At 65.8% G+C, this 54,531-nt stretch carries 58 protein-coding genes, 1 tRNA gene and 3 pseudogenes (2 of these 62 only partly in view); 47 read left to right on the top strand and 15 right to left on the bottom strand.

Going from position 1 to position 54,531, the window contains the following annotated elements:
* The 12 genes from fliI to flhB form a co-directional block, all read left to right on the top strand.
* Positions 1-1,258: the 3' portion of a flagellar protein export ATPase FliI gene (gene fliI / locus QE393_RS12170; protein WP_310043722.1), read on the top strand. The gene continues 89 nt to the left of window position 1, outside the view; 1,258 of the gene's 1,347 nt are visible here — the last part of the coding sequence; its start codon lies beyond the left edge, outside the window; its stop codon occupies positions 1,256-1,258.
* Positions 1,259-1,264: 6 nt separating this feature from the next.
* Positions 1,265-1,708 (top strand): flagellar export protein FliJ, encoded by a 444-nt coding sequence (gene fliJ, locus QE393_RS12165; RefSeq protein WP_133862397.1) that lies wholly within the window; start codon positions 1,265-1,267, stop codon positions 1,706-1,708.
* Positions 1,709-1,753: 45 nt separating this feature from the next.
* Complete coding sequence (locus QE393_RS12160) at positions 1,754-2,110, top strand: Hpt domain-containing protein (protein ID WP_158889348.1); 357 nt, start codon at positions 1,754-1,756, stop codon at positions 2,108-2,110.
* A gap of 76 nt (positions 2,111-2,186) precedes the next feature.
* Positions 2,187-3,587: a flagellar hook-length control protein FliK gene (locus QE393_RS12155; RefSeq protein WP_310043721.1), complete on the top strand. Its 1,401-nt coding sequence runs from the start codon at positions 2,187-2,189 to the stop codon at positions 3,585-3,587.
* Between the two features lie 119 nt (positions 3,588-3,706).
* The gene (gene fliL, locus QE393_RS12150; RefSeq protein ID WP_027597975.1) at positions 3,707-4,228 is read left to right on the top strand and encodes a flagellar basal body-associated protein FliL; all 522 of its coding nucleotides are present in this window, start codon (positions 3,707-3,709) and stop codon (positions 4,226-4,228) included.
* 8 nt (positions 4,229-4,236) lie between these two features.
* Positions 4,237-5,208 carry a flagellar motor switch protein FliM gene (gene fliM / locus QE393_RS12145; RefSeq protein WP_017642077.1) on the top strand — a complete coding sequence of 324 codons (972 nt, stop codon included), beginning with the start codon at positions 4,237-4,239 and terminating at the stop codon, positions 5,206-5,208.
* A gap of 56 nt (positions 5,209-5,264) precedes the next feature.
* Positions 5,265-5,720: a flagellar motor switch protein FliN gene (gene fliN / locus QE393_RS12140; RefSeq protein WP_133862393.1), complete on the top strand. Its 456-nt coding sequence runs from the start codon at positions 5,265-5,267 to the stop codon at positions 5,718-5,720.
* A 3-nt stretch (positions 5,721-5,723) separates the two neighbouring features.
* Complete coding sequence (fliO, locus tag QE393_RS12135) at positions 5,724-6,137, top strand: flagellar biosynthetic protein FliO (protein WP_133862392.1); 414 nt, start codon at positions 5,724-5,726, stop codon at positions 6,135-6,137.
* Positions 6,134-6,931 carry a flagellar type III secretion system pore protein FliP gene (fliP, locus tag QE393_RS12130; protein ID WP_310043717.1) on the top strand — a complete coding sequence of 266 codons (798 nt, stop codon included), beginning with the start codon at positions 6,134-6,136 and terminating at the stop codon, positions 6,929-6,931. The genes fliO and fliP overlap by 4 nt, the downstream gene beginning before the upstream one ends.
* 28 nt (positions 6,932-6,959) lie before the next feature.
* A complete protein-coding gene (gene fliQ, locus QE393_RS12125) occupies positions 6,960-7,229 on the top strand; it encodes a flagellar biosynthesis protein FliQ (protein WP_093254840.1) in 270 nt (89 codons plus the stop codon).
* Between the two features lie 3 nt (positions 7,230-7,232).
* Positions 7,233-8,009, top strand: coding sequence for a flagellar biosynthetic protein FliR (gene fliR / locus QE393_RS12120; protein WP_273807624.1), 777 nt, complete (start codon positions 7,233-7,235; stop codon positions 8,007-8,009).
* Positions 8,010-8,021: 12 nt separating this feature from the next.
* The gene (gene flhB, locus QE393_RS12115; RefSeq protein WP_273807623.1) at positions 8,022-9,170 is read left to right on the top strand and encodes a flagellar biosynthesis protein FlhB; all 1,149 of its coding nucleotides are present in this window, start codon (positions 8,022-8,024) and stop codon (positions 9,168-9,170) included.
* Here the strand turns inward: flhB and sodC are convergent.
* A complete protein-coding gene (gene sodC, locus QE393_RS12110) occupies positions 9,163-9,690 on the bottom strand; it encodes a superoxide dismutase family protein (protein ID WP_007160370.1) in 528 nt (175 codons plus the stop codon). The two genes, flhB and sodC, sit on opposite strands and share 8 nt — an antisense overlap.
* Positions 9,691-9,939: 249 nt before the next feature.
* Between sodC and flhA the strand changes: the two genes are divergently transcribed.
* From flhA to QE393_RS12040, 14 genes are all read left to right on the top strand, one after another.
* A complete protein-coding gene (gene flhA / locus QE393_RS12105) occupies positions 9,940-12,042 on the top strand; it encodes a flagellar biosynthesis protein FlhA (RefSeq protein ID WP_252977320.1) in 2,103 nt (700 codons plus the stop codon).
* Between the two features lie 10 nt (positions 12,043-12,052).
* Positions 12,053-13,381, top strand: a complete 1,329-nt coding sequence (gene flhF, locus QE393_RS12100) for a flagellar biosynthesis protein FlhF (protein WP_310043715.1) — start codon at positions 12,053-12,055, stop codon at positions 13,379-13,381.
* Positions 13,382-13,473: 92 nt separating this feature from the next.
* Complete coding sequence (gene fleN, locus QE393_RS12095; protein WP_017642087.1) at positions 13,474-14,304, top strand: flagellar synthesis regulator FleN; 831 nt, start codon at positions 13,474-13,476, stop codon at positions 14,302-14,304.
* The gene (fliA, locus tag QE393_RS12090) at positions 14,301-15,041 is read left to right on the top strand and encodes an RNA polymerase sigma factor FliA (RefSeq protein ID WP_027597968.1); all 741 of its coding nucleotides are present in this window, start codon (positions 14,301-14,303) and stop codon (positions 15,039-15,041) included. The genes fleN and fliA overlap by 4 nt, the downstream gene beginning before the upstream one ends.
* An 87-nt stretch (positions 15,042-15,128) precedes the next feature.
* Positions 15,129-15,503 carry a chemotaxis response regulator CheY gene (locus QE393_RS12085; RefSeq protein ID WP_169853335.1) on the top strand — a complete coding sequence of 125 codons (375 nt, stop codon included), beginning with the start codon at positions 15,129-15,131 and terminating at the stop codon, positions 15,501-15,503.
* 19 nt (positions 15,504-15,522) lie between these two features.
* Positions 15,523-16,311: a protein phosphatase CheZ gene (locus QE393_RS12080; RefSeq protein WP_133862384.1), complete on the top strand. Its 789-nt coding sequence runs from the start codon at positions 15,523-15,525 to the stop codon at positions 16,309-16,311.
* A 26-nt stretch (positions 16,312-16,337) separates the two neighbouring features.
* The gene (locus QE393_RS12075; protein ID WP_273807620.1) at positions 16,338-18,572 is read left to right on the top strand and encodes a chemotaxis protein CheA; all 2,235 of its coding nucleotides are present in this window, start codon (positions 16,338-16,340) and stop codon (positions 18,570-18,572) included.
* 82 nt (positions 18,573-18,654) lie between these two features.
* Positions 18,655-19,773, top strand: coding sequence for a chemotaxis response regulator protein-glutamate methylesterase (locus QE393_RS12070; RefSeq protein ID WP_273807618.1), 1,119 nt, complete (start codon positions 18,655-18,657; stop codon positions 19,771-19,773).
* A 34-nt stretch (positions 19,774-19,807) separates the two neighbouring features.
* Complete coding sequence (locus tag QE393_RS12065) at positions 19,808-20,548, top strand: flagellar motor protein (protein ID WP_133862381.1); 741 nt, start codon at positions 19,808-19,810, stop codon at positions 20,546-20,548.
* A gap of 11 nt (positions 20,549-20,559) precedes the next feature.
* Positions 20,560-21,423: a flagellar motor protein MotD gene (gene motD / locus QE393_RS12060; protein ID WP_310043712.1), complete on the top strand. Its 864-nt coding sequence runs from the start codon at positions 20,560-20,562 to the stop codon at positions 21,421-21,423.
* Between the two features lie 35 nt (positions 21,424-21,458).
* Positions 21,459-22,247: a ParA family protein gene (locus QE393_RS12055; protein WP_133862379.1), complete on the top strand. Its 789-nt coding sequence runs from the start codon at positions 21,459-21,461 to the stop codon at positions 22,245-22,247.
* A 57-nt stretch (positions 22,248-22,304) separates the two neighbouring features.
* A complete protein-coding gene (locus QE393_RS12050) occupies positions 22,305-23,210 on the top strand; it encodes a chemotaxis protein CheW (protein ID WP_310043710.1) in 906 nt (301 codons plus the stop codon).
* A 73-nt stretch (positions 23,211-23,283) separates the two neighbouring features.
* Positions 23,284-23,763, top strand: a complete 480-nt coding sequence (locus QE393_RS12045; RefSeq protein ID WP_007160357.1) for a chemotaxis protein CheW — start codon at positions 23,284-23,286, stop codon at positions 23,761-23,763.
* Positions 23,763-24,179 carry a DUF2802 domain-containing protein gene (locus QE393_RS12040; protein WP_133862377.1) on the top strand — a complete coding sequence of 139 codons (417 nt, stop codon included), beginning with the start codon at positions 23,763-23,765 and terminating at the stop codon, positions 24,177-24,179. The genes QE393_RS12045 and QE393_RS12040 overlap by 1 nt, the downstream gene beginning before the upstream one ends.
* 27 nt (positions 24,180-24,206) lie before the next feature.
* Here the strand turns inward: QE393_RS12040 and QE393_RS12035 are convergent, their stop codons facing one another.
* On the bottom strand, positions 24,207-25,130 hold the full coding sequence (locus QE393_RS12035; RefSeq protein ID WP_310043706.1) for an aspartyl/asparaginyl beta-hydroxylase domain-containing protein: 924 nt from the start codon (positions 25,128-25,130) through the stop codon (positions 24,207-24,209).
* A 170-nt stretch (positions 25,131-25,300) separates the two neighbouring features.
* Between QE393_RS12035 and QE393_RS12030 the strand changes: the two genes are divergently transcribed.
* Positions 25,301-25,840 carry a DUF2058 domain-containing protein gene (locus tag QE393_RS12030; protein ID WP_310043704.1) on the top strand — a complete coding sequence of 180 codons (540 nt, stop codon included), beginning with the start codon at positions 25,301-25,303 and terminating at the stop codon, positions 25,838-25,840.
* A gap of 9 nt (positions 25,841-25,849) precedes the next feature.
* Here the strand turns inward: QE393_RS12030 and QE393_RS12025 are convergent, their stop codons facing one another.
* Together QE393_RS12025 and QE393_RS12020 are read right to left on the bottom strand one after the other, a co-directional pair.
* Positions 25,850-26,494: a YciC family protein gene (locus tag QE393_RS12025; RefSeq protein ID WP_310043701.1), complete on the bottom strand. Its 645-nt coding sequence runs from the start codon at positions 26,492-26,494 to the stop codon at positions 25,850-25,852.
* Between the two features lie 30 nt (positions 26,495-26,524).
* Complete coding sequence (locus tag QE393_RS12020; protein WP_310043699.1) at positions 26,525-27,091, bottom strand: cysteine hydrolase family protein; 567 nt, start codon at positions 27,089-27,091, stop codon at positions 26,525-26,527.
* Positions 27,092-27,368: 277 nt separating this feature from the next.
* On the opposite strand from QE393_RS12020, the gene QE393_RS12015 reads away from it, so the two are divergent.
* Complete coding sequence (locus QE393_RS12015) at positions 27,369-28,154, top strand: DUF2076 domain-containing protein (protein WP_310043697.1); 786 nt, start codon at positions 27,369-27,371, stop codon at positions 28,152-28,154.
* Positions 28,155-28,213: 59 nt separating this feature from the next.
* On the opposite strand, the gene QE393_RS12010 is transcribed toward QE393_RS12015, so the two are convergent.
* Complete coding sequence (locus tag QE393_RS12010) at positions 28,214-28,651, bottom strand: Lrp/AsnC family transcriptional regulator (protein ID WP_310043695.1); 438 nt, start codon at positions 28,649-28,651, stop codon at positions 28,214-28,216.
* Positions 28,652-28,799: 148 nt separating this feature from the next.
* Here QE393_RS12010 and yedA point away from each other — a divergent pair, with 148 nt between their 5' ends.
* Positions 28,800-29,708: a drug/metabolite exporter YedA gene (yedA, locus tag QE393_RS12005; RefSeq protein WP_310043693.1), complete on the top strand. Its 909-nt coding sequence runs from the start codon at positions 28,800-28,802 to the stop codon at positions 29,706-29,708.
* A 40-nt stretch (positions 29,709-29,748) separates the two neighbouring features.
* Positions 29,749-30,414, top strand: coding sequence for a DUF480 domain-containing protein (locus tag QE393_RS12000; RefSeq protein ID WP_310043692.1), 666 nt, complete (start codon positions 29,749-29,751; stop codon positions 30,412-30,414).
* Here QE393_RS12000 and QE393_RS11995 read toward each other — a convergent pair.
* From QE393_RS11995 to QE393_RS11970, 6 genes are read right to left on the bottom strand one after another with little or no spacing between them, the layout of a single operon-like run.
* Positions 30,402-31,982 (bottom strand): BatD family protein, encoded by a 1,581-nt coding sequence (locus QE393_RS11995; protein WP_310043690.1) that lies wholly within the window; start codon positions 31,980-31,982, stop codon positions 30,402-30,404. The genes QE393_RS12000 and QE393_RS11995 overlap by 13 nt on opposite strands.
* Positions 31,979-33,652: a tetratricopeptide repeat protein gene (locus tag QE393_RS11990; protein ID WP_310043688.1), complete on the bottom strand. Its 1,674-nt coding sequence runs from the start codon at positions 33,650-33,652 to the stop codon at positions 31,979-31,981. Before QE393_RS11990 ends, QE393_RS11995 begins: the two co-directional genes overlap by 4 nt.
* The gene (locus QE393_RS11985) at positions 33,649-34,647 is read right to left on the bottom strand and encodes a VWA domain-containing protein (protein WP_310043686.1); all 999 of its coding nucleotides are present in this window, start codon (positions 34,645-34,647) and stop codon (positions 33,649-33,651) included. Before QE393_RS11985 ends, QE393_RS11990 begins: the two co-directional genes overlap by 4 nt.
* On the bottom strand, positions 34,640-35,134 hold the full coding sequence (locus tag QE393_RS11980; protein ID WP_310043685.1) for a DUF4381 domain-containing protein: 495 nt from the start codon (positions 35,132-35,134) through the stop codon (positions 34,640-34,642). The genes QE393_RS11985 and QE393_RS11980 overlap by 8 nt, the downstream gene beginning before the upstream one ends.
* Complete coding sequence (locus QE393_RS11975) at positions 35,131-36,069, bottom strand: DUF58 domain-containing protein (RefSeq protein WP_310043683.1); 939 nt, start codon at positions 36,067-36,069, stop codon at positions 35,131-35,133. Before QE393_RS11975 ends, QE393_RS11980 begins: the two co-directional genes overlap by 4 nt.
* Before the next feature lies 1 nt (position 36,070).
* Entirely contained in the window at positions 36,071-37,030 is a 960-nt protein-coding gene (locus QE393_RS11970; protein WP_133862363.1) for a MoxR family ATPase, read from the bottom strand.
* Between the two features lie 317 nt (positions 37,031-37,347).
* Between QE393_RS11970 and QE393_RS11965 the strand changes: the two genes are divergently transcribed.
* Positions 37,348-39,438: an LTA synthase family protein gene (locus tag QE393_RS11965; protein WP_310043680.1), complete on the top strand. Its 2,091-nt coding sequence runs from the start codon at positions 37,348-37,350 to the stop codon at positions 39,436-39,438.
* Positions 39,439-39,507: 69 nt separating this feature from the next.
* Here the strand turns inward: QE393_RS11965 and QE393_RS11960 are convergent, their stop codons facing one another.
* From QE393_RS11960 to QE393_RS11950, 3 genes and pseudogenes are all read right to left on the bottom strand, one after another.
* Positions 39,508-39,723 carry a cold shock domain-containing protein gene (locus QE393_RS11960; protein ID WP_166655908.1) on the bottom strand — a complete coding sequence of 72 codons (216 nt, stop codon included), beginning with the start codon at positions 39,721-39,723 and terminating at the stop codon, positions 39,508-39,510.
* Between the two features lie 120 nt (positions 39,724-39,843).
* Positions 39,844-40,284: pseudogene (locus QE393_RS11955) on the bottom strand (cold shock domain-containing protein membrane protein); the annotation flags it as partial.
* 34 nt (positions 40,285-40,318) lie between these two features.
* Positions 40,319-40,789 carry a Dps family protein gene (locus QE393_RS11950; protein ID WP_132832088.1) on the bottom strand — a complete coding sequence of 157 codons (471 nt, stop codon included), beginning with the start codon at positions 40,787-40,789 and terminating at the stop codon, positions 40,319-40,321.
* Positions 40,790-41,000: 211 nt separating this feature from the next.
* On the opposite strand from QE393_RS11950, the gene aspS reads away from it, so the two are divergent.
* The 15 genes from aspS to QE393_RS11875 all read left to right on the top strand — a co-directional run bounded on the left by aspS (position 41,001) and on the right by QE393_RS11875 (position 52,896).
* Positions 41,001-42,776 carry an aspartate--tRNA ligase gene (gene aspS, locus QE393_RS11945; RefSeq protein WP_310043677.1) on the top strand — a complete coding sequence of 592 codons (1,776 nt, stop codon included), beginning with the start codon at positions 41,001-41,003 and terminating at the stop codon, positions 42,774-42,776.
* A 105-nt stretch (positions 42,777-42,881) separates the two neighbouring features.
* Complete coding sequence (locus QE393_RS11940) at positions 42,882-43,628, top strand: YebC/PmpR family DNA-binding transcriptional regulator (protein WP_273807596.1); 747 nt, start codon at positions 42,882-42,884, stop codon at positions 43,626-43,628.
* On the top strand, positions 43,628-44,188 hold the full coding sequence (ruvC, locus tag QE393_RS11935) for a crossover junction endodeoxyribonuclease RuvC (RefSeq protein ID WP_007160336.1): 561 nt from the start codon (positions 43,628-43,630) through the stop codon (positions 44,186-44,188). The genes QE393_RS11940 and ruvC overlap by 1 nt, the downstream gene beginning before the upstream one ends.
* Before the next feature lie 46 nt (positions 44,189-44,234).
* Positions 44,235-44,837 carry a Holliday junction branch migration protein RuvA gene (gene ruvA / locus QE393_RS11930; RefSeq protein ID WP_310043673.1) on the top strand — a complete coding sequence of 201 codons (603 nt, stop codon included), beginning with the start codon at positions 44,235-44,237 and terminating at the stop codon, positions 44,835-44,837.
* A gap of 4 nt (positions 44,838-44,841) precedes the next feature.
* On the top strand, positions 44,842-45,894 hold the full coding sequence (gene ruvB / locus QE393_RS11925; protein WP_133861228.1) for a Holliday junction branch migration DNA helicase RuvB: 1,053 nt from the start codon (positions 44,842-44,844) through the stop codon (positions 45,892-45,894).
* A gap of 51 nt (positions 45,895-45,945) precedes the next feature.
* The gene (gene ybgC / locus QE393_RS11920; RefSeq protein ID WP_310043672.1) at positions 45,946-46,395 is read left to right on the top strand and encodes a tol-pal system-associated acyl-CoA thioesterase; all 450 of its coding nucleotides are present in this window, start codon (positions 45,946-45,948) and stop codon (positions 46,393-46,395) included.
* 2 nt (positions 46,396-46,397) lie between these two features.
* Positions 46,398-47,090: a protein TolQ gene (gene tolQ / locus QE393_RS11915; protein ID WP_133861226.1), complete on the top strand. Its 693-nt coding sequence runs from the start codon at positions 46,398-46,400 to the stop codon at positions 47,088-47,090.
* 11 nt (positions 47,091-47,101) lie between these two features.
* A complete protein-coding gene (gene tolR, locus QE393_RS11910) occupies positions 47,102-47,548 on the top strand; it encodes a protein TolR (protein WP_133861225.1) in 447 nt (148 codons plus the stop codon).
* Positions 47,545-48,651 carry a cell envelope integrity protein TolA gene (gene tolA, locus QE393_RS11905; protein ID WP_252977172.1) on the top strand — a complete coding sequence of 369 codons (1,107 nt, stop codon included), beginning with the start codon at positions 47,545-47,547 and terminating at the stop codon, positions 48,649-48,651. Before tolR ends, tolA begins: the two co-directional genes overlap by 4 nt.
* A complete protein-coding gene (gene tolB / locus QE393_RS11900) occupies positions 48,648-49,946 on the top strand; it encodes a Tol-Pal system beta propeller repeat protein TolB (RefSeq protein ID WP_133861224.1) in 1,299 nt (432 codons plus the stop codon). Before tolA ends, tolB begins: the two co-directional genes overlap by 4 nt.
* A gap of 59 nt (positions 49,947-50,005) precedes the next feature.
* On the top strand, positions 50,006-50,527 hold the full coding sequence (gene pal / locus QE393_RS11895; RefSeq protein WP_007160328.1) for a peptidoglycan-associated lipoprotein Pal: 522 nt from the start codon (positions 50,006-50,008) through the stop codon (positions 50,525-50,527).
* Positions 50,528-50,533: 6 nt separating this feature from the next.
* Positions 50,534-51,361, top strand: coding sequence for a tol-pal system protein YbgF (gene ybgF / locus QE393_RS11890; protein WP_310043669.1), 828 nt, complete (start codon positions 50,534-50,536; stop codon positions 51,359-51,361).
* 71 nt (positions 51,362-51,432) lie between these two features.
* Complete coding sequence (gene queE, locus QE393_RS11885; protein ID WP_310043667.1) at positions 51,433-52,083, top strand: 7-carboxy-7-deazaguanine synthase QueE; 651 nt, start codon at positions 51,433-51,435, stop codon at positions 52,081-52,083.
* A 2-nt stretch (positions 52,084-52,085) separates the two neighbouring features.
* On the top strand, positions 52,086-52,760 hold the full coding sequence (gene queC / locus QE393_RS11880) for a 7-cyano-7-deazaguanine synthase QueC (RefSeq protein ID WP_310043665.1): 675 nt from the start codon (positions 52,086-52,088) through the stop codon (positions 52,758-52,760).
* Between the two features lie 60 nt (positions 52,761-52,820).
* Positions 52,821-52,896 (top strand) — tRNA-Lys (locus QE393_RS11875).
* A gap of 585 nt (positions 52,897-53,481) precedes the next feature.
* Here the strand turns inward: QE393_RS11875 and QE393_RS11870 are convergent.
* Positions 53,482-54,357 (bottom strand): annotated as a pseudogene (locus tag QE393_RS11870) (PAS domain-containing protein); the annotation flags it as partial.
* Between QE393_RS11870 and QE393_RS11865 the strand changes: the two are divergent.
* Positions 54,358-54,531: pseudogene (locus QE393_RS11865) on the top strand (CusA/CzcA family heavy metal efflux RND transporter) (its annotated part continues 1,680 nt past the right edge of the window); the annotation flags it as partial. It abuts the pseudogene before it with no gap.

The raw sequence follows: 54,531 nt of genomic DNA, 5'->3' as shown, positions 1-54,531 counted from the left end.
CCTGCTGCGCATGGTCGGTCTGACCCTGGAGGCCGAAGGCCTGCGCGCCGCCGTCGGCAGTCGCTGTCGGCTGATCAATGGCGGTGGCTATCAGCCGGTGGAAGTCGAGGCCGAGGTGATGGGCTTCAACGGCGACAAGACCTTTCTCATGCCGGTGGGCAGCCTGGCCGGCATCGCGCCCGGCGCCCGGGTGGTGCCGGTGCCGGACACCGGTCGCCTGCCGATGGGCATGTCGATGCTGGGGCGCGTACTGGATGGCCTGGGCAACGCCCTGGACGGCAAGGGTCGCATGCGCGCCGAAGACTGGGTGCCGATGGACGGCCCCACCATCAACCCGCTCAAGCGCGAGCCCATCAGCGAGCCCCTGGACGTCGGCATCCGCAGCATCAACGGTTTGTTGACGGTAGGTCGCGGCCAGCGTCTTGGCCTGTTCGCCGGTACCGGCGTGGGCAAGAGCGTGCTGCTCGGCATGATGACCCGGCTGACCAAGGCCGAGATCATCGTGGTCGGGCTGATCGGCGAGCGGGGTCGCGAGGTGAAGGAATTCATCGAGCACATTCTCGGTGAAGAGGGCATCAAGCGGGCGGTGGTCGTGGCCTCGCCGGCGGACGATGCGCCCCTGCTGCGCCTGCGCGCGGCCATGTACTGCACCCGCATCGCCGAATACTTTCGCGACAAGGGCAAGAACGTGCTCCTGCTGATGGATTCCCTGACCCGCTATGCCCAGGCGCAGCGGGAGATCGCCCTGGCCATCGGCGAGCCGCCGGCGACCAAGGGCTACCCGCCGTCGGTGTTCGCCAAGCTGCCGCGCCTGGTGGAGCGGGCCGGCAACGCAGAAAAAGGTGGGGGTTCGATCACCGCGTTTTATACTGTGCTCTCGGAAGGCGACGACCAGCAGGATCCCATCGCCGACTCGGCGCGTGGCGTGCTGGATGGTCACTTCGTGCTGTCGCGGCGGCTGGCCGAGGAAGGGCACTATCCGGCGATCGATATCGAGGCGTCCATCAGCCGGGTCATGCCCCAGGTGGTCAGCCCGGAGCATCTGCGCAACGCCCAGCGCGTCAAGCAGCTCTGGTCGCTCTATCAGCAGGCCAAGGACCTGCTCAGCGTCGGTGCCTATGTGCCCGGCGGGAATGCCGAAACCGATCTGGCGATCGCCCGCTATGCGCCCATGCAGCAGTTCCTGCGCCAGGGCCTGCGCGAAAGCGAGTCGCTGGAGCAGAGTTCCGCCAATCTCCAAGCCGTGTTGGGAGGCTGATAGATCATGAAAGGCAGAGCCGAGCGTCTGGGTCCGGTGGTGGAGATGAGCGAGCGCGACGAGCGCGACGCCGCCCAGCGCCTGGGACAATGCCAGCAGCAACTGGCCCAGGCCGAGTTCAAGCTGGGCGAACTGCAGCGCTATCGCGAGGATTACCAGCAGCGCCTGGTGGTCAACGGCAGCCGTGGCGTCACCGGGCAATGGCTGATCGGCTATCAGCGCTTTCTCAGCCAGCTGGAAGAGGCGATCGGCCAGCAGGAGCGCAACGCCCAGTGGCACCGCGACGTGGTGGCCAAGGCACGCACCCAGTGGCAGGAGCGCTATGCTCGCCTCGAAGGCCTGCGCAAACTGGTCGAGCGCTATCGCCAGGAGCAGCGCCAGGTCGAGGACAAGCGTGAACAGAAACAGATGGACGAATACGCCCAGCGGGCCCGCTCGACCTATATCTAGGCCAGGCCCCGCCTTCGTTCCTTCTTTTGGTCAGAGAGAATGCCGATGTTTTCCTCCCATCTCGATCCGGAAACGCTCGCCGCCCTGCGCGACTGCATGGAGGAGGAATACGTCGATCTCATCGAAACCTTTCTGCTCGACTGCGAAGAACGCATCGCCGAACTCAAGCGCAGCGTGATCGGTGGCGATGCCGAGCAGGTTCGCCAGCTGGCGCACAGCTTCAAGGGTAGCGCCGGCAACATGGGCGCCGCGCCCCTGGCCCAGCTGTGTCGGGACGTGGAGGAGGGCGCGCGGCGCCGGGCGACTACCGCCGAACTGGCCATGGGGGTTTCCGCCATGGAGCGCGAATTCGCCATTGTCCGCATCCTGTTCAAGGTCGAGCGCCAACGCTACGCGGGCTGATCTTGTCAAAGCGCTGGCGTTTCTGGCTGGCGCGCAACTTGCTAGATACCCGGAAACCCGTCGTTCGGAGCTCTCCATGGCCGTCGTGCCCGATTTCCTTTTGAATACCGCCACCTCTCCAGCCGGCACCGGCCGGGCGGCGGCCAAGACCCCCTCCCAGGATCGCCCGGCAGTCCAGGAGCGGTTCGCCGATGTCTTCGCCCAGGAGCAGCCGCGTGAGCCGGTGCGCAGCGAAAAGCCGCGCGACGCCAGCGACAGCAAGGCCCCGACCCAGGCGCGCAAGAACGAACCCGGGCGTGCCCGGGATGACGATGACCGAGTGAAGCGCTCCAGCGATGACGACCGCACCGCAGAGGCTAAGCCCCAGGCCGACAGCACCGCCAAGAGCGGCGAGCAGTCGGCAGCCGCTACCGACGACAGCGGCAAGACCTTGCCGGTGGCCCAGGGCGAAGACGCCAAGGCACCCGTCGATGCGCTGCTGGATCCGCTGTTCATGTTCGGCATGACCGGCCAGTTCCCGCCACCCGTGGCCACGCTGGCACCTCCGCCTCAGCTGCCGACCGGGACGGCGGCGGAAGCGACCACCACCGCCACCACCCAGGCCCTGGATCCGGCGGCGCTGCTGGGCGCTGCCGTGGCTACCGCAGGCCAGACGACCGCCACGGGGGCGGGGACGGGCGTGACGGCGACCCCGGCCAGGGCCGGCGAGCAGCAGGCCGCGGACGACGGTCTGGCGCAACTGCTGGGCCAGGTGCCCCAGGCACAGGGAGACGCCGCCAAGGCCGCCACCAACGCCAACAACCTGGCGGCCACGCAGCTGCAAGGCTTGTTGCCGGCTGATGGCGCCCCCGCTCAGGTGGCGGATCAGGCGGCCAGCGCGGCCCTGGCCGCGACGCTGGACAAGGGCGATGGGCAGGACGCGGCGGTACCGAGCAAGACCGATGCCTTCGCCGACAAACTCACCGCCCTGTCGCAAGCCCTCAGCACGCCCGCCGCGACAGCTCGCCCGGTCACGGCCACGGTGCCTGGCCAGCCGCTCAGCCCGCAGGCGGGCAACTTCAGCGAGGCGGTGGTCGACAAGGTCATGTGGATGTCCAGCCAGAATCTCAAGACCGCCGACATCCAGATGGAGCCGGCGCAACTGGGCAAGCTGGAGGTGCGGATCGACATGACCCAGGACCAGACCCAAGTCACCTTCACCAGCCCCCACGCCGACGTGCGGGAGGCGCTGGACAACGGCAGCCAGCGCCTGCGCGAACTCTTCGCCCAGCAGGGCATGAACCTCGCCAACGTCAACGTTTCCGATCAGTCGTCCGGTCAGGGCTGGCAGCAGTCGCAGCAGGGTGGCCAGAGCGATAATTCGCGTCGCGGTGGCCGCGGCGCGGGCGGGGGCGAGGACGAAGCGGTGGCGAATGTCGCCGAAACCCGCGGCTCGGCGACGCTCGCGGCGCGCAGTCTGGTCGACTACTACGCGTGACAGGCCGCCGGCTGCCAGGTGACAGCCTCGGCCGCACCTGCTATATCCCCTTCGTATCAATAGGTTAGCTGCGTCACCCAACAGGGGTGACGCGCAGCACAGGATTCGGTCGAGCACTTATGGCGAAGAAGCAGGCCCCTGCGGCAGAGGGTGCAGCCGCGGAAGGCAAGGGCAAGGGCAAGCTCAAACTCATCATCATCATCGTCGTGGCCCTGCTGCTGGTCATTGGCGCCTCGGTGGGCGCGACCTGGTTCCTGCTCGGCAAGAAGAGCGCCGAGCCCGAGCACGCCGCGCCGGCCGCCCCGGCGGCACCCGTGCACCTGGCGGCGGTCTACCAGGCGCTGGTGCCGGCCTTCGTGGTTAACTACAACGCCGACGGTCGCCAGCGCTACATGCAGGTCACGGTGACCCTGATGGGGCGCGACCAGGCGCAGATGGATGCGCTCAAGGCGCAATTGCCGCAGGTCCGCAACCAGCTGGTGATGCTGTTTTCCGGCCAGGACTTCAACAGCCTCCTGACCCCGGTGGGCAAGGAGATGCTGCGTCAGCAGGCCACCAGCAAGGTTCAGGAGCTGGCGAAGAAACTGACCGGCCAGACTGCCATCGAACAGGTATTGTTCACCAATCTCGTCCTGCAATAGGTAACGCCATGGCCGTGCAAGATCTGCTCTCTCAGGATGAAATCGACGCCCTGCTGCACGGGGTCGACGATGGCATCGTCGAGACCGAGACCGATGCCGAGCCGGGCACCATCAAGGGCTATGACCTCACCAGCCAGGATCGCATCGTCCGCGGACGCATGCCGACGCTGGAGATGATCAACGAACGCTTCGCCCGCTATACCCGGGTCAGCATGTTCAACCTGTTGCGGCGTTCGGCCGACGTCTCCGTGGGCGGGGTGCAGGTCACCAAGTTCGGTGAATACATCCATTCGCTGTACGTCCCCACCAGCCTCAACATGGTCAAGATGAAGCCGCTGCGCGGTACCGCGCTGTTCATCCTCGATGCCCGGCTGGTATTCAAGCTGGTGGACAACTTCTTTGGCGGTGACGGCCGCCACGCCAAGATCGAGGGCCGTGAATTCACGCCAACCGAACTGCGCGTGGTGCGCATGGTGCTCGACCAGTGCTTCGTCGACCTCAAGGAAGCCTGGGGCGCCATGCTCGACTGCCAGTTCGAATACATGAACTCCGAGGTCAACCCGGCGCTGGCCAACATCGTCAGCCCCAGCGAAGTGGTGGTGGTGAGTACCTTCAACATCGAACTGGATGGCGGTGGCGGCGAACTGCACGTGACCATGCCCTATTCGATGATCGAGCCGATCCGCGAGATGCTCGACGCCGGTTTCCAGTCGGACGTGGACGACCAGGACGAACGCTGGGTCAAGGCCCTGCGCGAGGACCTGCTCGATGTGCGCGTGCCGCTGGAGGCGACGGTTGTCCGGCGCCAACTCAAACTCCGCGATATCCTCAACATGCAGCCCGGCGACGTGATTCCGGTGGAAATGCCGGAGGAGATGCTCATGCGAGCCAACGGAATGCCCACCTTCAAGGTCAAGATGGGCGCACGCAAGGGCAACCTGGCCCTGCAGATTCTCGAACCGGTCAGCCGCGGCCGCTGAGCGACAACCGATTTTTCCGTCCGGGCCGAGGCCCGGCGTAGCACGAGACCCAGACGATGGCAGACAACCCCGAAGAACAAGCCCTGGCGGACGAGTGGGCCGCGGCCCTGGCCGAAGCCGGTGACGCCAGCCAGGACGACATCGACGCCCTGATGGCCCAGGGTACCCAGGTCGAAGCCCCCAAGCCGCCCAAGGCGCCGGTGGAAGAATTTGGTCAGAGCAGTGGGGGTTTGGCAGTGACTGGCATGGAAGGGCCCAACCTGGATGTGATCCTGGACATCCCGGTGACCATCTCCATGGAGGTCGGCCACACCGACATCTCCATTCGCAACCTGCTGCAACTCAACCAGGGCTCGGTCATCGAGCTCGACCGTCTGGCCGGCGAGCCGCTGGACGTGCTGGTGAATGGTACGCTGATCGCCCACGGTGAAGTGGTGGTGGTGAACGAGAAGTTCGGGATCCGCCTGACCGACGTCATCAGCCCCACGGAACGTATCAAGAAGCTGCGGTGATCCATGAAGAGTCTGCTCCTGCCGCTGGGTCTCCTGCCCCTGACCGCGCGTGCCGCCGAAGCCACCTCGCCGGGGCTGGATGTGGGGGCGCAGGTCGGCCAGCTGCTACTCGGCCTGCTGCTGGTCATCGCGCTGATCCTCGGTCTGGCCTGGCTGGTGCGTCGGGTGCAGCAGCAAGGGCCGCGCGGCCAGCAGGTGATCAAGGTGATCTCCACCCAGCACCTGGGCCCGCGCGAGCGGCTGGTGCTGGTGCAGGTCGGCCAGGAGCAGCTGCTGATCGGCGTCGCTGGCGGACGGATCACGCCGCTGCACAGCCTGCGCGAGCCGGTGCGACTCGGCGAGACCGAGGCGCCGGCGCCGGAATTCGCCCAGCGCCTGCTGGAACTCATCAGCCGCGACCCCAAGGCGAAACCATGATCCCTGCGCGTCTACCGGCCGGTCTGGGGCGCACCCTGGGCTGGCTACTGGGCCTGGCCGTGCTGCTGTTCGCGCCCCTGGCGCTGGCGCAGCAGGCCGGGCAGGCCAATCCGCTGTCGATTCCGGCCATTACCCTGAGTACCAACGGCCAGGGGCAGCAGGAGTATTCGGTCAGCCTGCAGATCCTGCTGATCATGACGGCGCTGAGCTTCATTCCAGCGTTCGTCATGTTGATGACCAGCTTCACCCGCATCGTCATCGTCTTCGCCATCCTGCGCCAGGCGCTGGGTCTGCAGACCACGCCGTCCAACCAGGTGCTGGTGGGCATGGCGCTGTTTCTCTCGCTGTTCATCATGGCGCCGGTGTTCGACCGCATCAACACCACCGCCGTGCAGCCCTACCTGAACGAACAACTCAGTGCCCAGGACGCCATCTCCCGTGCCCAGGTGCCGATGAAGGACTTCATGCTGGGGCAGACCCGGCAATCGGACCTCGACCTGTTCATGCGGCTGTCCAAGCGCACCGACATTCCCAGTGCCGATCAGGCTCCCTTGTCGATCCTGGTGCCGGCCTTCGTCACCTCCGAACTCAAGACCGCCTTCCAGATCGGCTTCATGATCTTCATTCCCTTCCTGGTCATCGACCTGGTGATCGCCAGCGTGCTGATGGCCATGGGCATGATGATGCTGTCGCCGATGATCATCTCCCTGCCGTTCAAGCTGATGCTGTTCGTCCTGGTGGATGGCTGGGCGCTGATCATGGGTACCCTGGCCAGCAGCTTCGGCACCGTCTAGCGGTGCCCCCTTTGCGTGGAGAAGCGAAATGACCCCTGAAGTCGCCGTCGATCTGTTCCGCCAGGGCCTCTGGCTCACCGCCTTGCTGGTAACGGTGCTGGTGGTGCCGAGTCTGATCGTCGGCCTGATCGTGGCGGTCTTCCAGGCGGCGACCCAGATCAACGAGCAGACGCTGAGCTTTCTGCCGCGGCTGATCGTCACCCTGCTGACGCTGATCGTGCTGGGTCCCTGGATGGTCCGGCAGCTGATGGAGTTCATCCAGACCTCGGTCGCCAACATCCCGCGGCTGATCGGCTAGCCCATGCTCGCCCTCAGCGACGCCCAGATCGGCGGCTGGGTCGGCAGCTTCCTGTTTCCGCTGTTTCGCATCGCCGCGCTGCTGATGACCATGCCGATCATCGGCACCACGCTGGTCCCGGTGCGGGTGCGGATGTACCTGGCCCTGGCCTTGAGTCTGGTGCTGGTGCCGACCCTGCCGCCGATGCCGCAGGTGGATGCCATCAGCGCCCAGGCTTTGCCGCTGATCGTCGAGCAGATCCTCATCGGCGCGGTGATGGGCTTCAGCCTGCAGCTGTTCTTCCATGTCTTCGTGGTGGCGGGGCAGATCATCTCGACCCAGGCGGGCCTGAGCTTCGCGTCCATGATCGACCCGGTCAACGGCGCCTCGGCGCCGGTGATGGGCCAGTTCTTCACCATGCTGGTGACGCTGCTGTTCCTGGCCATGAACGGCCACCTGGTGGTGTTCGAGATCCTCGCCGAAAGCTTCGTCACCCTGCCGGTGGGGGATACCCTGAGCGTCGAGCACTTCTGGCAGGTCGCCGGGCGGCTGGGCTGGGTATTGGGCGCCGGCATCCTGCTGGTGCTGCCAGCCATCACCGCGCTGCTGGTGGTCAACATCGCCTTCGGCATCATGACCCGCGCAGCACCGCAGCTGAACATCTTTTCCGTCGGCATGCCGCTGATCGTGGTGCTGGGCATGGTCATCGTCTGGCTCGGCACCGCCGACATCCTCTCCCACTATGAAAGTCTCGCCACCGAGGCGCTGCAATGGCTGCGCGAACTGGCCCGAGAACGCTAGGAGATACGCCACATGGCTGAATCCGATGGCGAAGACCGCACAGAAGACCCCACGGAGAAACGCAAGCGTGATTCCCGGGAGGAGGGTCAGCTCCCGCGATCACGCGAACTTGGCACGGTGGCGGTCATGCTCTCGGGAGTCGGCGGCCTGCTGATGTATGGCGCCTTTCTGGGCGGCAAGCTGCTGGAGGTGATGCGCAGCAACTTCTCCCTGCGGCGGGAGGAGGTCATGGACGAGCGCTTCATGGGCACCTTCCTGCTGGCCTCGGGCAAGGCGGCGATGATAGGCATGCTGCCGATGATCGCCCTGGTGGTGATCGCCGCCATCATTGGTCATATCGCCCTGGGTGGCTTCCTGTTCTCCGGCAAGGTGCTGGCGCCCAAGCCGAGCCGGATGAATCCCATGTCCGGCATCGCCCGGATGTTTTCCAAGCATTCCCTGGTGGAGCTGCTCAAGGCGCTGGGCAAGTTCTTCATCATCCTGGGCGTCTCGGTGATGGTGCTGATGAGCGAACGCACGGCGCTGCTGCAGATCGCCAAGCTGCCGACCGAGCAGGCGCTGCTGCACAGCATGCAGGTGGTGGGGCATGCCACCCTGCTGCTGGCCATGGGGCTGCTGATCATCGCCGCGGTGGACGTGCCCTTCCAGATCCTCAGCAATCGCAAGAAGCTGATGATGACCAAGCAGGAGATCAAGGACGAGTACAAGGACAGCGAGGGCAAGCCCGAGGTCAAGGGCAAGATTCGCCAGATGCAGCGGCAGATGGCGCAGCGGCGGATGATGGCCGAGGTGCCCAACGCCGATGTGGTCATCACCAACCCGACCCACTTCGCCGTGGCGCTCAAGTACGATGCGGCCAAGGGTGGGGCGCCGGTGCTGGTGGCCAAGGGCAGCGATTTCACCGCGTTGAAGATCCGCGAGATCGCCCAGGAGCATCAGGTCTCGCTGCTGGAGTCGCCGGGGCTGGCGCGGGCGGTGTATTTCTCCACCGAAGTGGACCAGGAGATTCCGGCCGGGCTCTACGTCGCCGTGGCCCAGGTCCTGGCCTATGTCTATCAGCTCAGGCAGTTCCGCGCCGGACGCGGGCGCAAGCCCAAGCTGTCCGATCTGCCCATCCCGCCGGATCTGCGGCGGGATGAGGAGGGGAAGGCGCCTACTTGATGACGCCGCAGGCGACGCGCGCGCCGCCACCGCCCAGCGGCTTGGGCTGGTCGGCATAGTTGTCGCCACCGGCATGCACCATCAGCGCATGACCCTTGAGTTCTTCGAGCCGCTTGAGGCGCGGCGCCAGCACCGGCTGGGTGGCCTGGCCGTCGGCGGTCACATAGAGCGCCGGCAATTCGCCCAGGTGGCCGTCGTCCGACCAGGGCGCGCTGTGCTTGCCGGTGTTGCGCGGATCCAGATGGCCGCCCGCGGCACCACCCGCGGTCAGGGTGCCATTCACCTCGGCCGCGCCGCAGTTGGGCTTGGTATGGACATGGAAGCCATGGATGCCGGGCTCCAGGCCCTTGAGGTCGGGCGTGAAGACCAGGCCGTACTTGGAACGGGTCACCTGCACGCTGCCGACGCTCTCGCCCACACCGTCGGTCGTGACCTTGTTCAGCGGGATCGTCAGGGATTCGGCCGCCTGGGCGGTTCCGACCAGGCAGGTAGCCAACAGCGTCGCGGTCCAGATTTTCATGATGATGTTCCTCGGATAGGCGCGCTAGCGCGGGTCCCTAGACAGACTCGTGGCCTCCGCCCACGGTTCAGCCGACGGATCCGGCGATCCGTAACCAGTCCTGTATCACCCCAGGGAAAACCTCGCTGATTCAAGGTCTTGAGCAGTTGGCCCGGAGCTTGCTCAAGCCCCTGCGAACAGTGCGCTGCGTCAACTTTCCGTGACGACGGCACCGGCAAGCGAGGAATGGGTGTGAAAGTCGACAAATCCATGATGATGGGCAACATGCGCGGTCTGGCTCGCGGCAACCTGGGCGTGCCGCTGGCCGTCCTGGCGATGCTCGCCATGATGACCCTGCCGATGCCGCCGTTCCTGCTGGACGTGCTGTTCACCTTCAACATCGCCCTGTCGATCGTGGTCCTGCTGGTCAGCGTCTACGCCCTGCGGCCGCTGGACTTCGCGGTCTTCCCGACCATCCTGCTGGTGTCGACCCTGCTGCGCCTGGCGCTGAACGTGGCCTCGAGCCGCGTCGTGCTGCTGCACGGCCAGGACGGCCACGATGCCGCGGGCAAGGTCATCCAGGCCTTCGGCGAGGTGGTGGTCGGCGGCAACTACGTGGTCGGTGCGGTGGTGTTCGCCATCCTCATGATCATCAACTTCGTGGTGGTGACCAAGGGTGCCGGCCGTATCTCCGAGGTGTCGGCGCGTTTCACCCTGGATGCCATGCCCGGCAAGCAGATGGCCATCGACGCCGACCTCAATGCCGGCATCATCGACCAGGTCGAAGCCAAGAAGCGTCGGACCGAAGTGGGCCAGGAAGCCGACTTCTACGGTTCCATGGACGGTGCCAGCAAATTCGTCCGCGGCGACGCCGTCGCCGGTCTGCTGATCCTCTTCATCAACCTCATCGGCGGCATGGCCATCGGCATGGCCCAGCACGGTCTGCCGTTCGGCGAAGCGGCGCGCATCTACGCCCTGCTGACCATCGGTGACGGCCTGGTCGCCCAGGTCCCCTCGCTGCTGCTGTCGGTCGCCGCGGCCATCATGGTGACCCGGGTGTCCTCGGCCGAGGACATGGGCCAGCAGGTCAATCGTCAGATGTTCGCCTCGCCCAAGGCGCTGGCGGTCTCGGCCTTCATCATCATCGCCATGGGCCTGGTCCCGGGCATGCCGCACCTGCCGTTCCTCGGCCTGGGCGGTGGTGCCGCCGCCGGTGCCTGGCTGATCTACAAGCGCCAGCGCCAGGCCAAGCAAACCGCCGAAGTGGAAGCCAAGAAGCAGCAGGACCTGGCGCCCGTGCAGCGTCCGGCCGAGGCCAAGGAGCTGGGCTGGGATGACGTGACCCCGGTGGACATGGTCGGTCTGGAAGTCGGCTACCGGCTGATCCCCATGGTCGATCGCAACCAGGGTGGCCAGTTGCTGGCGCGGATCAAGGGCGTGCGCAAGAAGCTGTCCCAGGACCTCGGCTTCCTCATGCCGTCGGTGCACATCCGCGACAACCTGGACCTGCTGCCCAACGCCTATCGTCTGACTTTGATGGGCGTCAGCGTGGCCGAGGCCGAGATCTATCCGGATCGCGAACTGGCCATCAACCCCGGTCAGGTCTACGGCTCCCTCAACGGCGTCGCCGCCAAGGATCCGGCATTCGGTCTGGAGGCCGTCTGGATCGACGTCACCCAGCGCGACCAGGCCCAATCCCTCGGCTACACCGTGGTCGATGCCAGCACCGTGGTCGCCACGCACCTCAACCAGGTGCTCTTCAAGCACGCCCACGAGCTGATCGGTCACGAGGAAGTCCAGCAATTGCTGCAGGTGCTGGCCAAGAGTTCGCCCAAGCTGGCCGAAGAACTGGTGCCCGGCATCGTCTCCCTCTCGACCCTGCTCAAGATCCTCCAGCAGCTGCTGCAGGAGCAGGTGCCGGTCCGCGACATCCGTACCATCGCCGAAGCCATCGCCAACGTCGGTCCGCGGAGTCAAGATCCCGCCGCCATCGCCGGTGCCGTACGGGTCGCCCTGTCCCGCGCGATCGTCCAGAACATCGTGGGAATGGAGCCTGAGCTGCCTGTTATCACCCTTGAACCAAGGTTGGAACAGATGTTGCTAAGTAGTATGCAGAAGGCCGGTCAAGGCGCCGAGGACGGCATGTTCCTCGAGCCTGGCATGGCTGAAAAACTGCAGCGTTCCCTTATCGAGGCAGCGCAGCGTCAGGAAATGATGGGTAAGCCAGTGGTGCTGCTGGTAGCCGGTGCGATCCGCGGGATGATGTCCCGCTTCGCGCGGATGGCGGCACCGAACATGAGTGTTCTGGCCTACCAGGAAATTCCGGACAACAAGCAGGTCACCATCGTCGCTACCGTTGGCCAGAATGGCTGAGGTCTAGATCATGCAAGTCAAACGTTTCTTCGCTGCCGATATGCGTCAAGCCATGAAGCTGGTACGCGACGAGCTGGGCCCGGATGCCGCCATCCTCAGCAACCGCCGGGTCGCCGGCGGGGTCGAGCTGACCGCGGCGCTGGACTACCAGGCTCCGGCACCGGCTGCGCCCAACGCGGAGCTGCAGGCGGAGTTGCGCAAGACCCATGCGAAGATCGCCCAGGCCCATGCCGACCTTAGTATCCGTGCACCGGGCGTGCCCTCGGCCGCGCCGAAGGACAAGCAGCTGCTGGGCGCCATCAGCGCCGCCGACAGCCGTCGCGAGCCGGTGATCGCCTCGCCGCGTGCCCCTCAGCCCGCCGCCGCGGCGCCTGCCGCCAGTGCCGCGCCGGAAGACCGCCGCGCCCTGGAAGCCATGCGCAGCGAACTCAGTGGCCTGCGTGAACTGCTGGAAGTCCAGCTCGGCTCCATGGCCTGGACCCAGGTGCAGTCCACCCGTCCGCAACAGGCCGGCCTCTGGCGCCGTCTGCAGCGCATGGGCCTGCCCGCCGATCTGGCCCGCCACCTGCTCGACAGCGTGGCCAAGATCCAGGATCCGCGGCATGCCTGGCGCATGCTGCTGGCCAATTTCGCCCAGCTGGCCAAGACCACCGACGCCAAGATCCTGGAGGAGGGCGGTGTCGTCGCCTTCGTCGGTCCGGCCGGCATGGGCAAGACCACCACCCTGGCCAAGCTCGCCGCCAACTACGTGCTCAAGTACGGCCCCCAGAGTCTGGCGCTGGTGAGCATGGACAGCTTCCGCATCGGTGCCCAGGAGCAGATCAAGACCCTCGGCCGCATCCTCGACGTGCCGGTCACCCTGGTCGATCCGGGCCAATCCCTGGCCCAGGCGCTGGCACCCCTGGCGCGCAAGCGCCTGGTACTGATCGACACCGCGGGCATGCCCGCCAATGATCCGGCGCTCAAGGTGCAGCTCGAAGCCCTGGCCAACCGCCAGCTGAAGATTCGCAACTACCTGGTACTGGGTGTCACCAGCCAGAGCCAGGTGCTCAAGGCGGCCTACCACAGCTACCGGCGCTGCGGCCTGAGCGGCTGCGTGCTGACCAAGCTGGACGAAGCCGCCAGCCTCGGCGAAGCCCTGGGCCTGGCCATCAGCCAGCGCCTGCCGGTGGCCTACATCGCCGACGGCCCGCGCATCCCGGACGACCTGCATCCGGCCCGCAGCCACCAGCTGGTGAGCCGCGCCGTGAGCCTGCAGGCGCCCGAGGAGCCGAGCGAAGAAACCATGGCCGGCATGCTCGCCGGCCTGTATCAAGGCAATGCCCGCCGCGCCGGTTAGCGCAGACGAACGGTAGTGGTGCATCGCATGCCTGGGCACGCCAAATGCACTTGGTCTAAAGTGTGACGGATTTCAATCAAAGGTATCAGGCAATGGGTAGCATGCATCCCGTCCAAGTCATAGCGGTCACGGGCGGTAAAGGCGGTGTCGGCAAGACCAATGTGTCGGTCAACCTGGCCTTGGCCCTGGCCGATATCGGGCGGCGCGTCATGCTGCTCGACGCCGACCTGGGCCTCGCCAACATCGACGTTCTGCTCGGCCTGTCGCCCAAGCGCACCCTTGCCGACGTCATCTCCGGCGAGTGCGAGCTGCGCGACGTGCTGCTGCACGGCCCGGGCGGCATCCGCATCGTTCCGGCGGCCTCGGGCACCCAGGCGATGGTCAATCTGACGCCGGCCCAGCACGCCGGTCTGATCCAGGCCTTCAGCGACATCAGCGAAAACCTCGACGTGCTCATCGTCGATACCGCTGCCGGCATCGGCGACCAGGTGGTCAGCTTCGTTCGCGCCGCCCAGGAAGTCCTGGTGGTGGTGTGCGACGAGCCCACCTCCATCACCGATGCCTACGCCCTGATCAAGCTGCTCAATCGCGACCATGGCGTCACCCGTTTCCGGGTTCTGGCGAACATGGCGCTGACGCCCCAGGAAGGTCGCAATCTCTTTGCTAAGCTGACCAAGGTGACCGACAGATTCCTGGATGTCGCCCTGCAGTATGTGGGCGCCATTCCGTTCGACGAGGCGGTGCGCAAAGCCGTGCAGAAACAGCGCCCCGTGTTCGAAGCCTTTCCGCGTGCCAAGGCCTCGCTGGCCTTCCGTGCGGTAGCTCAGAAAGTCGATGGCTGGCCGCTGCCCGCCAATCCGCGCGGCCATCTCGAGTTCTTTGTCGAGCGCCTTGTGCAACCAGCCATCGGTACCCACGCATGACAGCATCCAGCGGGCTTCGCATGTACAGCAAAACCTCGGAACGTACCCAGCAGGAGCAACTCATCAACCGCTACGCGCCGTTGGTGAAACGCATCGCCTACCATCTCCTGGCGCGGCTGCCGGCCAGCGTGCAGGTCGAGGACCTGATGCAGGCCGGCATGATCGGTCTGCTGGAGGCCTCGCGCAAATATGACGCCGGCAAGGGCGCCAGCTTCGAGACCTACGCCGGCATCCGCATCCGCGGCGCCATGCTCGACGAGGTCCGCAAGGGCGACTGGGCGCCGCGCTCGGTGCACCGCAACACGCGCATGGTCACCGACGCCATTCGCGCGGTGGAAGCGCGTACGGGGCGCGACGCTAAAGATTCCGAAGTCGCGGCCGAACTTAAATTGAGTCTGGATGAGTACTACGGCATCCTTGGCGACACCATGGGGAGTCGCCTGTTCAGTTTCGACGACCTCATGGAGGGTGGTGAGCATGGGCTCGAGGAGAGCGGTTCGCATGAACTCGAACCCGGTCGCGGTCTGGAGGACGAGCGCTTCCGCAAGGCCCTGGCCGACGCCATCGCCAATCTTCCGGAGCGTGAACGTCTGGTGCTCTCGCTGTATTACGACGAGGAACTCAACCTCAAGGAAATCGGCGAGGTGCTGGGCGTGAGCGAGTCACGCGTCTGCCAACTTCACAGTCAATGCGCGGCACGCCTGCGGGCGCGGCTGGCGGAATGGCGTTCGCGTTAACCGGCTGGTACTCAGGCTACTACGATTGCTTAGGCGCGCCTTGCGGCGTGTGTGCGGATTAGGACGGAGGTCGACTTGGACAAGAACATGAAAATCCTCATCGTGGACGATTTTTCCACGATGAGACGCATCATCAAGAATTTGCTGCGCGATCTGGGATTCACCAATACCGCCGAAGCAGACGACGGCAACACCGCCCTGCCTATGTTGCAGAGCGGCAACTTCGATTTTCTCGTCACCGATTGGAATATGCCCGGCATGACCGGCATCGACCTGCTGCGCCAGGTGCGCGCCGACGCGCGCCTGAAAACCCTGCCGGTGCTGATGGTGACCGCCGAGGCCAAGCGTGAGCAGATCATCGAAGCCGCTCAGGCCGGCGTGAATGGCTATGTGGTCAAGCCTTTCACCGCCCAGGTGCTGAAAGAAAAGATCGACAAGATCTTCGAGCGGGTGAACGGCTGAAGAAAGCCGCGGGGACGTTATGGATCAGCTTGGCACCAACAGCTTCAGCGACTTCGAGTCGAATCTAAAACAGCACGCCCAGGAGCTGGTGAAATGCCTGGAAAGTGGCGACTTCACCCAGGCGGTGCATGTCATCAATGAACTCAACCAGTTGCGTGACCGCGGTCTCTACCAAGAAGTCGGCAAGCTGACCCGCGAGTTGCACAACGCCATCGTCAACTTCGAGATCGATCCGCGCGGCATGGCCGGCGAAGAGGTCTCCCAGATCAGCGATGCCACCGATCGTCTCTCCTACGTGGTGAAGATGACCGAGAACGCCGCCAACCGGACCATGGATCTGGTGGAGGAGAGCGCGCCCCTGGTAGGCAACTTCGGCGATGAAGCCCGTGCCGTGCATGCCGACTGGAAGAAGTTCATGCGCCGGGAAATGGGCGCGGACGAATTCCGCGAGCTGGCCAAGCGCGTCGATGCCTTCCTCAGCCACAGCGAGAGCAGCGCCGAACAACTGTCGGCCAAGCTCAACGACATCCTCCTAGCGCAGGACTACCAGGACCTTACTGGTCAGGTGATCAAGCGCGTGGTCAATCTCGTCGGGCAGATCGAGAAAGACCTCGTCAAGCTGGTGATGATGGCCAGCCAGGTCGATCGCTATACCGGCTTCAGTCACGATCACAGCGCGCTGATCGAACAGAATCGAAAAGAAAAGACGATGAAGGGTGAAGGTCCGCAGATTCATGCCGATAAGCGTGAAGACGTCGTGGCCGCTCAGGTCGACGTCGACGATCTTCTATCCAGTCTGGGCTTCTGACCCAGACCCTCTTGGGGAGTGCAGGAATGAGCTTCGACGCCGATGAAGAGATCCTCCAGGATTTCCTGGTAGAGGCCGGCGAGATTCTCGAACAGTTGTCGGAACAATTGGTCGAGCTGGAAAGCCGTCCGGATGACATGGATCTGCTGAACGCCATCTTTCGTGGCTTCCATACCGTAAAGGGCGGTGCCGGTTTCCTGCAGCTCCATACCCTGGTCGAGTGCTGTCATATCGCGGAAAACGTTTTCGACATCCTGCGCAAGGGCGAACGCCGCGTGGATGCCGAACTGATGGATGTGGTGCTGCAGGCACTGGATTCCGTCAACGAGATGTTTGGTCAGGTACGGGAGCGCGAAGAGCCGACCCCGGCCTCGCCCGAGTTGCTGGCGGCGCTGGCTCGCCTGGCCGATCCGGCCGGCAGCGAACCGGCGCCGGTAGCGGCTGCGCCCGTAGCCGCCACTCCGGTGGCCGCGGCACCGGCGCCCGTCGCTGCTGCTGCAGCTGCCGAACCGGAATTGAGCGATGCCGATTTCCAGAATCTGCTCGATGCCCTGGGCAGCGAGCCGAGTGCGGCAGCGCCTGCGGCCGCCAGTGGTGACGACATCACCGATGACGAATTCGAAGCCCTGCTTGATCAGTTGCACGGCAAGGGCAAGTTCCATGACGCGCCGGCCGCTGCGCCTGTTGCTGCCGCAGCTCCTGCCGCCGTTGCGGCCAGCGGTGATGACATCACCGATGACGAATTCGAGGCCCTGCTGGACGAATTGCACGGCAAGGGCAAGTTCGTCGCGAACGAGGCCGCGGCACCTGTCGCAGCAGCCCCGGCGGTAGCGGCTCCAGCGGCGGCGGGTGGTGGTGACGAGATCACCGACGACGAATTCGAATCCCTGCTCGACGAATTGCACGGCAAGGGCCGATTCAGTGGTCCCGCGGCAGCCGCCGACGCTGTAGCCGCACCTGCCACTGCTGCGCCGGCACCGGTCGCTGCGCCTCAGCCCGCGCCTGCACCCGCGCCGAAACCAGCTCCGGTTGCCGAGGTCGCGGTGCCCAAGCCGGCAGCGGCAGCGCCCGCCGAACGTCCCACCAGCGAAGCGGAGACCACCGTGCGGGTCGATACCGCACGGCTGGACGAGATCATGAACATGGTCGGCGAGCTGGTGCTGGTGCGTAACCGCCTGGTGCGTCTGGGCCTGAACAGCGGCGACGAGGCCATGGCCAAGGCCGTGTCCAATCTCGACGTGGTCACCGCCGACCTGCAGACCTCGGTCATGAAGACGCGGATGCAGCCGATCAAGAAGGTCTTCGGCCGCTTCCCGCGCCTGGTCCGCGATCTGGCGCGCAGCCTGAAGAAAGAGATCAACCTGGAGCTGGTCGGTGAAGAAACCGACCTGGACAAGAACCTGGTCGAGGCCCTGGCCGATCCGCTGGTGCACCTGGTGCGCAACGCGGTCGACCATGGCATCGAAGGGCCCGCCGAACGTGAAGAGAACGGCAAGTCCCGTGCGGGGCGTGTAGTGCTCTCCGCCGAGCAGGAAGGCGACCACATCCTCCTGTCGATCTCCGATGACGGCAAGGGCATGGACGCGGATCTGCTGCGCAACAAGGCCGTGGAAAAAGGCCTGCTCGACCGCGACGCGGCCGATCGCCTGACCGAGACCGAGTGCTTCAACCTGATCTTCGCCCCGGGTTTCTCCACCAAGGCCGAGATCTCCGACATCTCCGGTCGTGGCGTGGGCATGGACGTGGTCAAGACCAAGATCAGCCAGCTCAACGGCACGCTGAACGTCTACTCGACCAAGGGCCAGGGCTCCAAGATCGTCATCAAGGTGCCCCTGACCCTGGCGATCATGCCGACGCTGATGGTGATGCTGGGCAACCAGGCCTTCGCCTTCCCGCTGGTCAACGTCAACGAGATCTTCCACCTCGACCTGTCCCGCACCAACGTGGTGGACGGCCAGGAAGTGGTGGTGGTGCGCGACAAGGCGCTGCCGCTGTTCTACCTCAAGCGCTGGCTGGTGCCCAATGCGGCCCATGTGGAGCAGGGGGAAGGGCATGTGGTGATCCTCTCGGTGGGCACCCAGCGCATCGGCTTCGTGGTCGATCAGCTGGTGGGCCAGGAAGAGGTGGTCATCAAGCCACTCGGCAAGATGTTGCAGGGAACGCCCGGCATGTCCGGAGCGACCATCACCGGCGACGGGCGCATCGCGCTCATCCTCGATGTGCCCAGCATGCTCAAGCGCTACGCCCGTCGCGGACTCTGAGTCGGCCAGGTACGAGCGGCGTCAGGCCCTGGGCCTGGCGCCATCGGGTGGCCTGCGCCGCCCCAGTTAGGAGTTTCAACGTATGCCGGTAAAAGTACTGGTGGTGGACGATTCCGGCTTCTTCCGGCGTCGGCTCAAGGAAATCCTGGCGGCCGATCCCAACATCTCGGTGGTGGGCACGGCCAGCAACGGGCGCGAAGGGGTCGACCAGGCCCTGGCGCTGCGGCCCGATGTCATCACCATGGACTACGAGATGCCGATGATGGACGGCATCACCGCGGTCCGCCACATCATGCAGAAATGCCCGACCCCTGTGCTGATGTTCTCCTCGCTCACCCATGAAGGCGCCCGGGTCACCCTGGATGCCCTGGATGCCGGCGCGGTCGACTACCTGCCCAAGAATTTCGAGGACATCTCGCGCAATCCGGCCAGTGTGCAAAAGCTGCTGTGCGAGAAGATCCACCATATCGCCCGTTCCAACCGGCGCTTCGCCGTGGCTCCCAGCGTCGCGCCGGCGACGCCCGCGAGTGCTTCCGCGGCACCGGCCACGGCCCGCCCGGCAGCGCGTCCGGCCGCGCCTGGCGGCGCTGCGGCAGGTCACGCGTCCGCGGCCCCGGCTTCGCCGCCGCCCAAGCGCAAGCACTATCGCCTGGTGGCCATCGGGACCTCCACCGGTGGTCCGGTGGCCCTGCAACGGGTGCTTACCCAGCTGCCAGCCAATTTCCCGGCGCCCCTGGTGCTGATCCAGCACATGCCGGCGGCCTTCACCAAGGCCTTCGCCGAGCGCCTGGACAAGCTCTGCCGAATCAGCGTCAAGGAAGCCGAGGACGGCGACCAGTTGCGTCCGGGACTGGCTCTGCTGGCACCCGGCGGCAAGCAGATGATGGTGGACGGTCGCGGCATGGTGAAGATCCTGCCCGGCGACGAGCGCCTCAACTACAAACCCTGCGTCGACGTGACCTTTGGTTCCGCGGCCAAGGCCTATGCCGACAAGGTGCTGGCAGTGGTCCTGACCGGCATGGGCGCCGACGGCCGCGAAGGCGCGCGGATGCTCAAGCAGGTCGGCAGCCAGGTGTGGGCCCAGGATGAAGCCAGCTGCGTCATCTACGGCATGCCCATGGCCATCGCCAAGGCCAATCTGGCCGACGCCGTCTACGGCCTGGACGACATCGGCAGACACCTGACCGAGGCCTGTTCGTGACGGCAGGCGTTTACTGGCCAGAAGGGCATTGAGCGTGGACGTTCTCAGCCTCATCGGCATCCTGCTGGCGTTTACCGCCATCATGGGTGGCAACCTGCTGGAGGGCGGTTCCTTCACCGCCCTGGCCAATGCTCCGGCGGCGCTGATCGTGGTCGGCGGCACCCTGGGCGCCGTCCTGCTGCAGACCCGCCTGCCGGTGCTGCGCCGGGCCCTGACGATGCTGGCCTGGGTGTTCGTGCCGCCGCGGCTGGACCTCGTCGGCGGCATCCGCAAGGTGGTCAACTGGAGCAACGTCGCGCGCAAGGAAGGCCTGCTGGGTCTCGAACCCCTGGTCGCCCGCGAAGCCGATCCCTATGCCGCCAAGGGCCTGCAGCTGCTGGTGGACGGCACCGAACCCGAGGCCCTGCGCAGCATTCTCGAGGTGGATCTCTACGGCCAGGAAGATCGCGACATCGCCGCCGCCAAGGTCTATGAAGCCATGGGTGGCTATGCACCCACGGTCGGGATCATCGGCGCGGTGATGGGCCTGATCCACGTCATGCAGAATCTCGCCGATCCCTCCCAGCTGGGCAGCGGCATCGCCGTGGCCTTCGTCGCCACCATCTATGGTGTCGGCTTCGCCAACCTGCTGTTGCTGCCGGTCGGCAACAAGCTCAAGGCACTGGCCCAGCAACAGTCCCGCTACCGGGAAATGCTGCTGGAGGGCCTGATGTCCATCGGCGAGGGCGAGAATCCCCGCTCCATCGAAATGAAGCTGCAAGGTTTTCTGGACTAGGAGGACGCCGCATGCCTCGTCGCCGCCGCCGTCCCGAAGAGCACGAGAACCACGAACGCTGGCTGGTCTCCTACGCGGACTTCATCACCCTGCTGTTCGCCTTCTTCGTGGTCATGTATTCCATCTCCTCGCTGAACGAGAGCAAGTACAAGGTGCTGTCGGACAGCCTGTCCGGCATCTTCAGCCAGCCGGAGCGTTCGCTCAAACCCATTCCCCTCGGTGATCAGCGTCCCGCGGGCGTGACACCGACGGTGATGGACGCCAGCGCCGCTCAGCCGGCCAGGAGCGCCCCCAGCGATCCGCTGCAGCAGATCGCCGACAGCGTGCGCGCCACCTTCGGCGATCTCATCGCCGGCGACCAGTTGAACATCAAGGCCAGCGAGATGTGGCTGGAAATCGAACTCAGCTCCAACCTGCTGTTCGCCAGCGGCGATTCCCTGCCGAGCAATCCCGCCTTCGGTCTCATGGAGAAGGTGGCCAAGATTCTGGCGCCGTTCAGAAATCCGATCCAGGTACAGGGCTACACGGACGACCGCCCCATCAGCACGGCGCTGTATCCCACCAACTGGGAACTGTCCGCGGCCCGCGCGGCCAGTATCGTGCGGCTGCTGATCGGCAACGGCATCGCGCCGCAGCGCCTGGCCGTGGTGGGCTATGGCGCCTATCAACCGGTGGTCGACAACACCAACGACGTCAATCGCGCCCGCAATCGACGCGTGGTCCTGCTGATCTCGCGCAATCTCGACCTGTTCCGGCCACAGAGCACCTTGCAAAATCCGTCGACTGGCACACAATCTGCAGCATCGCCTGGAGAACCGGCGCCCGGGGTGGCGCCCGTCAAATCTTCGTCGCCGGCCACCAAGCCGGCACCTTGACCCGGCTGGTCGTGTCGTCGGGAGGAAGTCTGCACATGAGAGTCTGGGCTGTCGCCAATCAGAAGGGTGGGGTGGGCAAGACCACCACCACCGTTGCCCTCGCCGGGTTGCTCGGCGATGAAGGCAAGCGCGTCCTGCTGGTGGATCTCGATCCCCACGGCTCCCTGACGAGCTATTTCGGTCAGGATCCGGACAGCCTCGAACACAGCGCGTTCGATCTGTTCCAGCACGGTGGCCAGGTTCCGGAAGGCCTGCCGAAGCGGCTGCTGCTGCCCACCAGCCATCCGCAGCTGTCGATGCTGCCGTCCAGCACCGCGCTGGCTACCCTGGAGCGTCAGTCGCCCGGCCAGAGCGGCCTGGGCCTGGTGATCTCCAAGAGCCTGGCACAGCTGTGGAACGATTTCGATCATGTGCTGATCGACAGTCCGCCGTTGCTCGGCGTGCTGATGGTCAATGCCCTGGCGGCCAGTCAGCATCTGGTGATTCCGACCCAGACCGAATTCCTCGCGCTCAAGGGACTCGAGCGCATGGTCAACACCCTGACCATGATCAACCGCTCGCGCAAGCAGGCGCTGCCCTACACCATAGTGCCGACCCTGTTCGACCGCCGTACCCAGGCCTCCATCGGCACGCTAAAGGTCCTGCGCAGCACCTATCCGGCGCAGCTGTGGCAGGCCTTCATTCCCATCGATACGCGGCTGCGCGACGCCAGTCGTTCCGGGCAGGTGCCGTCGCGCTACGAGATGAACAGCCGCGGCGTCATCGCCTACCGGGCGTTGCTGCGGCATCTGCTCGACGGGGCGCCCAGCAGCCAGGTCGCCTGATTCAAGTTTTCCACCCTGCCGGCCGATAGGCTGGACAACTCACCCACGTAGATCGCCATGAGCCAACCGACGTCTCTCGACAATCGTCCTCAGCGTGTCCTCCAGGGCTATCTCGATGCCCTTTTGCTGGACGCGTTCCTGGAACTGCCGACCGCCGAAGCCACGCCGGTCGTGGCGCCCGTGGTGGCACCGGCTGCGCCGATCGCCAGCGTGAGCGAAGACGAATTCGCCGCCGCGGTGCGCGAGGAGCTCGAACGGGATGCCGCGTGGCAACCCCGGGTCGTGCCGCTGGCCGCCCGCCGTGCCGGCGTCGACCTGCCCGAGGTGCTGCAGCCTGCAACCCAGGTGCCGTTGCCGCCGGAAACCGACATCGAGCTGGACTGGCGCGTCCCCGAACTGGCCCCCGCTGCCGAGCCGGCGCGTCCGGTGGTGGAGGGCATTGCCCTCGGTACCCCGGCGGTGCAGCCCGCCGCCGCAGCGGGCGTACCGCCCAGCGCCGTGCACCTGGAAGGTCGCCCCGAGTGGGGCGAAGAGCCCTTCGAATGCCTGCTGTTCGACGTGGCCGGCCTGACCCTGGCCGCGCCCCTGGTGTGCCTGGGCTCCATCTACCCGCTCACCGACGAAGAGTTGACGCCGCTGTTTGGTCAGCCAGACTGGTTCCTGGGCCTGCTACCCTGCCAGGCAGGCAACCTGCGCGTGCTCGACGCAGCCCGCTGGGTGATGCCCGAGCGCTACCGCGACGACTATCGCGAAGGCCTGAAATTCGTTATATCGCTGCAAGGCCTGGACTGGGGCCTGGCCGTGCATGGCGTCAGCCATTCGGTACGGCTGGATCCCGCTGAGGTCAAATGGCGGAATCAGCGCGCTACCCGGCCCTGGCTGGCGGGTACGGTGATCGATCAGATGTGTGCGCTGCTGGATGTGGCGGCGCTCGCTGAACAGGTGGTGGGTGGCCGTCGCTAGGGCTGCCCGCTGCAACTAACCGGCGGGTTCGCCCGCTTCGCCGCACGTGCGGTATTTGACGAGGCTAGGGAACATGAAAAAAACGTCCGCACAGGGTTCCGAAGATCCGGTCCTGCAATGGGTCACCTTCCGCCTGGATAACGAGACCTACGGCATCAACGTGATGCAGGTCCAGGAAGTCCTGCGCTACACCGAAATCGCTCCGGTCCCGGGTGCGCCGAGCTACGTGCTGGGCATCATCAACCTGCGCGGCAACGTGGTGACGGTGATCGACACCCGTCAACGCTTCGGTCTGCTGCCCACCGAGGTCACCGACAACACCCGTATCGTCATCATCGAGGCTGACAAGCAGGTCGTCGGCATCCTGGTCGACAGCGTGGCCGAGGTGGTCTATCTGCGGCAGTCGGAGATCGAGACCGCACCGAACGTCGGCAATGACGAATCCGCCAAGTTCATCCAGGGCGTGTGCAACAAGAACGGCGAGCTGCTGATCCTGGTCGAGCTCGACAAGCTGATGACCGAAGAAGAGTGGTCGGAGCTGGAAAGCATCTGATGCTCGTCGGGCTGATCCTGCTCAGCGTTGCCCTGGGGCTGGCCTGTGCCGGCCTCGGCGGTTGCTGCTGGTTGCTCTGGCAGCGCCAGCAGCAGCAGGCGGCCAAGCTGGCCGAGCGGGAAGCCCTGGTCGACAAGCGCATGCAGATCCTGCTCAAACGCCTGGAAACCTACCAGGCCGGGCAGGTGCGCATGGGCGAACAGGTGCAGGGACTGGCCCAGGTGGTGGCACCCTTGCCCGATCGGTTGACCCAGATCGAGCAGAGCGACCCCACCAGTCTGTCGTTTTCCCAGGCGGCGCGCCTGGTGGGACTGGGCGCCAGCGCCGACGATCTCACCCAGGCCTGCGGTCTGTCCCAGGCCGAAGCCGAGCTGGTGGCCCGGCTGCACCGGCAGCGCCAGCAGCGTTCCGGCTGATCAGGCCGGCTGCGCAGGATCGCCGCCTCAGCTGACGATCCAGTGGTAGAGCGCGATCACCACCAGTACCGCTAGCACCGGCTTGGCGATGCGGTAGGCCTTGGGATGGCGCCGCTTGAATTTCTTCACGCCACCACCGATGCGATCCCCGAATCTCTTGCTGAAGGCATAGGCCTGGTTGATGCCGCCGACGCGTTCCCCTTCGACGTTCTGCGGTGCCGTGGCGCTGCCGAGGAAACGGCTGACCGCCTGATTGACACGGGTCAGCATGCGGTTGCGCAGCGGACGCTCGACGTCGCAGAAGAGAATGACCCGGGTCTGGTCGGTCTCGTTCTTGACCCAGTGCACGTAGGTTTCGTCGAACATCACGTCTTCGCCGTCGCGCCAGGCATAGGGCTGGCCATCGACATAGATGCGACAGGCGTCCGAGTTCGGCGTGGCCAGACCCAGGTGGTAGCGCAGCGAGCCGCCGAAGGGATCGCGATGGGGATTCAGATGGCTTCCACCCGGCAGCAGGGCGAACATGGCGCCCTTGACGTTGGGGATCTGCCGCACCAGTTCGACGGTCCGCGGGCAGAGCGTCTGGGCGGAAGGCAGCGGCTCGCCGTACCAGGTCAGGTAGAAACGCTTCCAGCCCTTCTTGAAGAAGGAACCGAAGCCGGCGTCATTGTCCTTTTCCGCGGCGCGGATATAGCCCTCGTCGAACAGCCGCAGGGCTTCGACGCGAATCTCCTGCCAGTTGTCCTTGAGCACGTCCAGCTCGGGAAAGCGGCTGCGATCCAGATAGGGTTTGGACGGCACGCTGGAGAACAGGTACATCAGGGCGTTGTAGGGGGCGAACACGGCCGAGTGGTTGACCAGCTGGCGCAGGAAAGGCAGCCGAGCGCGTCCGCGAAGGTGGATGAAGAGCACGCTGGCGACGAAGAGCAGGACGATCGCGAAGGTAATCATGGGCGAATTGTGATCGGCAGCGCCCGAACCAGGGGCGGATAGGTAATGACCGCATTATTTCACCCCAGAGAAAGGCTTGCACTCGCTTCGTCGGCTGCGCAGGATGGACACCCTGGCGCGCGGCCGCTTTCGAGCCGCGCCCCCTTGGATGATCTAGACGAGTCGTATCGATGAGCATGTCCCTACGCGACCAGCTGCTGAAAGCCGGATTGGTCAATGAAAAGCAGGCCAAGCAGGCCGTCAAGCAGAAGCAGAAGCAGACCCGCATGGAGCATCGCGGGCAGACGGAGAAGGACCGCTCCCAGGAGCTGGCCGTCCAGCAGGCCCAGGCGGAGAAGCTGGCCAAGGACCAGGAGCTCAATCGCGCTCAGGAAGACAAGAAGAGGCGCAAGGCCGAGCAGGCGCAGATCAAGCAGCTGATCGAGACCAGCCGCCTGCCCAAGCTGAGCACCGAGGACTACTACAACTTCGTCGACGACAAGAAGGTCAAGCGCCTGTCGGTCAACGTCATGATGAGAGACAAGCTCAGCAAGGGCAGCCTGGCCATCGTGCGCTACGAAGGCCGCTACGAGGTGGTGCCCCGGGCCACCGCCGAGCGCATCCAGGAGCGCGATCCCAAGCGGGTGGTGCTGCTCAACGTGCAGAGCGGTGAGCCGGATCCGGACGATCCCTATGCCGCCTATCAGGTGCCGGACGACCTGATGTGGTAAGTGGCCAGGTCAGGCGTTCTGCCTGACCAGCATGTAGATGCGGTAGACGGCGATGCTGGGGATCAGCTGCAGGAAGCCCGAGAGGGTCTGCAGTGCGATCTCCGCTACCGCGGCCTCGGCGAAATGCCGGGTGATCCAGGCGTCGAGCAGCCAGGCCGGCAGGACCGTGGCCAGGATGCACGCCAGCAGGGTGAAGAAGTGCCCGCGGCTCAGCCGGAAGCTGCCACGCAGGGCGTCCAGCGGCGCCCGTCCCTCCAGCACCAGCAGATTCTCGGCGAAGGCCAGCTTGGCCATGATCAGAAAGCCCGGCACGATCAACAGCGAGAAGCCCAGCATCACCAGCCCCGAGGTCAAGGCCGCGAGGATGGCGAAGCGCGGCCAGAGCAGCAGGGCGGCGCCCCAGACGTCACTCAGGCGCGGGGTATTGCCCTGGGTGCGTGCCTCCAGAAAGATCAGCAGGGCGGCGGTGTACAGCGGATAGCAGAGCAGGCTCACCAGCATGTCCCACAGGCCGCCACTGGCCCCGAAGCGTTCCAGCACCTGATAGCGCAGCAGGGCTTCGAGCAGCAGCCAGGGCAGGGTGAGGACGGCCAGGGGCCGCAGATTGCGGGCAAAGAAAGACAGCGAGTCGCGCAGGATATCGACAGGGTTCATGCAGCTCTTCCAGACGTTCAGGAGGGCAGTCTAGCAGGGCGACCCGTTCGCCCGCAGGCGTTCGAGCATGGCCGCGCTGGAGGTGACGGTGGCGTATTCGCCGTGCAGATTGGCCATGGCCATCGCATGGACCTCCTCGGCGCTGCGCGGCCGACCGGAGAAGTCGGTCTTGGCGAAGGTGTAGCAGGCGTCTTCGGCGACCCAGGTGGTGAAATCCAGATTGCCGGCGCTGCGCGCGGTGGCCTCCACCGAGTTCTCGCTAGCCACGCCGCAGATCAGCAGTGAGGCTATGCCGCGCTGGTGCAGCCAGCGCTCCAGGCCGCTGTTGGCGAAGGCGTCGGGGACCTGCTTGTCGAATACCGTCTCGCCGGGCAGCGGCGCCAGCGCCGGCTGGAATTGCACGCCGGGCTGTCCCGGCCAGAACACCGAAGTCGGACTGCGCGACAGGTGCCGGACGTGCAGCAAGGGCGCTCCGGCCTGGCGCCAGGCCGCCAGCAGGTCGCCCATGCGCAGCTCGGCGTCCGGGTGGTTGCGTGGGCCCAGATGGGGCGCGCGGATCCCCTGTTGCTGGTCGATGAGGATAAGCAGCGGCGGCATGGGCGAGTCTCGCGGGCAAAGCGGCAGACTCCCCCAGCACAGGCCGGTTGTCCAGTCACCGGCGCGGCGCTGGAACTCGTCACCCCGCTGTCCCTTCAGAAGAGAGAAGCTAAGGCGGGGAGGGCTGGCTGAATCCGCGCTGAACATAGCGCGGGTCCTGCTTGAAAAGCTGCTACAACGCCTCTATCTGGCATAGCAGCGCAGGCTGCTGCGCCTTTCGATATCCAGGCCGTTCCCAGGGGAAGGCCGCCAGTAGACCGTCTGCGGGAGGGTCATCATGCAACGCGAAGAAAGCCAGCTGATCGAAGGTCTGTTCGACCGTCTCAAGACCACGGAAGCCCAGACCGCACCCCGTGACCGGGAAGCCGAGGCGCTGATCCAGCAGCGCCTGCGCGAGCAGCCCGCGGCTCCCTATTACATGGCCCAGGCGATGCTGATCCAGGAGGCCGCCATCAAGCGGCTGGATCAGCGCGTCAAGGAACTGGAAAGCCAGATGGCCCAGGTCCAGCAGAATCGTCCAAGCAGCGGTGGCTTCCTCTCCAGCCTGTTCGGCGGTGGCAGCAGCCAGGCAACGGGCGGTCAGGCACCGGCCAACGCCGCGCCGTCGCGCGGCTGGAATGACCCGGGTCCGGCAGCGCCGCGTCCCGCCAATCCGGGGTATGCCCAGCCTAATCCCGGCTATGCCCAGCCCGCACCCGGCTATGGCGCGCCCCAGGCCGCGCCTTCCCGCATGGGCGGCTTCATGGGCGGTGCGCTGCAGACCGCGGCCGGGGTCGCCGGTGGCGTGCTGGCGGCCCAGGCTATCTCGGGCCTGTTCCATCACTCGCAACCCGAGGAGATCGTCAACGTCATCAACGAGACCCCGACCGCCGACCAGGGCCTGGCCGATGCCGGCTCCCAGGGAGGCTGGGCGGACAACGCCAGCTACGACAATGGCGGGGGTTTCCAGGATGCCGGTGGTTTCCAGGATAACGCCGGCTTCCAGGACGCCGCCGACTATGGCGATACCGGCGGTGGTGGCGGCTTCTTCGACGACAGTGGCGACGACGATTCCTTCATCTAGGTGGTCGTACTCCGCCAGCCCTGGTGCCGCGAGGCGCCGGGGCTTTTTTATGCGCGTCTTCAGCTGGGCATGAGCGGCAGCGGGCGCTCGAAGGGCGTCGACAGCACCACCACGGTCCGGCTCATGCCGAATCGGGTCAGCTGATCGATGAGGCTTTCCAGTTCGCCCATGTCGCGTACGGCGACCCGCAGCATCAGGCAGTCTTCGCCCGTAACCCGGTGACAGGCGAGCAGTTGGGGGAGGGCTTCCAGCTTCTTCAATACCGGGCCCTGACTGGTGCTGTGCAGGCGCAGGGAGATCAGGCATTCGGTGCCGTAGCCCAGGGCGCGGCGGTCGATACGGGCGCCATAGCCGGTGATGATGCCGGTGTATTCCAGCTTGGCGATGCGTTCGGCGATGGCCGGGGCGGAGAGGCCCAGCCGGCGACCCAACTCCGCGTAGCTGGCGCGGCCGTCCACCAGCAGCAGGTCGATGAGCCGACGATCGATATGGTCCATGTCCGGTCCCCTGCCTTCGAATCGAAGGTCACTATCCCTAAAATAGGCTGAATCAAAGGCTGGTCGGGCCCTTTCTCCCTCGACTGTATCTTAGCCGTCCCGATGCGCGCTCCTACAATGTCAGCCTGACCCCTCAGGACTCTTGCGCATGGACACCTCCGCCTCGCCCTGCCTCGCGCCGCCACGCCTACCCAGCTGGCTGCCGCTGCTGGCAGCCTTCTTCGCGCTCTATGTGGTCTGGGGTTCCACCTATCTGGTCATTCGCATCGGCGTGGCCCATTGGCCGCCGCTGTTGATGGCGGGGCTGAGGTTTCTTATCGCCGGGAGTCTCCTGCTGGGCTGGTTGCGTTGGCGCGGGGCGCCCTGGCCAACGGCGCGCGAGACCGCCGCGGCCGCGGTGATCGGTATCCTGCTCCTGGGCGTCGGTAACGGCGGGGTGACCCTGGCCGAGCATTGGGGCGTGACCTCCGGTATCGCCGCGTTGTCGATCGCCACGGTCCCCCTGTTCACCCTGCTGTTCGGTCTGCTCTGGGGGCAGCGCAACACCCTGCTGGAATGGGCCGGCATCGCCCTGGGTCTGGTGGGGATCGCCCTGCTCAATCTGGGCGATACCATGAGCGCCACGCCGCTCGGGGCCGCGGTGATCCTGATCGCCGCGGCGGCCTGGGCCTTCGGCTCGATCTGGAGTCGCTACCTGCCGTTGCCGCGTGGCGCCATGGCCAGCGCGGTGGAGATGCTGGTGGCGGGCGTGGTGCTGCTCGGCGCCAGCTACCTGAGCGGCGAGCGCCTGCAGCACTGGCCGGCCCTGGGTGGCTGGCTGGCGCTGGGCTATCTGGTGGTGTTCGGCTCGCTGATCGCCTTCAGTGCCTATCTTTATTTGCTGGGGCGGGTACGGCCGGCGGCCGCCACCAGCTACGCCTACGTCAATCCGGTGGTGGCGGTGCTGCTGGGTACCCTGTTCGCCGGCGAACGGATCGGTGCGGCCGAAGCGCTGGCCATGCTGGTCATCGTGGGCGCGGTGGTGCTGATCGGGCTGCCGCAGTGGCGACGGCTTTGAGAGCAGGCTAGGCTGGCGCGTCATCCAAGCGGAGTCCGCCATGAGCCAAGCAGTCACCCCCGCCTTTGCCGAGGAGCCGCTGGAGGCTACCGAGATCCGCGTCCTCGGCAGTCTCATCGAGAAGCAGCTGACCACCCCGGAAAGCTATCCCCTGACCCTCAATGCCCTGGTGCTGGCCTGCAACCAGAAGACCAGCCGCGAGCCGGTGCTCAACCTCACCCCGGGCGAAGTGGGGCAGGGACTGCGACGTCTGGAGGACCGCGGCCTGGCCCGCCTGGTCATGGGCAGCCGGGCGGATCGCTGGGAACAGCGGCTGGACAGGGCCCTGGAACTCCCTCCACCCCAGTGGGTGCTCTGCGCCCTGCTGTTCCTGCGCGGGCCCCAGACCCTGGGCGAATTGCTGGCCCGCAGCGGCCGGATGCACGCCTTCGATGATACCGAGCAGGTGCGCCACCACCTGGAGCGCCTGATCGCCCGCGGCCTGGCCACCGGCCTGGGGCGACAGCCTGGCCAGCGCGAAGAGCGTTATCTGCATCTGTTCGGCAACGCGGCAGAACGCGATGCCCAGGTCGCGCAGCTGGGTAGTGCCGCCGAGAGCGCTACCCCTGCCGGCGGACGCGAAGGCCGGCTGGAGGCGCTGGAAGCCCGCATCGCCGCCCTCGAAGAGCGCCTGGCGCAGCTGGAAGAAGCCGCTCAGCGCGGATAGAGCGGTGGCAGGGTGTCGTGCACGGCTGCCGGCGTCAGCGGCGGCAGGGCATTGATCGCCTGCCATAGCGTCTCGCCCTGCCAGCGCTGACCGGCTTCGCTGTAGAGCGCCCCGTTGAGGTCGTCGAGCGCGGCGGCCAGGGGCTCGAAACGTGCCCCCATGGCCGCCAGGGTTTCCGGTTGCTGTCGGGCCCAGGCGTCCAGGGCATGACGGGTGACGTGGGGATCGTTGCTCTGGCAGGCGCGGCGCAGCTCTTCGCGCTGCAGGCGGCTGTCGAGATCGGGCACGGTCGGCAACACCGCCGGCTGACGGCGGGCGCGCCACCAGAGGCCGAAGCCGAGCAGGGTGGTCAGGGCGAAGAAGGCCGTCGCCAGCTGCCAGCGCCAGAGTCCCCGGTCACTGCCGGTGATCTTGGCCGCCGCTGATGCCACCGGTTGCAGCGTCGGATCCTCGGCGACCACCAGGGGCTGGGCGGGCAGGGTAGCCCGCTCGAGGGTATCGGTCTCGGTGTTCCACCAGACCACCTCCACCGGCGGCAGGACCTTGTCACCCGTGGAGGTGGGAATCAGGGCGACCCGTTCCTCGCGTTGCCCGACCAGCCCGCGCGCCTGGGTCTGCAGCGACAGCCGCGGTTGCTCGGCATAGCGCTTCACGCCCTCGATCTCGGGCAGCACCAGCGGGGGGAGCTGACCAGGTGCCAGGCCTTCGGCACGCAGCTGCAGTGTGCGGGTCAGGGCGCTGCCCTCGCGGGCCTCTTCCGGCGCGGGATTCCATTGCTGCGTCAGGGTCAGGCTGCGCGCCGGCACCCAGGGCGTCTGCGGCGGATAACTGGCCGGTTGTGGCAGAACCTCCAGGGTCAGCGCCGGAGTGCGCAGCTGGATCGGCTGGCCAGCCCGCGAGCTGTCGTCGAGGCCACCGGCGAGGGTGGCGCTGAAGGTCTGGGGTGGCAGGACCAGGGTACCGCTCTGCAGCGGATGGATGGCGTAGCGCCATTCGATCACGCCATGCCGCACCCCCTCGACGTCGCGCTCGTAGACCTGTGGAGTGCCGAGCAGATCCACCCGCGCATCGCTGGGATTGGGCGGGGTGAGCACATGGTCGTCATAGAGCGCCACGGCGTGGTAGAGGCGGATGGTCAGGATGGTCTCCGCCTGCACATAGAGCCGGGTGCGCTCCACCGCGGCTTCCAGATAGACCGGTTCGCGGGTCTGGCGCCTGGCGGCAGTGGCTTCCACGGTAACGGTCAGCGGCTGGCTGCGGGCGCCGTCCAGGGTCAGGGCAGGAATGGTCAGGGCGCCGCTGGCCTTGGGTTGCAGGGTCACGTTCCAGCGCGTGGTCACCCGCTCGCCGGGCGGCAGGCTGTTCTGCCGTACCCCGAGCACCCGGAAGTCCTGCTCGAGCGGGCCGAGATCGGGCTTGCCGAACTGGGCGGGGTCGGTGGTCTCGAGGATGAGCTCCAACGTCTCGTTCTGACTGAGCTGGTTGCGCTCCAGGCGGGCGCTGAGATCCGCCGCCTGGAGCAAGGGCGCGAGCAGCGCGAGGGGCAGCAGCAACGGATAGGACTTCATTGCAGTGCGTTCTCCTCGCGTTGTTGTTGCTGGTACCAGAACTTGCGGCGCAACAGCTCGGCCGGGTTGTCGGGGATCTCTCGCAGCCACTGCTCGGCGGCCTGACGCTGTTCTTCCGCCAGCGGATCTTCGGCATAGGCGGGACTGACGAGCCAGTCCGCGCCGGCCTGGGCCTGCGGCTGCGGGCTGGCCGCGGCGGCTGCAGCGGACGGCGGGGTACTGCTATTGGCCGGCTCGTCCGCCTGGGCGCTGCTCTGGCTGGCGTTCTGCGCCTTGCGACTGCGGGCGGCGGCCTCGGCCTGGGCTGCGGCGCGTTGGGCCAGCAGGCGTTCGAGGCGATTGCGATTGCGCAGGGCGGGGGTCAGATCCGGGCGCAACACCAGCGCCGCCCGGTAGGCACGCAGGGCCTCGTCCAGGCGTCCGGCCATGGCCAGGGCGTTACCGCGATTGTAGTGGCCGTCCGCCGACGGATCCCGGGCGAAGGCCGCGGCGGCGCCGCTGAAGTCGCCGGCGCGGTAGAGCGCCACGCCGCGCCAGCGCTCGTCGCTGAAGAGGTCAGCGGCCGCGCCGGCCTGGTCGTCGGCCAGCAGCTGCAGGGCCTGCTGGTCGCGAAGCAGCCAGAGGTCGTCCCAGCTGCCGGCCTGCGCCGGAGGGGGCGTCAGCAGCAGACAGAAGGGCAGGCTCAGCAGCCAGCCGCGGCGCGCGCCGCAGGCGACCAGGATCAGCAGAGGTAGCAGCAGCAGGTAACCCTGGTCGCGCCAGTCCGAGGGGGCCTGGCCTTCGCTGGCTCGCACAGCGCCGGGACGCTCCAGCAGGCCGAGACGGCGCAGGTCGCTGTCGTCACGCTGCAAGCGCTGATAGCGTCCGCCCAGCGCCTGGGCGACGCCCTGCAGGTGGCCTTCGTCCAGTCGGGCGATGCGGATGCCGCCGGCGGCGTCGCTTAGGTAGTTGCCGGTCTCGGCGGCCACCGGGGCACCCTGGGGCGTACCCGGGCCGAGGATCGCCAGCTGGCGTAGTCGACCCTGCAGCTGGCGCTCAAGGCCCAGGCGCTCGCGGTCGTCCAGGTCGCTGGCGATGAGCAGCAGCCGGGCGCTGGCGCTGGGCGCCGGACCGAGCAGCTCCAGGGCCTGGGCGATGCCCAGGTCGGCGCGCTGCCCGGGCACCGGCATGATCGACGGCCGCAGCGCCTTGAGCAGGTTGTCCATGGTTGGCAGGTCGTCGGTCAGGGGCACCAGGGTGTGGGCGCTGCCGGCATAGACGACGATGGCGGTCTCGCCGTCCTGGCGCGCCTTGAGCAGGTCCTGCAGCTTGCGCTGCACGGCCAGCAGGCGGTTCGGGGTGACGTCGGTGGCGAGCAGATCGGGCGTTAGCGCCAGCACCACCACCAGCGGATCGTTGCGGCGAAAGCTCTGCGCTTCGCCCTGCTGCCAGCTGGGACCGGCCAGAGCCAGGCAGGCCAGCACCCCGGCCAGGCCCAGCAGCACCAGGCCAAGGGGCGAGCGCTGGCGATCGCTGTCACTGAGCAGCCAGGGTTGCAGCGCCGGAGGCAGCAGCGCCTGCCAGCGCCCGTGGCGATGCCGGCGCCGGCGCAGCGAGCCGATCACCAGGGCGACCGGCACCAGGGCCAGTAGCCACCCGGGACGCAGGAACAGCGGCAGCCAGTCGTTCATCGGGCCTTGCCTCCCCGCTGCCAGCGCTGCGGCCACGGCAGGCGGCCGAGCGCCAGGGCCAGGCCGAGCAGCAGCGCCCCGGCCAGCGGCCAGGGATAGAGTTCACGGGTGGGACGGGCCTGGTCCGGCTGCTGGCGGATGGGTTCGAGGCGATCGAGCTGGCGCGACACGGCGGCCAGTTCGGTGCTGGATCTCACCCGGAAATAGGCGCCGTTGGTGACCTCGGCGAGGTGGCGCAGCATGGGTTCGTCGAGATCGCTGGGTGTCGCGCCGGCGCCGAGGGTATCCGGATCGGCGCCGATGCCCAGGGTATAGACGCGCACCCGCTCGCTGGCCGCCAGGCTGGCCGCCACCTCGGGCGTCACCACGCCGCCGTTGCTGGCGCCATCGGTGACCAGGATCAGGGTGCGGCTGTTGTCCGGTCGCTTGCGCAGGTGCTTGACCGCCAGCCCCACGGCGTCGCCCACCGCCGTGTTGCGCCCGGCCAGGCCGATCTGGGCTTCTTCGAGGAGGGCATGCACGGTGCGTCGGTCGGCGGTCAGGGGCGCCTGCAGATAGGCCTGGGAGCCGAACAGGATCAGGCCGACACGATCGCCCTGGCGACTGTCGATGAAGCGGCCGAGCAGTTGCTTGACCAGCGTCAGGCGGCTGACATTCTCGTCGCCCAGCTGCATGTCCGGGGTGTCCATGGACCCGGAGACGTCCACCGCCAGCAGGAGGTCGCGCCCGCTCACGTCCAGCGGCTGGGGCGGTCCCACCCATTGCGGGCGCGCCGCGGCGGCCAGGATCAGCAGCCAGCCCAGCAGAAAGGGCAGCAGGCGGCGGGTGCCGCTCAGGCCGCCGGTGTGGCGGATGCGTCCGCCCAAGTGTTCGAGTTCACCGAGGAATTCCACGCGCAGGGCCGCCTGGCCGCTGTCGGCCGCGGGCAGCAGCACGCGCAACGCCCAGGGCAGCGGCAACAGCAGCCACAGCCAGGGCCAGGCGAATTCAAACATGCTTGCGGATCCAGGTGGCGACGGCCTCCTGCAGGCCGTCGATGACGCGGTCATTCAGCCGGCAGTCCGGGCGATAGCCGCCGTCGACCAGAATCATGTAGCGCGTCAGGCCGGCCGCCGGGCAGCGCGAATCGAGAAAGGCCAGCCAGTCGCGGCCGCTCAGGGTCTGGCTGAGCTGATCCGGATAGCTGGCGCGGCAGAGGCGCTTGAGCAGCGCATTCAACGCCTGCAGCCAGGGTCCGGCTGGCGCGCCATAGGGACGTGGCAGGCGGGCCAGTTCGGCCAGGGCGGTGGTACGCAGATCCTCTTCGGTGGTCGCCTCGACGGGGAGGGCGCTGTCCAGCGGCCGCCGGCCGTGACGGTGGCGCAGAAAGAAACCCAGGGCCACCACGACCAGCAGCAGCAACCACCAGCCCGGCGCCGGTGGCCACCAGGCCGGTTCCGGTGGCAGCCGCAGCGGCTCCAGCGTCGGCAGGCCCGGGGTCACGAGGTGTACCCCGGGCGATGTTGCCGCAACAGATGCCGCAACTGCTCGACCAGATCGTCCGCCGTGGACAGCGGCAGCAGCGGGATGCCCAGGCGCAGGCTGAGCTCGGTCCAGCGTTCGCGGCGCTGCGCGGCCTGCTCGGCATAGCCCTGGCGGACGTCGGCGCGATCGGTATCCAGCTCCACCTCGGCCTGGCCGCTGGTGAAGCGCAGCAGGCCGGCCTGGGGCAACTCATGATCCAGCGGATCGGAGAGCGGCAGCAGGACCAGGTCGCTGTGCCGCGAGAGCAGGGTGAGGTGCTGCTCGGTGGCCACGTCCAGGCTGCGCTCGTCGCAGATCACCAGCGCCAGGCTGCCGGGACGCAGCACCTCGCGAGCACGGCGCAGGACCTGGTTGAAGGTGATGCGCGGCACCTGTGCCAGGGCCGGGTCCTGCAGCGCCCGATTGGCGTTGATCAGGTGATCGAAGAAGCGCAGCAGATTCTGCTTGCTGCGTCGCGGGCGCACCTCGTGCAGGCGTTCGCCGCCGAAGATCATGCCGCCGATACGGTCGTTGTGCTCCAGCACCGCCCAGCCGATCAGCGCGGCCAGCCGACCGGCCAGCACCGACTTGAATTGCTGGCGGGTGCCGAAGAAGGTGCGCGGACTCTGCTCCAGCAGGAGATAGACCGGGCGCTCGCGCTCTTCATGGAACAGCTTGGTATGGGGTTCGCGGGTGCGGGCGGTGACGCGCCAGTCGATGGCCCGGACGTCGTCGCCGGGCTGATAGGCGCGCACCTGGTCGAAATCCACCCCGCGGCCGCGCAGGCGCGAATGGTGCAGGCCGATCAGCGGGCTGCGGCGTCCGGCGGCGGAAAACAGCTGCACTTCGACCACCCGGTGGCGCATTTCGATGAGCTCGGCCAGGCTCAGGGTCACGCCGTTGCGCTCGGCCATCTCAGGCCACGGCCACCAGATCGAGGATGCGCTGCACCACCCGGTCGTGATCGATGCCGGCGGCTTCCGCCTCGAAGGACAGGATGACGCGGTGGCGCAGGACGTCGAAGACCACCGCCTGGATATCCTCCGGGCTGACGAAGTCCCGCCCGGCCAGCCAGGCATGGGCGCGGGCGCAGCGATCCAGGGCGATGGAACCACGCGGGCTGGCGCCATAGGTGATCCAGTGCGCCAGGTCCTGGTCGAAGCGCCCCGGGGTGCGGGTCGCCATGATCAGCTGGACCAGGTATTCCTCCACGGCATCGGCCATGTACAGCCCGAGCACCTCGCGACGAGCCGCATTGATCTCCGCCTGGGTGACGCGCTCGGTTGGCAGGGTCTCGCCGTCCAGGGCTTCGCCGCGGGCCTGGGCCAGGATGCGACGCTCCACCGAGGCGTCGGGGTAGCCGATCTTGACGTGCATCAGGAAGCGATCGAGCTGGGCCTCGGGCAGCGGATAGGTGCCTTCCTGCTCGATGGGATTCTGGGTGGCCATCACCAGGAAGAGGTCGGGCAGGGCATAGGAGGTGCGGCCGATGCTCACCTGGCGTTCGGCCATGGCTTCCAGCAGCGCGGACTGCACCTTGGCCGGCGCCCGGTTGATCTCGTCGGCGAGCACCAGATTGTGAAAGATCGGCCCCTGCTGAAAGGAGAAGGTCGCCGTGTCGGGGCGATAGATCTCGGTGCCGGTGATGTCGGCCGGCAGCAGGTCGGGCGTGAACTGGATGCGGTGGAAATCGGCCTCCAGGCCTTCCGCCAGGTCCTTGATGGCCTTGGTCTTGGCCAGCCCCGGGGCACCTTCCACCAGCAGATGACCATCCGCCAGCACCGCGATGAGCAGGCGCTCCACCAGGGTTTCCTGGCCAAGGATCTGGCTGGTCAGGTAGGTGCGAAGCATCTGCAGAGCGTCACGGTGAGCCATGGGACATCCTGAATACGGCACTGGAGCGGTCAAGGGTGCTGGATTTTACTGCAAGCGGCGGCTGCCGCCCATGCCTGTGCTGACGTCGCAACCAGAGCAGTCCTTGACGAAATTTTGACGAGCTCCTGCTCAGGCTGGGCGATTGACGGCGCGGTGGAGGTCTCGCTTCGGCCAAGCCCGAGCGGCCAAGACTGGCGCGATCGCGCCGGAGGGTTAAACTCCCACGCCTGCCGACCGCGCCCGAGGCCTCTGCGTGGCCGATCCCGAGCCGCTGGCCACGCGCCGCGAATCCCTGCTGCTTTTGACAAGGTGTTTTCATGTCGCAAACGGAAGTCCCCCAATCCCCGCGCACCCCCGGCATCCGGCCGGTGCCGACGCTGGGTAGCCACCTGAGCTTCGTCCTGGGCTGCGGCCTGGCGCTGCTGGTCATGTTCACCCTGCTGCGCCTGGCGTTGCTGGGCTACAACACCGACCTGATCGGCGATTCACCCTTCGCCACCTTCGCCGAGGCCTTCTTCAACGGCGCGCGCTTCGACCTGCGCCTGGTGGTCTATATCTGCGTGCCCTCGCTGCTCTGTCTGTTGAGCGCCAGAGCCATGGCCGCGCGCCGGTTGCAGGCCGGGTGGTTCACCCTGGCCGCCAGCCTCTGCCTGCTGCTGGGCGTCGGCGAGCTGAATTTCTATCGCGAATTCCACCAGCGCCTGAACAGCCTGGTGTTCCAGTACATGCAGGAAGACCTGCACACCGTCACCAGCATGATCTGGAACGGCTTCCCGGTGGTGCGCCTGCTGCTGGCCTGGGCCGTGGCGACCCTGCTGTTGGGCCTGGTGTTCTTTGGCGTCGAGCGGGCCACCCGGCGTCATGCCGCGGCGCGACCGGCCGCCTGGTATCGCCGGGGCGCGGTCTTCATGCTCTGCCTGGTGGTGGCGGTCGTCGCCGCCCGTGGCACCCTGAGATCCGGGCCGCCGCTGCGCTGGGGCGACGCCTATACCACCGACTCGATGTTCGCCAACCACCTAGGTCTGAACGGTACCCTGACCCTGATCAATGCCGCCGAGAACAGCTTCTCCGATCACCGCGACAACAGCTGGAAGGCCACCATGCCGGCCGCCGAGGCGCTGGCCACCACCCGGCAACTGCTGCTGACCCCGCGTGACGAACTGATCGACGCCGACAAGGCCGCCGTCCGCCGGATCTACACCCCGCCCACCGACGGCCAGCTGCCCAAGGTGCGCAACGTGGTGGTGATCCTCATGGAAAGCATGGCCGGTCGCTATATCGGTGCCCTGGGCAACGAAGACGGCATCACCCCCAACTTCGACGCCCTGGCCAAGCAGGGCACCCTGTTCACCCGCTTCTTTTCCAACGGCACCCACACCCACCAGGGCATGTTCGCCACCATGGCCTGCTTCCCCAATCTGCCGGCCTTCGAGTACCTGATGCGCATGCCCGAGGGCGCCCACCAGTTCTCCGGTCTGCCGCAACTGCTCAGCACCCGGGGTTTCGACGACGTCTACGTCTACAACGGCAACTTCCAGTGGGACAACCAGTCCGGCTTCTTCAGCAACCAGGGCATGACCCGCTTCGTCGGTCGCGAAGACTTCGTCAATCCGGTGTTCATGGACCCGACCTGGGGTGTCTCCGACCAGGACATGTTCGACCGCTCGGTGCAGGAACTGGACAAATTGGCCAAGGCGCCGGACGGCAAGCCCTTCTATGCGCTCTTGCAGACCCTGTCCAACCACACCCCCTATGCACTGCCCAAGGACCTGCCGGTCACCCCGGTCACCGGCCACGGCTCGCTCGACGAGCACCTCACCGCCATGCGCTATGCCGACTGGTCGCTGGGGCAGTTCTTCGCCAAGGTCAAGCACGAACCCTGGTACCAGGACACCCTGTTCGTCATCGTCGGTGACCACGGCTTCGGCAACAACGAGCAGATCACCGAGATGGACCTGTCGCGCTTCAACGTGCCGCTCTTGCTGATCGGTCCGGGCGTGCAGGAAACCTTTGGCGCCCGGCGCGACACCGTGGGCAGCCAGATCGACGTGGTACCCACGGTGCTGGCCCGCTTCGGCCGGCCGACCCAGCACCAGTGCTGGGGCCGCGACCTGCTGGGTCTGCCCCAGGGCGATCCGGGCGTGGCGGTGATCAAGCCGTCGGGCAGCGACCAGACCGTGGCCCTGGTCACCGGCGATCGCATCCTGGTCAAGCCGCGTGATCGCGACGCCGTGCTCTATCGCTATCACCTGGGCACCCAGGCCGGTGGCGAGGTGCTCAAGGGCGATGCCAGCGCGCCCGAGTTGCAGAAGCGCCTGGAAGCCTTCATCCAGACCGCTACCGCCAGCCTGCTGGGCAATACCACCGGCATGACCGACAGCAAGGCCGCCGAGGCTCAGCGCCAGTAACGCCTGTTCCTGACGTTCGCCCAAAAAGAAAGGCCGCCCCGAGGGCGGCCTTTTTCATTGACGAAGGGATCAGGCGGCGATGATGACGTCTTCGGCCTGCAGCCCCTTGTCGCGCTGGATCACCGAGAACTCCACGCGCTGGCCTTCCATCAGCACCCGATGGCCTTCGCCGCGGATCGCGCGGAAGTGCACGAAGATATCGTCGCCGGTGTCGCGGGAGATGAAGCCGAAGCCCTTGGAGGTATTGAACCACTTCACCGTGCCGCGCTCGCGGTCATCGGCCAGCGGGCGTGCCGGGGCGGCCGCAACGGGCACCGGACGCGCCACCTGGCGCGGGCGCGCCTCGGCATCGATTACCGGGGCACTGCCGGCCGGGGCGCGAAACTTCTCCGGCAGGCTGGCCAGGGCGGCGACCAGGGTCAGACCCAGCGGCAGCAGCTCGGCCGGCAGGCCGCCGATCTGCTCGAGGGGCGCCAGCAGGATGAAGGTCTGGGCCACGACGGCGAGCACCAGCAGGGCGCTGGCGAGTTTCTGGGCACCGCTGCTGCGGCTACGGGAGAAGGGTGTGAAGAGGAGGGTGGCAAGACCCAGCAGGGCCAGGTGGATGGACTCGGGTTGATCGAAGGACGAGGTGTCGGACTGCAGTCCGGGAATCGCCGATAACAGGAGCGCAGCGGCGCCCACCACGACATGGACAGTAGATAACGTGTTCAATGTGAAATCACCTTGGGATAGATAACACGGGTCTGCCGAAACTGCCGGAGCGATGCCCGACAGCGGAATGACCCGGCGCGAAAAGCGCGTCCTTATTAAACCCAAAAGGTGAGGGCCGCTCAATCGTGGCACCGTCGCGGGCTGCGACCCGCGACGGTGGCCGGACTCAGGCGGCCAGCAGGCTGCGCAGCATCCAGGCGGTCTTTTCGTGGGTCTGCATGCGCTGGGTCAGCAGATCGGCGGTGGGCTCGTCGCTGACCTTGTCCAGCAGCGGGAAGATGCCCCGGGCGGTCCGCACCACGGCTTCCTGCCCCTGCACCAGCAGGCGGATCATCTCCTGCGCGTCCGGTACGCCTTCCTCTTCCTTGATGCTCGACAGCCGGGCGTAGGCGGCATAGGTGCCCGGCGCCGGGAAGCCGAGGGCGCGGATGCGCTCGGCGATGTCGTCCACGGCGACCGCCAGCTCGGTGTACTGGGTCTCGAACATCAGGTGCAGGGTGTTGAACATCGGCCCGGTCACGTTCCAGTGGAAGTTGTGGGTCTTCAGATACAGGGTGTAGGTGTCGGCCAGGAGGCGCGACAGGCCCTCGGCGATCTGGGCACGATCCTGTTCGGCGATTCCGATGTTGATTTCCATGCTGACGGCTCCTGTGCGTCGGTTGCGAAGGGCTCCGAGGCTATCACAGAACCGCTGGCCGTTTAGCCAGTGTTCGCACGTCGAGCTGCGCGCCCGGCTACGGTAAAATCGTGACGGATGATATAGAATCTCCCGTTCAGTCGAGCGCCCGGTCCTGCCGGCCCGGCGCCTCCACGCATTCAGCCTGTTCTAGAGAAGCGAAACCACGACCATGATGCGCAGCCACTATTGCGGCCAGTTGAACGAGAGCCTGGACGGCCAGGAAATCACCCTCTGCGGTTGGGTCCACCGCCGCCGTGACCACGGCGGGGTCATCTTCCTCGACATCCGCGATCGCGAAGGCCTGGCCCAGGTGGTGTTCGATCCGGATCGCGCCGAAACCTTCGCCAAGGCCGACCGCGTGCGCAGCGAGTACGTCGTCAGGCTCACCGGCAAGGTGCGCCTGCGTCCCGAAGGCGCGCGCAACGCCAACATGGCCTCCGGCGCCATCGAGGTGCTGGGCTACGAGCTGGAAGTGCTCAACGAGGCGGAAACCCCGCCGTTCCCGCTGAACGAGTACACCGACGTCGGCGAAGAGACCCGCCTGCGCTATCGCTTCATCGATCTGCGTCGTCCGGAGATGGCCGAGAAGCTCAAGCTGCGTTCGCGCATCACCTCCAGCATCCGCCGCTACCTGGACGAAAACGGTTTCCTCGACGTGGAGACCCCGATCCTGACCCGGGCCACCCCCGAGGGTGCCCGCGACTACCTGGTGCCCAGCCGCACCCATCCCGGCAGCTTCTTCGCCCTGCCGCAGTCGCCCCAGCTGTTCAAGCAGCTGCTGATGGTCGCCGGCTTCGATCGCTACTACCAGATCGCCAAGTGCTTCCGTGACGAAGACCTGCGTGCCGACCGCCAGCCGGAATTCACCCAGATCGACATCGAGACCAGCTTCCTCGATGAAAAAGACATCATGGACATCACCGAGACCATGGTGCGCAACCTGTTCAAGGAAGTGCTGGACGTCGAGTTCGGCGAGCTGCCGCACATGACCCTGGCCGAAGCCATGCGTCGCTTCGGTTCCGACAAGCCGGACCTGCGCATCCCGCTGGAACTGGTGGACGTGGAAGACCAGCTCAAGGACGTCGACTTCAAGGTTTTCGCCGGTCCGGCCAACGATCCCAAGTGCCGCGTCGCCGCCCTGCGGGTACCGGGCGGGGCGAGCATGCCGCGCAAGCAGATCGACGACTACACCAAGTTCGTCGGCATCTATGGCGCCAAGGGCCTGGCCTACATCAAGGTCAACGAGCGCGCCGCCGGCGTCGAGGGCCTGCAGTCGCCCATCGTCAAGAACATCCCGCTGGACAACATCAATGTCATCCTCGACCGCGTCGGCGCGGTGGATGGCGACATCGTGTTCTTTGGCGCGGACAAGACCAAGGTCGTTTCCGAAGCCCTGGGCGCGCTGCGCATCAAGCTCGGCCACGACCTCGACCTGCTGACCTGCCAGTGGGCGCCGCTGTGGGTGGTCGACTTCCCGATGTTCGAGGAAAACGACGATGGCAGCCTGACCGCCATGCACCACCCCTTCACCTCGCCCAAGTGCGACCCGCAGGCGCTCAAGGCCAATCCGGGCGCAGCCCTGTCGCGGGCCTACGACATGGTGCTCAACGGCACCGAGCTGGGCGGCGGTTCCATTCGTATCCACGACAAGAAGATGCAGCAGGCCGTCTTCGAGGTCCTCGGCATCAGCGCCGAGGAGCAGGAAGAGAAATTCGGCTTCCTGCTGGATGCCCTGAAGTTCGGCGCACCGCCCCATGGTGGCCTGGCCTTCGGCCTGGATCGCCTGGTGATGCTGATGACCGGCGCCTCGTCTATTCGTGAAGTCATCGCCTTCCCGAAGACCCAGAGCGCGGCTGACGTCATGACCCAGGCGCCCGGCGCCGTCGATGCCAAGGCGCTGCGCGAGCTGCACATCCGCCTGCGCGAGCAGCCCAAGGCGGAATAAGTCCTATCGGCGGAGGGCGCCCGGGTGGATGCCCTCCGTTTCCCTTTTCAGTGCGCCGCGGCCCTCGCCGCCGGTGCCGTCTTCGTCAAGACATTGGAGTAGCTTATGGCCGGTCATTCCAAGTGGGCCAACATCAAGCATCGCAAAGAACGCCAGGATGCCAAGAAAGGCAAGATCTTCACCAAGATCATCCGTGAGCTGACCGTGGCCGCGCGCCAGGGCGGCGGCGTTCCAGCCGATAACCCCCGCCTGCGCCTGGCGGTGGACAAGGCGCTGACCGCCAACATGACCCGTGACACCATCGACCGGGCCATCGCCCGCGGCGTGGGTGCCGGCGAAGGCGAGAACGTCGAGGAACTGACCTATGAAGGCTACGCCCCGAGCGGTGTCGCCATCATCGTCGAAGCCATGACCGACAACCGCAACCGTACCGCGGCCGAAGTCCGCCACGCCTTCAACAAGTGCGGTGGCAACCTGGGTACCGACGGTTCGGTGGCCTATCTGTTCGAGCGCAAGGGCCAGATCAGCTACGCCCCCGGCCTGAACGAAGACGCCCTGATGGAAGCCGCCCTGGAAGCCGGTGCCGACGACGTGGTGGCCAACGACGATGGCTCCATCGACGTCTTCACCAGCTTCGCCGACTTCATCGCCGTCAACGAAGCCCTGACCGCCGCCGGCTACAAGGCCGACGAAGCCGAGGTGACCATGATCCCCTCGACCTCCGCGACCCTGGATCTGGACACCGCGCAGAAGGTGCTCAAGCTGATCGACATGCTCGAAGACCTGGACGACGTGCAGAACGTCTATTCCAACGCCGACATCCCCGAGGATGTCATGGCGCAGCTCGGCTGATGTCCCTCTACGAGCGCCTGCCTCCCGATGCGCCCGGCACCCTGGTGCTGGGCATCGACCCGGGCTCGCGGCTGACCGGCTTCGGCGTGGTGCGCGACACCGGGCGGGGCTGCGAATACGTGGCCTCCGGCTGCATCCGTACGGGAAACGGTCCGTTGCCCGAGCGGTTGCAGATCGTCTATCGCGGCGTGCGCGACGTCATCGCCCAGTACGGGCCGGTCACCATGGGCATCGAGCAGGTGTTCATGGCGCGCAACGCCGATTCGGCGCTCAAGCTGGGTCAGGCCCGGGGTGCGGCCATCGTCGCCGGCGCCGAGGGTGGCCTGGAGATCTCCGAGTACACCGCGAGCCAGGTCAAGCAGGCCGTGGTCGGCAACGGCGGGGCGGACAAGCAGCAGGTGATGCTGATGGTCATGCACCTGCTGCGGCTGACCGAAAAGCCGCAGATCGACGCCTCCGATGCCCTGGCCATCGCCCTGTGCCATGCCCATACCCGGCAGAGCCTGGTGCCTCATGGCCTACTGGCCACCCGCCGCCGTGGCGGTCGTCTGCGGCTCTAGTCCTGTTCGCTCAACCCTCTCGCTCCAACGTTAGGAAGGTAACCCTGTGATCGGTCGTCTACGTGGCACCCTGGCGGAAAAGCAGCCGCCGCATCTCCTGCTCGACGTGGGCGGAGTCGGCTACGAGGTCGAAGTGCCCATGACGACCCTTTATCGGCTGCCGGCCCAGGGTGAAATCGTCACATTGCATACCCACCTCGTGGTACGGGAAGATGCGCAACTGCTGTATGGGTTCGGGGAAAAGCGCGAGCGTGAGCTGTTTCGCGAGCTGATCCGGCTCAATGGTGTCGGCCCCAAGCTGGCCCTGGCGTTGATGTCCAGTCTCGAGGTGGATGAATTGGTTCGCTGTGTGCAAGCCCAGGACACGGCCGCCCTGGTCAAGGTGCCGGGGGTGGGCAAGAAGACTGCCGAGCGCCTGCTGGTCGAGCTGAAGGACCGCTTCAAGGCCTGGGAAAGCCTGCCCGGCATCGCTCCCCTGGTCCTGCCGAACCAGGCCGCCGTCGTGGCCAGCGCCGAGGCCGATGCGGTCAGCGCCCTGGTCGCCCTGGGCTTCAAGCCCCAGGAAGCCAGTCGCGCCGTCGCCGCCGTGGAAGGAGATGACCTTTCCAGCGAGGAACTCATTCGTCGCGCCCTGAAGGGCATGGTCTGATCCCATGATAGAAACCGATCGCCTCATCTCGGGCACTGGCCGCGACCGTGAAGAATTCCAGGATCGCGCCATCCGTCCGGTGCGCCTGGCCGACTACATCGGCCAGCCGGTGGTGCGCGACCAGATGGGTCTGTTCATCCAGGCCGCGAAGGGCAGGGGCGAGGCCCTCGACCACACCCTGATCTTCGGCCCGCCCGGCCTGGGCAAGACCACCCTGGCCAACATCATCGCCCAGGAAATGCAGGTTTCCCTCAAGAGCACCTCGGGCCCCGTGCTGGAGCGCCCGGGCGATCTCGCCGCGCTGCTGACCAACCTGGAAGCGGGCGATGTGCTCTTCATCGACGAGATCCATCGGCTGTCGCCCATCGTCGAAGAGGTGCTCTATCCGGCGATGGAGGACTACCAGCTCGACATCATGATCGGTGAAGGCCCGGCGGCTCGTTCCATCAAGCTGGATCTGCCGCCCTTCACCCTGGTCGGCGCGACCACCCGCGCCGGCATGCTGACCAATCCGCTGCGCGATCGCTTCGGGATCGTCCAGCGTCTGGAGTTCTACGGCACCGCGGACCTGGCCACCATCGTCACTCGCTCGGCCGGTATCCTCGGTCTCGCCATCGAAGCCGAAGGGGCCATGGAAATCGCCCGCCGGGCGCGCGGCACGCCGCGGATCGCCAATCGCCTGCTGCGGCGGGTGCGGGACTTCGCCGAGGTGCGCGGGCAGGGTCACATCAGCCATGACATCGCCAGTCGTGCCCTGGATCTGCTGGACGTCGACGCCCAGGGTTTCGATCACCAGGATCGCCGGCTACTGCTGACCATGATCGACAAGTTCGACGGTGGCCCGGTGGGCGTCGACAGCCTCGCTGCCGCCATCAGCGAAGAGCGTCACACCATCGAAGACGTGCTGGAACCCTATTTGATCCAGCAAGGCTATATCATGCGCACGCCGCGCGGACGGGTGGTGACCCGGCATGCCTATCTGCACTTCGGGCTCAATCTGCCGACGCGTCTGGCTCAGGGTGGTACACCCGATCTGTTCGAGGTCAATGGTAATTAAATGCAGTTGCGAACATTTCTGATTGGCAACGGCGAGGCTAGGTTCTAGAGTATGCACGCGCAATCGCGGAGCCCGTCGCCGTCCGTCCTCAGGTGTCGTGTCTACTACGAAGATACCGATGCCGGCGGCATCGTCTATTACGTCAACTACCTCAAGTTCATGGAACGCGCCCGCACCGAGCGACTGCGCGCGCTGGGCTATGCCCAGTCCGAACTCGCCCGGGATGGTCTGCTGTTCGTCGTCCATAGCAGCGAAGCGCGCTACCATGCGCCCGCGCGACTGGATGACGAGTTGCTGATCGGGGCCGAGGTGGTCGAGGCGAAGCGCGCCAGCCTCAGGTTTCACCAGGAGGTCCGGCGCGCCAGGGACGATGTCCTGCTCTGTGAAGGGTGGGTGACGGTCACCTGCGTGCGTGCTGACAGCTTCAGGCCCAGGGCGATGCCCGAAGCCATGCGAACGGTTCTTGCCGGAAATCCGGCGTCAATTCAATCAGGAGATTAAGCGTGCAACCCAACGTCGACCATACGTCCATGTGGAGCCTCATCGCCAACGCCAGCTTGGTGGTGCAACTGGTGATGCTCATCCTGGTCGCAGCCTCTGTCACGTCCTGGATCATGATCATCCAGCGTGGCAATGCCATGCGCGCCGCGAAGCGTTCCCTGGATGCCTTCGAAGAGAAATTCTGGTCGGGCATCGATCTGTCCAAGCTGTATCGCCAGGCCGGCAGCAACCCCGATCCGGACTCCGGCGTCGAGCAGATCTTCCGCGCCGGCTTCAAGGAATTCTCCCGCCTGCGTCAGCAGCCCGGCGTGGATCCCGATGCCGTGATGGAGGGCGTCTCGCGCGCCATGCGCGTCGCCATCTCCCGTGAGGAAGAAAAACTCGATCAGGCCCTGCCGTTCCTGGCCACCGTCGGTTCCACCAGCCCCTATGTGGGTCTGTTCGGTACCGTCTGGGGCATCATGAACTCCTTCCGCGGGCTGTCCACCGCCCAGCAGGCGACCCTGGCCACCGTGGCTCCCGGCATCGCCGAAGCCCTGATCGCCACCGCCATCGGTCTGTTCGCCGCCATTCCCGCCGTCGTGGCCTACAACCGCTTCGCTGCCCGCTCGGAAATGCTGATCAACCGCTACTACACCTTTGCGGACGAATTCCAGGCCATCCTGCACCGCAAAGTCCACACCAGCGACGAATAAAGAGGTATCCCATGGTCCCTCGCCGCAAGAAACGCAAGCCCGTCGCCGAGATGAACGTGGTGCCCTACATCGACGTGATGTTGGTGCTCCTCGTCATCTTCATGGTGACGGCGCCCATGCTCAACCAGGGCGTCAAGGTCGACCTGCCCAAGGTCGACAGTCAGGCCCTGCCGCAAGACAACGACAAGCAGATCCTCACCGTCTCGGTGAAGGCCAACGGTACCTACTACTGGAACGTCGGTTCCGAGGTGGATACCGATCAGAAGGCCAAGTCCGAGACCGCGGTGTCGCTGCCCCAACTGAGTCAGCAGGTCGGTGCCATCATGCGTCAGCGGGCGGACACCCAGGTGTTCATCCGGGGTGACAAGGCTGCCAACTACGGTGTCGTCGCCGGCGCCATGGGTGCCTTGCAACAGGCCGGCGTGCCCAACGTCGGGTTGATTACCGAGGCGCCTTGATGCGACACCGCGAGCGTTCGTCGTCCGAAAGTTATTTCTGGCCGGTCATCTGGGCAGTCGCCCTGCATGTGCTGATTTTCGGCCTGCTGTTTGTCAGCTTCGCCTTCACCCCCGAATTGCCCCAGTCGCGCCCGGTCGTCCAGGCCACGCTGGTCCAGCTCAAGTCCAAGAGTTCCGCGCAGGTGCAGACCGAGCAGAAACTGGCGGGGGAGGCGAAGAAGACCGCGGCCAAACAGTACGAGCAGGAGCAGCTGGAGCAGCGTCGCGAGCAACAGGAAGCCCAGCGCGAAGCGGCGGCGGCCAAGGCGGCTCAGCAACAGAAGGAAGCCCAGCAACAGGCCGCGGAACAAAAGAAAGCCGACGACGCTCGAAAGGCGCAGCAAGCGGAAGCGGCGGCCAAAGCCGCCGAAGCCAAGGCTGAGGCCGAGAAACAGTCCGAGGCCGCCAAGGCGGCTGCGGAAGCCAAGCAGGCTGTCGAGCAGAAGAAACAGGCGGATATCGCCAAGAAGAAGGCCGACGAAGCCGCCAAGCAGAAGGCAGCCGACGAGGCGGCCAAGAAGGCGGCGGCCGAAGCGGCCAAGCAGAAGTCGGCGGAAGAGGCCAAGCAGAAGGCGGCGGCAGAAGCGGCCAAGAAAGAGGCTGCAGCCGAGGCCGCCAAGAAGAAAGCGGCGGACGACGCCAAGAAGAAGGCTGCCCAGGCAGCTGCACGCAAGGCGGCGGAAGACAAGAAGGCGCAGGCGTTGGCCGAGCTGCTGTCCGATGATACCCAGCGGCAGCAGGCACTGGCCGAAGAGCAGGGCGACGAGGTGGCATCGAGCTTCGATGACCTGATCGTACGTCTGGTCAGCGAGCAGTGGACGCGTCCGCAGTCGGCGCGCAACGGCATGAGCGTCGAGGTGCAGATCAACATGCTGCCCGACGGCACCATTACCAGCGCGACGGTGACCCGCTCCAGTGGCAACAAGGAATTCGATAATTCAGCGGTATCGGCCGTGCGTAATGTCGGTCGTATCCGTGAGCTGCAGCAGCTGGATCGCAAGACGTTCGATCAGCTGTACCGTCAGCGCCGCATGATCTTCAAACCGGAGGACCTGAGTCTGTGAACACCCTGATCCGTTACATCCTGCTGGGCCTGGTCCTGGTGGTGGGCTCCGCCCAGGCGGCCGATCCGCTGGTGATCTCCAGCGGTAGTGATCGCGCCATTCCGATCGCCGTCGTGCCCTTCGGCTGGCAGGGTGGTCAGCCGCTGCCGGAAGACCTGGGCAATATCGTCAGCGACGACCTGCGCAATTCCGGGGTGTTCTCGCCGATTCCGCGCCAGAACATGCTGAGCCAGCCAAGCCAGGCCAGCGAAGTCATCTTCCGTGACTGGAAGGCGCTGGGCGCCAACTACGTGCTGGTGGGCAACGTCGTGCCCAACGGTGGCCGGCTGCAGATCAGCTACGCCCTGTTCAACGTCTCCACCGAGCAGCAGGTCCTCACCGGCAACGTCGGCGGCAGCACCGACCAGCTGCGCGACATGGCGCACTTCATTTCGGACCAGGCCTATGAAAAGCTGACCGGGGTGAAAGGTGCCTTCTCGACGCGTATCCTCTATGTGACCGCCGAGCGCTTCTCCGCCACCAACACCCGTTACACCCTGCAGCGCGCCGACTATGACGGTGCGCGCGCCGTTACCCTGCTGCAGTCGCGCGAGCCGATCCTGTCGCCGCGTTTCGCGCCGGACGGCAAGCGCATCGCCTACGTCTCCTTCGAGCAGCAGCGTCCGCGCATCTTCATGCAGTACATCGACACCGGTCGCCGCGAGCAGCTGACCAACTTCGAAGGCCTGAATGGCGCGCCGGCGTTTTCGCCCGATGGCAATCGTCTGGCCTTCGTGCTGTCCAAGGATGGCAACCCCGAAATCTATGTGATGGATCTCGGCTCGCGTGCCATTCGTCGCGTGACGAATGACTCCGCCATCGATACCGAGCCCTTCTGGGGCAAGGACGGCCAGACCATCTATTTCACCTCCGACCGCTCCGGCAAGCCGCAGATCTACAAGACCAGTGCCAATGGCGGGGGCGCTGAGCGCGTGACTTTCGTCGGTAACTACAACGCCAACCCGAAACTTTCGGCGGATGAAAAGACCCTGGTCATGGTGCATCGTCAGGAAGGTTTCACCAACTTCCAGATCGCTGCGCAGGACCTCCAGCGCGGCTCTGTGCGGGTACTTTCCAACACCAGCCTCAACGACTCGCCCACTGTTGCGCCCAATGGCACCATGCTAATCTACGCCACCCGCCAGCAGGACCGAGGCGTACTGATGCTTGTCTCCATCAATGGTCGCGTCCGGATTCCTATTCCCACCGCCCAGGGTGACGTGCGCGAGCCTTCCTGGTCTCCTTACCTGAACTGACGGCTAATTAGAAAAGTCCTTAGTTACACCAACATTGCGGTTCTTTTAGGAGTTACATGATGGAAATGCTGAAATTCGGCAAGTTCGCTGCACTGGCTCTGGCCATGGCCGTGGCCGTGGGCTGTTCCTCCAAGGGCGGCGACGCCTCCGGTGAAGGCGCTGGTGCTGGCGCTGGCGCCGGTGCTGTCGACCCGAACGCTGGCTACGGCGCCAACTCGGGTGCCGTCGACGGCAGCATGGGTGACGAAGCCGCTCTGCGCGCCATCACCACCTTCTACTTCGAGTACGACAGCTCCGACCTGAAGCCGGAAGCCATGCGCGCTCTGGACGTTCACGCCCGTGACCTGAAGGCCAGCGGCCAGCGCGTCGTCCTGGAAGGCAACACCGACGAACGCGGTACCCGCGAGTACAACCTGGCGCTGGGCGAGCGTCGTGCCAAGGCCGTTCAGCGCTACCTGGTGCTGCAGGGCGTGTCCCCGGCTCAGCTGGAGCTGGTGTCCTACGGTAAAGAGCGTCCGGTTGCCGTCGGTCACGACGAGGCTTCCTGGGCTCAGAACCGTCGCGTCGAGCTGAAGAAGTAATAAACGATGTCCAAGCGCCTGCAGTTCTTGATCGCCCTGACCCTCGGTGTACCGGTTGTCGCCGGGGCTCAGGTTCCCGTACAGGATGGTAGTTATGGCGTTGCCCAGTCCGCTGGGCAAGGCTATGGCAACGCAGGCGCGGCCAGTGCCGGAAACGGGGCTCCCGTTTCCGGCATGGGTCAATTGTTCATGCAGTTGCAACAGATGCAGGACGATATCGCGCGCCTGCGTGGCCAAGTCGAGGTTCAGGAAAACGAGATCCGCCAGCTCAAGCAGGAAGGATTGGATCGTTACCAGGATCTGGATGGCCGTATTTCCCAGCTTTCTTCCGCTCCTGCCAGTGCCGGTGCCGGAGCCGCTGCGGGTGCCGCCCAGGGCGGTGCCATCGCGGCCAACAATACGCCGACTCCGCCAGCTTCCGCAGGGGCACCGGCCGCCAGCAGCGAACCGGGCGATCCGGCGAAGGAAAAGCTGTACTACGACGCTGCCTTCGATCTGATCAAAGCCAAGGATTTCGACAAGGCCAGTCAGGCGTTCAACGCCTTTCTGCGCAAGTATCCCAACAGCCAGTACGCCGGCAATGCCCAATACTGGCTGGGTGAAGTGAATCTGGCCAAGGGCGATCTGCAGGCCGCGGGCCAGGCTTTCGCCAAGGTCAGTCAGGCCTATCCCACCAGCAACAAGGTGCCGGATTCGCTGTACAAACTGGGTGGGGTGGAGCAGAAGCTCGGCCGCACCGATCGGGCCAAGGGCATGTATCAGCAGGTCATCAGCCAGTATCCCGGAACCTCCGCTGCGCAGCTGGCGCAGCGGGATCTGAAAAGCCTGCCCTAGCGCAGGCTTTTTTCTTCTATCTACCGCAACGGAGGCGGATGGCCTGTGTAGCCGTCACGCCCGTGGCTTCCATGCAAAAAGATACCCTACGTCTTACCGAAATCTTCTATTCGCTCCAGGGTGAAGCCCGCACCGCCGGTCTTCCCACCGTCTTTGTCCGCCTCACCGGCTGTCCCCTGCGCTGCCACTATTGCGACACGGCCTATGCCTTCACCGGCGGCGAGATCCATCACCTGGATGCCATCCTGGAGCAGGTCGCGAGCTACCGGCCGCGGCACATCTGCGTGACCGGTGGCGAGCCACTGGCCCAGCCCAATTGCCTCAAGCTGCTCGAGCAACTGTGCGAAGCGGGCTACCAGGTGTCCCTGGAAACCAGTGGCGCCCTGGATGTCAGTGGTGTGGACGTGCGCGTCAGCAAAGTCGTCGACCTCAAGACACCGGGGTCGGGGGAGGTGGGGCGCAACCTGTACGCCAACCTTGACCACCTGACGCCCAACGATCAGATCAAGTTCGTCATCTGCTCCCGCGAGGACTATGACTGGGCGGTTTCCAAGCTGATCGAGTATCGCCTGGAACAGCGTGCGGGCGAGGTACTGTTCTCGCCCAGCCATGGCCAGGTGGTGCCACGTGAGCTGGCGGAGTGGATCGTGGCGGACAACCTCCCGGTGCGTTTCCAGCTGCAGCTGCACAAGATTCTCTGGAACGACGAGCCGGGACACTGAGCATGAATCAGCCTAAAGCGGTCATCCTTCTTTCTGGCGGCCTGGATTCCGCCACCATCGTCGCCATGGCCAAGGCCCAGGGCTTCGCCTGCTACACCATGAGTTTCGACTACGGTCAGCGCCATAGAGCCGAGCTGCAGGCCGCCGAGCGCGTGGCGCGTCAGCTGGAAGTCGTCGAGCACAAGGTGATCGGCCTGGATCTCAACGGCATCGGCGGCTCGGCGCTTACCGATCCGGATATCGCCGTCCCGGAGACGCCGGGCGAGGGCATTCCCGTCACCTACGTGCCGGCGCGCAACACCGTGTTCCTGTCGCTGGCCCTGGGGTGGGCCGAGGTGCTTGGTGCCCGCCATCTCTTCATTGGGGTGAACGCGGTGGACTACTCCGGTTATCCGGATTGTCGGCCGGAATTCGTCGAAGCCTTCGAGCGCCTGGCCAATCTCGCCACCAAGGCCGGTGTGGAAGGGGATGCCTTCAAGATTGAAGCCCCGCTGCAATTCCTCTCCAAGGCGCAGATCGTCCAGGCTGGCAGCCAGCTGGGCGTGGACTATGGCCTGACCGTGTCCTGCTATCAGGCCGACGACGAAGGTAAGGCCTGCGGGCGCTGCGACAGCTGCCGCCTGCGCGCCGAAGGCTTCAGGGCAGCCAAGATTTCCGACCCCACACGCTACCAGTAAAAAATTTTCATCTAGGGTGTTGATTCTCCTGAGAAAATCGCTAGAATGGCGGCCACTAACGGGTCGTTAGCTCAGTCGGTAGAGCAGTTGGCTTTTAACCAATTGGTCGTAGGTTCGAATCCCACACGACCCACCATCTTCACCAGAAACCCTCCGCAATGGAGGGTTTTTGCGTTTCAGGCCTATGTCCAGGAAAACTGAAAGGCTCTCTCAGGCTGCGAGGAGTCCTTGTCCTGAGGTGTAATCGCCAAGTCAGGCGTGCCGTCGGCCTTGGGTTGTACGCTAGAGGGCCAGGCCTGCTGCCAACGCTGAAACGTATTCCGCACTTGACCCTCAGAGGGTGCCCCCCCTCGCCTAGGGTGGAGCGGCTACCGGTAAGGTAGTCGCCGAAAAGGTGCCCGGCGCCTGAGGGACGGTTGGAGATTGCCGGACAGGCAGCGTCACCTCGGGCGTCTGAACCGGCGCGGATGTCAGCGCCACGCCGGTGGGCACGGATTCGACTGCGACAGGGGAGAGGTGTTCGGTAGGGGAGGCGTCATGCGCCCTGGCGTGGCGAACGGTCGGCTTCATATCGGCAAAAAAAAGCCCCCGCGCAGGGCGGGGGCAGATTCAGTCTGAAGCCTTCAGATAAGCCAACCTGAAAGATGAGCTGGAGCACTCTCTCTAGCTGACTGCACCACCAGTTGGCGGTTCAGGCCAGGCAGCCAGGACGTGCGCACCGTCACTGTTGAATCATGGTGGCCGCCCGCTGCGTCGCTTCGGACGTGCGCGTAGCCAGCTTCCGAACCTCGTCGGCTACCACCGCAAAGCCTCGTCCGGCCTCGCCGGCTCGTGCCGCTTCGATCGCGGCATTGAGCGCCAGCAGGTTGGTCTGGGCGGCGATGCCTTGGATCGAGCTGACGATGTCGGTGACGTTCTTCAAGTTCTCTTCCATCTCGCGATGCTGGGCCTGCTGAGAATCGCGAAGCGCATTCTGCTCATAGGTGGCATGGATATCGGTCAGGGCGCCTACCACCCGCAGTGGCGTGCCGTCCTGCGAGCGTCTGGTCTGACCCCGAGCCCTGAACCAGCGGTAGCTGCCATCCTTCAATTTCAGACGGTAGGTGATATCGAAGCCGGTCTTGCCGCTACGGTCATTGAGGTGGGCGCCAAAGGCCTCGATGCTGCGTTGCTTGTCCTCGGGATGCAAACGGGACGCCCAGCTGTCGAGAACATCGGGAAATTCCTCGACTGTCTCGAATCCCAGCAGGCGACGGAACTGGGGCGACCACCAGAAGGGATTCTGCGCATTGACCGGATCGCCCGCTATCACCTCCATGTCCCACAGCCCATCGTTGAGCATTTCACGCGCAAGCTCGAAGCGCGTCAGGGTCACCTCGAGTTCAGCATCGCGCTGACGCTGATCATGGATGTCCCTGAGAGAGCCTGCCACGCGCAGCGGCGTACCCTTGGCATCGCGGAGGGTCTCGCCGCTCGCACGAAACCAGCGATACTCGCCGCTCTTGGTGGCCACCCGGTATTCGATGTCATAGGGGGTGTTGCCGCTGCGATCATTCAGGTGCCGGGCGAATGCGTCCAGAGTCGGTTTGCTGTCCTCGGTCGGGTGCTCGATCGCCGGGAGCGCTTCCAGGAGGTGTTCGCCGCCGCCCGCGAGGCGCGGAGACCCCTGATCTTCGGGCAGCTGATCATCATGGTGGTCTATCTGCCGGTGTTCGCCCTGACGGGGGTGGAAGGCAAGATGTTCCATCCCATGGCCTTCACCGTGGTGATC

Origin of the sequence: Pseudomonas sp. SORGH_AS_0211 (genome assembly GCF_031453455.1) — a bacterium.
GTDB lineage: Bacteria > Pseudomonadota > Gammaproteobacteria > Pseudomonadales > Pseudomonadaceae > Chryseomonas > Chryseomonas aestiva.
The sequence above is the reverse complement of the archived record's forward strand: the minus strand, read 5'-3'. Positions and strand labels throughout refer to the sequence as shown.

Coding starts and splice junctions, on each gene's coding strand:
- QE393_RS11965 (WP_310043680.1), top strand. CDS start 37,348: ATGTCGCAAACGGAAGTCCCCCAATCCCCGCGCACCCCCGGCATCCGG.
- QE393_RS12025 (WP_310043701.1), bottom strand. CDS start 26,494: ATGAACCCTGTCGATATCCTGCGCGACTCGCTGTCTTTCTTTGCCCGC.
- ruvC (WP_007160336.1), top strand. CDS start 43,628: ATGTCCCTCTACGAGCGCCTGCCTCCCGATGCGCCCGGCACCCTGGTG.
- QE393_RS11975 (WP_310043683.1), bottom strand. CDS start 36,069: ATGGCCGAGCGCAACGGCGTGACCCTGAGCCTGGCCGAGCTCATCGAA.
- QE393_RS12020 (WP_310043699.1), bottom strand. CDS start 27,091: ATGCCGCCGCTGCTTATCCTCATCGACCAGCAACAGGGGATCCGCGCG.
- fliR (WP_273807624.1), top strand. CDS start 7,233: ATGCTCGCCCTCAGCGACGCCCAGATCGGCGGCTGGGTCGGCAGCTTC.
- QE393_RS12075 (WP_273807620.1), top strand. CDS start 16,338: ATGAGCTTCGACGCCGATGAAGAGATCCTCCAGGATTTCCTGGTAGAG.
- QE393_RS12080 (WP_133862384.1), top strand. CDS start 15,523: ATGGATCAGCTTGGCACCAACAGCTTCAGCGACTTCGAGTCGAATCTA.
- flhF (WP_310043715.1), top strand. CDS start 12,053: ATGCAAGTCAAACGTTTCTTCGCTGCCGATATGCGTCAAGCCATGAAG.
- QE393_RS12050 (WP_310043710.1), top strand. CDS start 22,305: ATGAGCCAACCGACGTCTCTCGACAATCGTCCTCAGCGTGTCCTCCAG.
- aspS (WP_310043677.1), top strand. CDS start 41,001: ATGATGCGCAGCCACTATTGCGGCCAGTTGAACGAGAGCCTGGACGGC.
- ybgC (WP_310043672.1), top strand. CDS start 45,946: ATGCACGCGCAATCGCGGAGCCCGTCGCCGTCCGTCCTCAGGTGTCGT.
- QE393_RS12000 (WP_310043692.1), top strand. CDS start 29,749: ATGAGCCAAGCAGTCACCCCCGCCTTTGCCGAGGAGCCGCTGGAGGCT.
- fleN (WP_017642087.1), top strand. CDS start 13,474: ATGGGTAGCATGCATCCCGTCCAAGTCATAGCGGTCACGGGCGGTAAA.
- pal (WP_007160328.1), top strand. CDS start 50,006: ATGGAAATGCTGAAATTCGGCAAGTTCGCTGCACTGGCTCTGGCCATG.
- QE393_RS12160 (WP_158889348.1), top strand. CDS start 1,754: ATGTTTTCCTCCCATCTCGATCCGGAAACGCTCGCCGCCCTGCGCGAC.
- QE393_RS12085 (WP_169853335.1), top strand. CDS start 15,129: ATGAAAATCCTCATCGTGGACGATTTTTCCACGATGAGACGCATCATC.
- QE393_RS11970 (WP_133862363.1), bottom strand. CDS start 37,030: ATGGCTCACCGTGACGCTCTGCAGATGCTTCGCACCTACCTGACCAGC.
- QE393_RS12015 (WP_310043697.1), top strand. CDS start 27,369: ATGCAACGCGAAGAAAGCCAGCTGATCGAAGGTCTGTTCGACCGTCTC.
- QE393_RS12070 (WP_273807618.1), top strand. CDS start 18,655: ATGCCGGTAAAAGTACTGGTGGTGGACGATTCCGGCTTCTTCCGGCGT.
- QE393_RS11985 (WP_310043686.1), bottom strand. CDS start 34,647: ATGTTTGAATTCGCCTGGCCCTGGCTGTGGCTGCTGTTGCCGCTGCCC.
- flhB (WP_273807623.1), top strand. CDS start 8,022: ATGGCTGAATCCGATGGCGAAGACCGCACAGAAGACCCCACGGAGAAA.
- QE393_RS11990 (WP_310043688.1), bottom strand. CDS start 33,652: ATGAACGACTGGCTGCCGCTGTTCCTGCGTCCCGGGTGGCTACTGGCC.
- fliN (WP_133862393.1), top strand. CDS start 5,265: ATGGCAGACAACCCCGAAGAACAAGCCCTGGCGGACGAGTGGGCCGCG.
- ybgF (WP_310043669.1), top strand. CDS start 50,534: ATGTCCAAGCGCCTGCAGTTCTTGATCGCCCTGACCCTCGGTGTACCG.
- fliJ (WP_133862397.1), top strand. CDS start 1,265: ATGAAAGGCAGAGCCGAGCGTCTGGGTCCGGTGGTGGAGATGAGCGAG.
- QE393_RS12010 (WP_310043695.1), bottom strand. CDS start 28,651: ATGGACCATATCGATCGTCGGCTCATCGACCTGCTGCTGGTGGACGGC.
- QE393_RS11940 (WP_273807596.1), top strand. CDS start 42,882: ATGGCCGGTCATTCCAAGTGGGCCAACATCAAGCATCGCAAAGAACGC.
- QE393_RS12055 (WP_133862379.1), top strand. CDS start 21,459: ATGAGAGTCTGGGCTGTCGCCAATCAGAAGGGTGGGGTGGGCAAGACC.
- QE393_RS11950 (WP_132832088.1), bottom strand. CDS start 40,789: ATGGAAATCAACATCGGAATCGCCGAACAGGATCGTGCCCAGATCGCC.
- fliM (WP_017642077.1), top strand. CDS start 4,237: ATGGCCGTGCAAGATCTGCTCTCTCAGGATGAAATCGACGCCCTGCTG.
- QE393_RS12035 (WP_310043706.1), bottom strand. CDS start 25,130: ATGATTACCTTCGCGATCGTCCTGCTCTTCGTCGCCAGCGTGCTCTTC.
- QE393_RS11995 (WP_310043690.1), bottom strand. CDS start 31,982: ATGAAGTCCTATCCGTTGCTGCTGCCCCTCGCGCTGCTCGCGCCCTTG.
- ruvB (WP_133861228.1), top strand. CDS start 44,842: ATGATAGAAACCGATCGCCTCATCTCGGGCACTGGCCGCGACCGTGAA.
- fliO (WP_133862392.1), top strand. CDS start 5,724: ATGAAGAGTCTGCTCCTGCCGCTGGGTCTCCTGCCCCTGACCGCGCGT.
- fliA (WP_027597968.1), top strand. CDS start 14,301: ATGACAGCATCCAGCGGGCTTCGCATGTACAGCAAAACCTCGGAACGT.
- yedA (WP_310043693.1), top strand. CDS start 28,800: ATGGACACCTCCGCCTCGCCCTGCCTCGCGCCGCCACGCCTACCCAGC.
- fliQ (WP_093254840.1), top strand. CDS start 6,960: ATGACCCCTGAAGTCGCCGTCGATCTGTTCCGCCAGGGCCTCTGGCTC.
- flhA (WP_252977320.1), top strand. CDS start 9,940: ATGATGATGGGCAACATGCGCGGTCTGGCTCGCGGCAACCTGGGCGTG.
- QE393_RS12045 (WP_007160357.1), top strand. CDS start 23,284: ATGAAAAAAACGTCCGCACAGGGTTCCGAAGATCCGGTCCTGCAATGG.
- tolR (WP_133861225.1), top strand. CDS start 47,102: ATGGTCCCTCGCCGCAAGAAACGCAAGCCCGTCGCCGAGATGAACGTG.
- fliL (WP_027597975.1), top strand. CDS start 3,707: ATGGCGAAGAAGCAGGCCCCTGCGGCAGAGGGTGCAGCCGCGGAAGGC.
- sodC (WP_007160370.1), bottom strand. CDS start 9,690: ATGAAAATCTGGACCGCGACGCTGTTGGCTACCTGCCTGGTCGGAACC.
- QE393_RS12040 (WP_133862377.1), top strand. CDS start 23,763: ATGCTCGTCGGGCTGATCCTGCTCAGCGTTGCCCTGGGGCTGGCCTGT.
- queC (WP_310043665.1), top strand. CDS start 52,086: ATGAATCAGCCTAAAGCGGTCATCCTTCTTTCTGGCGGCCTGGATTCC.
- fliP (WP_310043717.1), top strand. CDS start 6,134: ATGATCCCTGCGCGTCTACCGGCCGGTCTGGGGCGCACCCTGGGCTGG.
- QE393_RS12155 (WP_310043721.1), top strand. CDS start 2,187: ATGGCCGTCGTGCCCGATTTCCTTTTGAATACCGCCACCTCTCCAGCC.
- motD (WP_310043712.1), top strand. CDS start 20,560: ATGCCTCGTCGCCGCCGCCGTCCCGAAGAGCACGAGAACCACGAACGC.
- QE393_RS12030 (WP_310043704.1), top strand. CDS start 25,301: ATGAGCATGTCCCTACGCGACCAGCTGCTGAAAGCCGGATTGGTCAAT.
- queE (WP_310043667.1), top strand. CDS start 51,433: ATGCAAAAAGATACCCTACGTCTTACCGAAATCTTCTATTCGCTCCAG.